Below are 55,752 nucleotides of genomic sequence, written 5' to 3' on the forward strand. Positions count from 1 at the left end.
ACCAGCACATAGACGACCACCGTCAGCGGCGCGGCCAGCAGCAGACCGGCGGCGCCCTGCAGGCTGCCGAAGATCACCAGCGAGAACAGCAGCAGTGCGGGCGGCAGTTCGACGGCGCGTTGCTGGATCAGCGGCTGCAGCACGTTGCTCTCGATCTGCTGCAGCACCACGTACAGCGCGATCGTCGCGAAGCCGACCTGCGGGCTGACGGTGAAGGCCAGCAGGATGCCGGGAATGGCGGCAACGATCGGCCCGATGATCGGCACGAAGTCGAGCAGGAACGCGATCAGCGCGAGCGCGAACGCCGCCGGCACGCCCAGCAGCCACAGACCGATGCCGGTCATGATGCCGACGACCAGCATCGCGACCAGCTGGCCGCCCAGCCACAGGCGCAGCGCACGGCCGCTGGAATCGAGCGCATCGGCCGCGGCCTTCTTCGCCGACGGCGGCACCAGATGCAGCAGGCCGTTGCGGTACATCTCCGGCTGCGCGGCGATGTAGATCGCGCCGACCAGCACGAGGAACATGTCGATCGTGCCGCTGGAGACCGTCATCGCGATCGCGCCGGCGCCGCTGGCGATGCGGCCCATGTTGTCGCGGATGGCGTCGAGCTGTTCCTGCACCAGACTGCCGACGCTGGTTTCGCCGAGCCACTGCTGGAACTGCGCGTACGCTGACGGGAGCGTCTCGGTCAGCGTGGCCAGCTCACGCGTCGCCTGCGCGCCGAACATCCATAGCAGCAGCCCCAGCCCGCCGATCAGTACCACCAGCACGATCGCCAGCGCCACGCCGTGCGGCATCGGCACGAAGCGCCGGAGCAGGCCCGTCAGCGACAGCAGCAGCGCGGCCACGACGATCGCGCCGAACACCAGCATGAAGACCGGCGTGAGCGCCCAGCACAACACAAGCACCGCGAGCAGTGCGAGGACGATCAGAACTTGACGGGTGAAGTACGCGAGATCCTGCGACGCGGGCATGGTCGATCCGATGAGAAAGGGGCCGCGTCACGACGCGGCGCCTCTTGTCCCATATCGCGCGTGCAAATCCGGTGGAGCGCTCAGCGCAGCTGGCTGTCCTTGCTGCCGCGGCGGTTGTAGCCGCTGTGCGCGTCGTCATCGTCGTGCGCGGCCTGGCACGCGACGCACAGGCGTACACCGGGCACGGCGCGCCGTCTCGCTTCGGGAATAGGCGCGTCGCATTCTTCGCAATGCATCAGCCCCGGCCCGCTGCGCAGCTGGCTGCGGGCACGTTCGATCGCATCTTTCACGGTGGCGTCGATCTGATCCTGCACCGCGCCATCGCCTGCCCAGCCCGTGGCCATGACGGCCTCCTGCATGTCGCGTGTTGACGAAGTGTGGACGCTAGCAGGCACCGCGTTGACCCGGGATGAGCGGCGTCCCCGGTCATAATGGCGTCGATTCCGCTGGAGGACCGACATGGCCCTGACCCTGCTGCTGCGCTGCACCGATCTCGAACGTACCCGCGCGTTCTACACCGCCCTGCCCGGTTTCTTGCTGGCGCCTTCGACCGGCGACACCCTGACCGTCACCGGCCACGGCGCACGTATCGTCTTCACCGCCGCCGATCTGTGGCACCGCGCGCCCACGCTGACCGGCACGCTGTACTTCACCGTCGCCGACATCGATGCCGCCTTCGCCCAGACGCAGGGCCGCGCGCAGCTCGCGTGGACGCTGCAGGACATGCCCTACGGTGCCCGTGAGTTCGGCATCGTCGACTGCAACGGCTACATCCTGGCGTTCCAGCAAGGCGCCTGAGATGCCTGAAGTACGCACGCCTCGGCTCGCCATCGTCGGTGGCGGGCCGGCCGGCCTGTTCGCCGCCGAGCGCGCGCGCGCGGCGGGACTGGATGTGGATCTGTTCGAAGCCAAGGGCTCGGTCGGGCGCAAGTTCCTGATCGCCGGCAAGGGCGGCTTGAACCTCACCCATTCCGAACCGCGCCCTGCGTTCGATGCGCGTTACGGCGCGCGCGATGCGGCAGTGGGCGTCTGGCTGGATCGTTTCGATGCACAGGCCCTGCGCGACTGGGCCGCGGCGCGCGGCGTCCCGACCTTCGTCGGCAGTTCCGGGCGCGTGTTTCCCGAAGATCTCAAGGCCGCGCCGCTGCTGCGCGGCTGGGTGCGGCAGCTGCGGGAAGACGGCGTGCGCTTCCACGTGCAGCATCGCTGGACCGGCTGGGACGATGCCGGCGCGCTGGTGTTCGAGACACCGGCGGGCAACGTGACGCACACGGCCGACGCAACGCTGCTCGCGATGGGCGGCGCCAGCTGGCCCGAGCTTGGATCGGACGGCCGCTGGCAGCCGGTGCTCTCGGCGCGCGGCGTCGACGTGGCGCCGCTGGTGCCGGCGAACTGCGGCTTCGACATCGGCTGGAGCGCGCATCTCGCCGAACGTCACGCCGGTGCACCGCTGAAACCGGTCGTGCTGCACTGGACCGGCCTCGACGGCACGCCACATGCGCTGCAGGGCGAATGTGTGTTGACGACGACCGGCATCGAAGGCAGCGCGATCTACGCGATTTCCGGCACCTTGCGCGACACCATCGCCCGCGATGGCAGCGCGCTGCTGGAACTGGATCTGACGCCCGGGCGTGACCTCGCGCGCCTGCAGTCCGATCTGGCGCGCTCGCGCGGCCGCCGCAGCGTCGGCGAACATCTGCGTCGCGCGACGGGTCTCGATGCCGCGAAGACGGGATTGCTGTTCGAACTGCTCGACCGCGCCGCGCTGGACGATCCGGCGAAGACGGCTGCGGCGATCAAGCGCCTGCCGCTGCGACTGCAGGCGCCGCGACCGATCGCCGAGGCGATCAGCAGCGCGGGTGGCGTGCGTCTGGAGGCGACCGGCGATGCCTTGATGCTCGAGGCCCTGCCCGGCGTGTTCGTCGCCGGCGAGATGCTGGACTGGGAAGCGCCGACCGGCGGGTATCTGCTGACGGCCTGCTATGCGAGTGCAGCCGTCGCGGTGGATGGCGTGCTGGCGTGGCTGCAGCGCCGGGTGCCGGCCGCCTGACAGGCGCGACGCAGCTTCAGTCCAGCGACTCCGAAAGCTGGAATTCGGATTCGAAACGTCGCGGGCGTCCGTCGAGCGGATCGTCGAATGCGAGTGCGCGGGCCAGCAACTGCAGCGGCGGCCGCGTGTCGTCGACGTCGTCCTGCAACGTCGGATACCAGGGGTCGTGCAGGATCGGCGCGCCGAGCGCAGCCATGTGCACGCGCAACTGGTGCTTGCGTCCGCTGACCGGCGACAGGGCGTAGCGCCACGTCCGGGTGCCGCGTTCGCGCACGTCGATGTGCGTCTCGCTGTTCGGCATGCCATCGACCTCGGCCATGCGGAAGAACGGCTCGCCGCGCTCGATGCGGCTGTGGCGCGTCATCGGGAAGACGAGTCCGGGCAACGGCGGCGCCAGCGCCTCGTAGGTCTTGGTGATGCGCGATTCGCGGAACAGCGCCTGATAGGCGGCGCGGCTCGCGGGATCGGCCGAGAACAGCACCAGCCCCGCGGTGCCGCGATCGATCCGGTGCAGCGGCACGAGCTCCGGATTGCCGAGCGTCGCCACCAGCCGCGTGAGCAGTGTCTGGGTGACGAAGGCGCCGGTCGGCGCGACCGGCAGGCCATGCGGCTTGTCGGCGACCACGAGGTGCGAATCGACATGCAGGATGTGTTCGGCCGCATCGATCACCGGTTCGTCGACGACTTCGCGGTAGTAGCCGATCTCGGCGCCCAGGCGATACGGCGTCTGTGCCGTGACCGGATCGCCCTGCGCATCGAGCACCCTGCCCCGCGCGATGCGGTCGCGCCAGATCGACGGATCGATCTGCGGAAAGTGCGCGACCAGCGCATCGAAAACGGTGATCCACGGACCCGGCGGCAGTTGCAGCCGGCTCGCCGGCACGCCGTCTCGCGGCGGAAACCGCGGGCGGCTCATGCGCGAGAACGGAGATCAGTCGGTTTCATCGGCCTCTTCGCGGCCCTGCTGGCGGATCACCGCTTCCTGGCGCGCATCCTCGATCGACCACAGGATCGCGCCGGTGTCGGCCTTGCGCGTGTCGAACACGAACGTGCCGGTCAGCGGCGTATCGGCCTTCAGGTCACCCGCCTCGTACAGCGCCCACATCTCCTCGCCGTAATGCGTGTCGGCAAGCTCCGGCGCGAAGCGCGCGAGCGTGTCGCGGATGTTGTGCACGTCGCGCAGCAGCATGTCGCGCGCGGCGTTGTTGCCGGCCGCGCTGACGACCTGCGGGAAATCGATCAGCACCGGGCCGTCGGGCGTGGCCAGCACGTTGTACTCGGACAGATCGCCGTGGACCATGCCCAGCACCAGCATCCGCACGACATCCCGCACCAGCATCAGATGCCATTCGCGGGCCTGGTCGGGTTCGAGGTCCACCTCGGCCAGGCGCGGCGCGCTGAAGCCGTCGGCGTCAGTGACCAGATCCATCAGCAGCACGCCGTGGAAGAAACCGTAGGGCTGCGGGACGCGCACGCCGGCCTCGGCCAGGGCGTAGAGCGCATCGACCTCGGTGGTCTTCCACGCGGCTTCCTGCTCGCGGCGGCCGAACTTGGTCGCTTTGCCCATCGCACGCTGCTCGCGGCTGCCGCGGACCTTGCGGCCTTCCTGGTACTGCACGCGCGCCTGGAAACTGCGCTGCGCCATGTCCTTGTAGACCTTCGCGCAGCGCACCTCGTCGCCGACCTGGACGACGTAGACCGATGCCTCCTTGCCGCTCTTGAGCGGGCGCAGCACGGCGTCGATGATGCCGTCCTCGATCAGTGGCTGCAGTCCCTGCGGGATCTTCATGGTGCCGTGGGGCTCCGGGTGTGGCCCGACATTGTGCGGCCTGCGCCGGCCGCGCGCCCGAACGGCACCCGACCGGCGCGACGCCTCAACGTGCGGACAACCCCATCTCCTCGAGCAGCGCCGGCGCCGGATACACCTTGGCCATCAGCCAGCGCATGTAGCGCATGTCGACGTGGATCGCGCGCTTGTAGCGCGGATCGAACCACCAGCTCGCGCTGACGGACTCCCAGTTGCTGTCGAAGTTCAGGCCGACCAGTTCGCCACGCGCATTGAGCACCGGCGAGCCCGAGTTGCCGCCGGTGGTGTCGAGGTTGGTCAGGAAGTTCACCGGCTGGGTGCCGAGCGAGGCTTCGGCGGTGCCTTCGAAATCGCCCTTGGCGATCGCATCGAGCAGCGGCTGCGGCGCGTCGAACGGCACCTGCCCGGTGTTCTTCTCGACGATGCCGGCGACGGTGGTCACCGGCGAGAACGCCACCGCATCGCGCGGCGCCAGCGCTTCGACCTTGCCGTAGCTCACGCGCAGCGTGCCGTTGGCATCCGGATACACCGCGCGGCCCTGCTGCGCGCGCCAGGCGAACAGCGCACGCATGTACGCCGGGCGCAGCCGCAGCTGTTCGCCTTCGCGGGTCTTGCGCGCGTCCTCGGCATCGAGCTGCGCGGCGACCAGCTGCGCGGCCAGTGCGAGCAGCGGATCGTCGGCCAGCGGACGACCGGCGCGGGCATCGGCGAAGCGCGACAGGCGCTGCGCTTCTTCGCCCAGCGTCGTGCGCGCGTAGACCGTGTCCAGCGCCGTCTTGAGCGATTCGGGCGTGCGGCCGAACGCGGCGTCGAAGGCCGGCAGACGCTGCGCATCGGGCAACTGCTGGTAACGGCCGACCAGCACGCCGAGTACGGCCTTCTCCGCCGACGGCGCATAGCGACGCTGGGCCTGACGCAGCACGCCCTCGATCAGCGCATGGTCGCGCTGCTGGTAGCCGGTCTCGCGCGCGGCATCGTCGGCCTTCGCCGATTCGATGCGCAGGCGTTCGAGCAGCAACGCCGAGCGCAGCAGCTGGGTCTGGCTGGCGACGAGGGTCAGCAACTGGTCGCGCGCGCCTGCGGCATCGGCTTCGCCGAGGATCGCCTGCAACGCCGCGATGTCGCTCGCGTCCTCGCCGGTGGTTGCGGCCAGCATCGCGGTCTCGTCCTCGCCGCGCAGGCGCACCGCGTCGCTGCGCAGCAGGCCCTCGAGCTCGCCCGCCGCGCGCTTGCGGTTGTTCTTCAGCGACTGCAGCTGCGAGGCGTAGCGCGTGCGGATGTCGGCGTCATCGGCGCCGGCGGTCTCGACGGCGTCGATCAGCGCATCGAACACCGCCACGCGCTGCGGCAGCACGCGCGCGACCTGGGCATCGAACTCGGCCGCGGTGCGATGGCGGAAGGTCGTGCCCGGATAGCCGGCGAGCATCGCGTAATCGCCGGCGTGCAGGCCGCCGCGGGCGATCTGCAGATGCGCCGGCGGTGCGTACGGCACGTTGTCGGCGCTGTAGTCGGCCGGCTTGCCGTCGCGGCCCACGTAGGCGCGCAGCAGGGTGAAATCGCCGGTGTGGCGCGGCCACATGAAATTGTCGATCTCGTCGCCGTAGTTGCCGATCGCACGCGGTGGCGCATAGACCAGACGCACGTCGCGCAGCTCCAGCTGGCGGATGCGATAGAAGTCGGTGCCGTAATACATGTTGGCGACGCTGCAGCGCACCTCGCCCGACGCCTCGCACGCGGCGACGATGCGTTTGCCGGCGGCGTCCACCGCATCAAAGTACGCACGACCGGTCTTGCCACGCGCCTCGGCCAGCACTTCATCGGTGACCTTGTCGAAGCCAACCGTCACCAGCACGCGGAAGTCGGGATTCGAAGGCCGCTCGTCGCCGCGGCCTTCGGCGATGAAGCCGCCGTCGATGATGTTGCGCTCGGCGCTGCTGTTGTACTGGATCACGCCGTAGGCGACGTGGTGGTTGGTCAGCAGCAGGCCTTCATCGGAAACGAAGGCGCCGGTGCCACCGCCGACCTTGACCACGGCGCTGAGCGGCGGCGCGGTGACGTCGGCCAGCGCGTCGGCACGCCCGCGGAACCCCGCCTCGCGCATCGGCTTGGCGATGTCCGGCAGCTGGGTCGGCATCCACATGCCTTCATCGGCATGTGCGGTCACGGCGGACAGCGCGAGGCCGGCGGCAAGCGCGGCGGTGGCAGGACGGCGGAGCGGCATACGGGGATCCGATAGAAACTGGCGAGCCGCGACCTTAGCCAGCGGTCGCGGCCGGGGCAACGGTCGGAGGTCATGGAGCAGCGGCGGATGCGACCCGCCCGGGCCCTTCCCTCCGGACACAGGGCTTCGCTCAATCGGCGTGCAACGCCGCCGTCACCCGGGTCGCGCCGGTACCATCGCGCCGGCCATCGCTCGCCCGCAGGTACAGGCCCCGGTGGCGACAGACATCGATGTCGCTGTAGAGCAGCGTGCGGCCGTCGCGGAAGCCGATCCGGAAATCCTGGACGCAATGCGCACGGGAAATTTCCACTGTCGCCACATTGAAGCCGCCCCGTAGTGGCGCGATTGCGATCGGTACGAACCCGGGATCGCCGGCGGGCGCCGACGAGGCCGAGACGACGCTGTCGTGACTGACGTTGATCAGATCGAAGTAGCGCATCCCGGCGTCTCCGGCACGCGCATCGGAGGCATGGGACACGGTCGCGAGCAACGCGACCAGGGCGAGGGTGTGCGCGATGGACATGGCGGTGGCTCCGGTGCAGGAATGGGACCGGAGGCAGACGATCCACGCTCCGGCACCGGCATCAGGCCGCGTCGTGGTGGCGCCGGAAAGCGATTCGGGACGAATCGTCGTACCGGACGTGCCAATCGTAGTGCGACGCCGCCATCGCTTCCGGCCCCCCGCGAATGCACCTAGGATGCGGACGTCCCCTGCAGGAGACGCGCGGTACCACGCCGACCGCTCGACCCGTACGCCACGACCGCTCAAGCGACATCGACACCGGAGCAGCATGAAGATTCGCCTGGGCAGCCACGAAATCGGCCTGTTCCACTACCTCGCGCTGTGGACGGCGATCGCGGTGCTGTTCGCCCTGCAGAACAGACTCAACGGCGGCTCGCCGAACACCCGCTGGCCGCTGTGGGACGTGCTCCGCTGGTCGTTGATCGTCTGGTACACCTGGGCGGCCCTTGCGCCCATCGTGTTTCGTCTGGCCGAGCGCTACCCGGTGCGCGCCACGCTGCGCTTCTACGGACTGCGCACCCAGCTGCTGATCAGCCTGGGCATGACAGGGCTCGCGATGATGATCGGCGCGATGGTTTCGACGCTGTTCGAGCCCAGCGGCTTCTACGAGCAGCTGGGGTACTTCATCGAGCAGCACTTCGCCATCGGACTGCTGACCTACTGGCTGCTGTTCGCGGTCCAGCAGGCCATCCATTTCCACGCCGAGAAGGCGCGACGCGAACTGGAGGCCAGCCGGCTGGCCACCGACCTCGCGCGATCGCGCCTGCTGGCGCTCAAGTCGCAGCTGCAGCCGCATTTCCTGTTCAACACATTGCACGCCATCGTGACCCTGCTCGACGAAGACAAGGTGTCCGCCGAGGACATGCTGCTGCGCCTGAGCGAACTGCTGCGCGCATTCCTGGAGGATTACGATGGCCAGGAAATCAGCCTGCGCCAGGAACTCGTGCTGCTGGATCTGTATCTCGGCATCCAGCGCACGCGCTTCAAGGACCGCCTGACCACGCGCATCTACATCGCGCCGGACACGCTCGACTGCGCGGTGCCCAGCCTGATCCTGCAGCCGATCGTCGAGAACGCGATCCACCACGGCATCGGCAAGCGCGTGGGCGCGGACTGCATCGAGATCGAGAGCCGGCGCGAAGGCGGCACGCTCTACCTGGACGTGCGCAACCGCAACAGCACGCTCGAAGACCCGGGTGCTGCCGGCGGCAATGGCGACATGGACCGCGATGCCACCGGGGTACCCAGCCACGGCATCGGCCTGTCCAACACCCGCCTCCGATTGCAGGAACTGTACGGCGATGCCGCGCAGGTGCGCCTGGATATCACCTGGCCACAAGGCGTCGCCTGCCGCATCCAGTTGCCCTTCCGCAGATTCGAGGAAGAGGAGACGGCCGCCTCTTTCGCCGACGGCACGCATGCCGACCCGCTCGATGACGACGACGCCCCGGAACTGCCGCGCGCATGAGGATCACCGCACTGGTCGTCGACGATGAGCCGATCGCCCGCCTGGCCATCGTGCGCCTGCTGCGCGACGACCCGCAGATCGAGGTGATCGGCGAGTGCGGCGACGGCGTCTCCGCGGTGGAGGCGATCCGTCACGGTTCGCCGGATCTGGTGTTTCTCGACATCCAGATGCCCGGCATCACCGGACTCGACGTGGTCGCGACGATCGGCGCGGCGCGCATGCCGGCGACCGTCTTCGTGACCGCCTACGAACAATTCGCGGTGCGCGCCTTCGATGCCAACGCCGTCGACTATCTGGTCAAACCTTTCGCCCGCGAACGGTTCGCCGATGCGCTGCGCCGGGTCAAGACCCGATTGGCGGCACCGCAGGACACCAGCGCCGACACGGCCGCGCGGATCATGCAGGCGCTCGATGCCCTCCGGCAGCGCGACGACTACCTCGCGCGCATTCCGGTGCGCGAGGACGACCGCGTGGTCTTCGTCGATGTCGACGACATCATCTGGATCCGATCCAACCGCAACAGCGTGCAGATCCACGTGCCCGGCCGCGTGCACGAGCTCCGCGAAACCATGACCGCGCTGCAGGCCCGTCTGGATCCGCGTCGCTTCGCGCGCGTGCATCGCTCGGCGATCATCAACATCCAGCGCATCAAGACCATCGACCCCTGGTTCAACGGCCACCACGTGGTCACGATGGACAACGGCCAGCAGCTGCGCATGAGCCGCTATCAGAACGACACCTTCCTGCGTCCTGTGACGACGCAGCGTCCCGGTAGCCAGGCGCCGGACACGGCCGGATGAGCGCCAGCGGCGAGCGACTGCGGGCGCGTTCCGGGAGGCCCGTGCCGGTCCCGCGACACCGCGATTTCGTCTACCGCTCGTCCGCCGGACGCACCCGCCAGACGGGGGTCATCGTGACGGTCTGCGACTCGCTCATCAGCTGCAGTTCGCCGTCCTGGATCATCGCGGTCAGACGCATGCTCCGCTGCAGCAGACCGACCGCCTCCTCGATCTTCGCCGGGTCGAGATCGACCACGGTGAGGTTCTTCAGCCGCGTGAGCGAATTCGCGATCCGCTCCCACCAGATCTGCGCGGCATTGCCGCTGTAGTTCACCACCACGACCTGGCGCGAGCGTCCGCTGGCCTTGCGGATGCGGCTCTCGTCCGGCTGGCCGAGATCGATCCACTGCTCGATGTCGCCGGTGTAGTCGCGGCGCCACAGATCCGGCTCTTCCTCGTTGCTGAGGCCGCGACCGAATTCGAGGCGTTCGTCGGCGAACAGCGCGAAGGTGATCAGCCGCACCATCAGACGCGCTTCGGTCTCCGACGGGTGCTGCGCCAGCACGAGGTCATGCGAGGCGTAGTAATGCCGGTCCATGTCGGTGACCTGGAGTTCGGCTTTGTAGACGGTGGCCTTGGGCGCCATGAGGACGGGTCTGCGCGAGAGAGGCGCGATTGTAGGTTAAACAGGCGTCAAGGCCGGGCGCGGATGTGGTCACGGGCACATCATTCCCTGACTGCGAGCATGCGCGCCATGCCTGATCCACGCCGCGCCGCCCCCGCCCCCCTGTTTTCCGACACCACGCCGCCCGCGTTGCTCGAGCGCGTCGACGCTTGGGATCTGGCCGTCGCCGACGGCCCGGTCATCGCGACCGCGATCCACGACGGCCATGCACTGCGTCCGTCACTACGTGCCCGCGTCAAGCTCGACGACGATGCGCGCTGGCGCGAGGAAGACCCGCTCACCAGCCTGCTGACCCAGGTCGGCGATACGCGACTGCGGGTGCGCCAGTCGCGCTTCGAGGTCGATCTCAACCGCCCGCGGGCCGAGGCCGTCTACACCGGTCCCGAGGCCTGCTGGGGACTCGATGTCTGGACCACGCCGCTCGACGACGCGGAACGCGAGACGTCGCTGGCACTGCACGACCGCTTCTACGACACGATCGGTGAGCTGATCGACCGCACGGTCGCCCGTTGGGGCAGCGCGCTGCTGATCGACATTCACAGCTACAACCACCGCCGCGATGGACCCGACGCCGCGCCCGCGTCGCAGGATGCCAATCCCGACATCGAACTCGGCATCACCACACTCGATCCCGAGCGTTGGGGCGAGACTGCGAAGCGCTTCGCCAATGTGCTGCGCCGGCATCCCGTGCGCGGCGCTTTGCCGGACGTGCGCTGCAATGTGCGCTTCCCGACCGGCGGCCACTTTCCCGAATGGGTCTTCGAGAACTGGGGCGATCGCGTCTGCACGATCTCGCCCGAGTACAAGAAGATCTTCATGGACGAATGGAGCGGCCAGGCGGACATCCCCGCGCTGTACGCACTACGCGATGGCCTGTCGCATGCGGTCGACGCGGTGCGTCCGGAGTTCCTCAAGTGAGCGCGGGCGTTGCCCGGCGGCCGGTCGCACGACCGTTGCCGCCGGTGGCCGCGCACGTCGACGAAGCGCTCGCCGCGCTCGATGCGCGGCTCGACTGGCTGCTGGCCCTGTCGCCGCTGGACGGCGTGGGTTTGTGGAACGCCTTCGAAACCTCGGGCCGCACGCTCGAACCCACGCTGCGCTACGTGGACCTCGACACCGATCTGGTCGAGACGCGCCGGGCGCTCGATGCCCTGCCCGTCAGCGAGATCGAATCGCCGGCGCTGCAGGCACTGCTGGCCGAGAAGCAGGGCGAACTGGGCCGGATGATCGATCTGGTCGAACAGCGCGACCAGGCCGGTTTCGTCGATGCCAGTGTCGCGCTGTTCGGCGCGGTGGAGCCGGACCTGCTGGTGCTCGCCGAGCGCATCCTGGCGAGCGTGGGCAGCGGTGAACCGCTGTCTGCAGATTGCGGTATCGACGAGGTGCGCAGCCAGGTCGACGCCGAGATCGCCTGGTACCGCACGCAGGCGCCGGACTTCCACATCGACGTCGTCGTGGATACCGACATCAGCTCGATGCTGATGGTCTCGCACGGCACCTTCTACATCGACGGCAACATCCGCCTGCCGCGCGCACGCGTGCAGCCGCTGATCCAGCACGAGATCGGCACGCACGTCGTCACCCGCCACAACGGCCGCCAGCAGGCTTTGCGCCAGCTCGAAGTCGGCCTGGCGCACTACGACCCGATGCAGGAAGGCCTCGGCGTACTCGGCGAATTTCTCGCCGGCTACCTGCCCGGCGAGCGTCTGCGCATCCTCGCCGCGCGCGTGGTCGCGACCTCGATGGCCGCACGCGGCGAACAATTGCCGGCGATTTTCGCCTGCCTGCACGAAACCCACGACATGCCGACCGACGACGCGTTCGATGTCGCCGTGCGCGCGCGACGCGGCGGTGGGCTGACCAAGGACGCGGTCTATCTGCGCGGCCTGCGCGATCTGCTCGCCTACCTGGAAGCCGGCGGCGATTTCGACGCCCTGTTCCTCGGCAAGTTCGCATTGCCGCAGCTCGAACTGCTGGACGCGCTGGTCGACGACGGCTGGATCGTGCCGCCGGTCCTGCTGCCCCGCTACACCACCCGCGAGGATTTCCGCAGCCGCCTCGACGCCTGTCGGCGCACGCCGGTCGAGCGCCTCTTCCACACACACCGCACCCCGGAGCATGCTGCATGACAGACGGACATCCCCTGCGTTTCGGCTTTGTCGTCAACGACGTCGACACCGAGCAGGACAACTACACCACGATCCGTCTAGCCCGCCGCGCCCTGTCGCGCGGCCATGAGATCGCGCTGATCGGTCTCGCCGACTTCACCTACGACGCCGACGGCACCGTGCGCGCCTGTGCGCACATGCCATGCGGACAGGATTACGCCGACGATGCGGCCCTGCTCGCCGACCTGCAGTCGGACGAGTGCCCGACGGAGCGCATTTCCGTCGACGATCTCGACGTGCTGATGCTGCGCAGCGATCCCGCCGACGAGATGGTCGAGCGCCCCTGGGCGCCCGGCAGCGGCCTGCTGTTCGCGCAGCTCAGCGCGCTGAAGCGGGCACTGGTGGTCAACGACCCGACGCACCTGACCGACGCCTCGAACAAGACCTACTTCCAGCATTTCCCCGAAGAAGTCCGCCCCGTCACCTGCATCAGCTGCGACATCGACGAGATCAAGGCCTTCATCGAAGCGCGCGACGGCTACGGCGTCATCAAGCCGCTGCAGGGCTCGGGCGGCCAGAGCGTGTTCGTGGTCACCCCGGAAAGCGCCGGCAATCTCAACCAGATGATCGACGCGGTGCTGCGCGACGGCTACGCGATCGCCCAGGAATACCTGCCCAAGGCGAAGGACGGCGACCTGCGTCTGCTGATGCTCAATGGCCGCCCGCTCGAGATCGACGGCACCTACGCCTGCATCCGCCGCTACAACGACAGCGGCGATGCGCGCAGCAACATCAGCGCCGGCGGCAAGTACGAGATGGCCAAGCCCGACGCCGATGCCTTGCGTCTGGCCGAACTGGTCGCGCCGAAACTGATCCGCGACGGCATGTACTTCGTCGGCCTCGACATCGTCGGCGACAAGCTGATGGAAGTGAACGTCGACACCCCCGGCGGCATCAACATGCTCGAGGAACTGACCGGTCTCGATTTCTCGGGCCGCATCCTCGAAGACCTCGAGCGCAAGCTGCGCCTGCGCAAGCATTACGGCAGGACGCTCAGCAACGTCGAACTGGCGATGCTCTGAGCCACGCGGGCGTCAGATCCGGTTGGCGATCTCGATGAGGTTGCCGTCCGGATCGCGCACGTAGATGGACAGGATCGGGCCGGTCGCCCCCGTGCGGGGCACCGGCCCGTCTTCGATGTGGACGCCCGCCGCATGCAGTTCGGCCTGCACCCGGTCCAGCGGCGTTGCGGTCAGCAGGCACAGGTCCGCCGATCCAGGCGTGGCGCGCAGTGCCTTCGGTTCGAATTCGTGGCCGGCCTGGTGCAGGTTGATCTTCTGCACACCGAACGCGAGCGCGCGCGTCAGTCTCCGGTCGATGCGATGGACGGATGCGCCGGTGACGGCGTGTCCGGCGCGTGGCGCTGGAGATGTCGAGCCGCGACGAAGGCGAGCGCCAGCAACACGAGCGCACCGCCGGCCAGCACCGACCAGCCGCCGTGTGCCCACAGCCAGCCGCTGGTCGCGCCGATCAGGCTCGACCCCATGTAGTACGACAGCAGATACAGCGAGGCCGCATGGCTGCGATGCGTGCGGCCGAGCCGGCCCACCCACGCGCTCGCCGCGGCATGCGCGATGAAGAAGCCGATGGTCAGCAGCACAAGACCCGGCACGATCATCCACAACGTCGGCGCGAGCGTCAGCAGCACGCCGGCCGCGGCTACCACGACACCGGCGACGACGACCGGGCCACGACCGAAACGATCCGACAGACCACCGGCGACGGTCGAACTGACGATGCCGAACACGTAGGCGCTGAAGATCCAGCCGATCTCGGCCTGCCCCAGATCGAACGGCGCCGCGCCGAGCCGGAAGCCGAGATAGTTGTAGACGCTGACGAACACGCCCATCACCAGGAACGGGATCGCGAACAGCCACGGCAGCAGCGGATCGCGCAGATGCCCGCCCCAGGCGCGCAGGTGGAAGCGCAGATTGATCCCGCGCTGGCGCACGAAGTGCCGCGATTTAGGCAGCAGCCAGACGAAGGCGATCGCGACCAGCAGATCGAAGCCGCCCAGCAGCGCGAGCGCGGTCCGCCAGTCGAACCAGTCGGTCAGGAAGCTCACCGACAGCCGCCCCATCATCCCGCCGAAGGCGTTGCCGGCGACGTAGAGCCCGACCGCCGACCCCAGCCGCTGGGCGGGGAATTCCTCGGCCAGATAGACCATCGCCACCGCGGGCACACCGCCGAGCGCAATGCCCGCGAGTGCGCGCACGAGTACGAGGCTCGGCCAGTGCGACAGCATCGCGGCGAGCATCGTCAGCATCGCGGCGACCGCCATCGACACGAACATCAGGCCGCGTCGGCCGAGATTCTCCGAGACCGCGCCGGCGCAGAAGATCGACAGGGCAAGCCCGAGCGTCGCCAGCGACAGCGGCAACGAACTCGCCGCCGGCCCCACGCCGAACTCGCGCGCGAATTCGGGCAGCAGCGGCTGCACGCCGTAGAGCAGAGAGAACGTGGCGAAGCCGGCAAGGAACAACGCAAGGCGGATGCGGCCTGGGCGCAGTGGCGCCGGCGAAGGGGCGGACATCGGGGACGGATGCAGCGACGTGGGGGCCCAGTATCAGCCTGCGGCGTCACGCAGGCCAGCGAAGCGGATGGATCGATGTGTCGCGCGCGGGCACCGGCGCGCCCCGCTCATTCCGGCGCAGGACCCGCCGGCACCGGCGCATGGCCACCGCGCACCACGCGCACCGGCACGGATTTGGCGGCAGGCACGTGGCTGTCGATCGCATGGTGCGCCACCGGGATCAGCGGATTGCATTCGGGGTAGTAGGCCGCAATGCAGCCGCGCGGAATGCGGTACGGAATCGCGCGCAGGCCGCCGACTTCGCGGATCTCGGGATCGTCGTCGAAATCCGCTGCGAGCGTGATCTGTTCGCCGTCGTCCAGACCCAGCTCGGCGATGTCGTCGGCGTGCATCAGCACCACACGGCGCGTGCCGTCGATGCCGCGGAAGCGGTCGTGGTAGCCGTAAACCGTGGTGTTGAACTGGTCGTTGCTGCGCACGGTCAACAGGCGATAACGCCCCACCTTGTCGGCGAAGCCGGTCGCACAGATCACGTCGGGCACGTGGAACTCGGCCTTGCCGCTCTCGGTCGACCAGCGCCGCTCGCGCGCCGCGACCGGACGCGGAAAACCACCCGGTGTGTAGAGGCGCGTATTAAAATCGCGGAACTGCTCGGGATACGTCTCCTCGATCGCATCGCGCACACGTGCGTAATCCTTGACCCACTCCTGCCACGGCACACAGGCGGCGCGTTCGGGCGACAGGATCGCCTGCGCGAGAGAGGCGACGATCGCAGGCTCGGAGCGCAACATCGGGCCGGCCGGCGGGCTGTTGCCGAACGAGGCATGGATGCAGGTCGTGCTGTCTTCGATGCTGACCTTTTGCGCCACGCCGTCCTGCACGTCTTCCTCGATCCGGCCCAGGCACGGCAGCAGCAATGTCTCGCGCCCGCACAGCAGGTGGTTGCGGTTGAGATGCGTGGCCACCTGCAGACTCAGCGCGAGTCCCTGCCATGCCGGTTCGAGGCGACCGGTGTCGGGCGCGGCGCGGGAGAAATTGCCGCCCAGCCCGATGAAGGCTTCGACGCTGCCATCGAGGATGCCTTCGACCGTCCCGACCGTATCGAGCCCTTTCTCGCGCGGCGGCTCGAAGCCGTATTGCGCGGCGATCCTGCCGAGCGGCACGAGCTCGGGCTTTTCGGAAATGCCGACGGTGCGCTGCCCCTGCACGTTCGAATGCCCGCGCACCGGGCAGATGCCCGCGCCCGGACGGCCGACATTGCCGCGCATCAGCGCGAGATTGCAGACCATGCGCACGTTGTCGACGCCGTGGCGGTGCTGGGTCAGGCCCATGCCGTAGATCAGGATCGACGATTCCGCCTGCGCGTAGACACCCGCGACGCCCTCGATGTCGGCGCGTGACAGTCCACTCTCGCGTTCGATGTCGGTCCAGTCCGCGGCACGCAGCCAGGCTTCGAAGGCTTCGAAACCATTGGTGTGGGTCTCGATGAAACCGACATCGAGCACCCGCGGGCGGCCTTGCGCCTGCGCGGCGTCGTCGAGATCGAGCAACGCGCGCGCCAGTCCCTGCATCAGCGCGATGTCGCCGCCCGCACGCACCGGGAAATAGGCATTGCTGATCCGCGTCGACGCGCCGGTGGCCATCGCCAGCGGTTCCTGTGGATTCCTGAAGCGCTCCCAGCCGCGTTCGTACAAGGGGTTGAAGGTGATGATCTCTGCGCCACGGCGCGCGGCTTCCTGCAACGGATGCAGCATGCGCGGACTGTTGACGCCGACGTTCTGGCCGAAGGAGATGATGCAGTCGGTGTGTTCGAAATCTTCCAGCAGCACGGTGCCGACCGGCACGCCGATGCTGCGCGGCAGGCCCACCGACGTGCTCTCGTGGCACATGTTGGAGCTGTCTGGGAGATTGTTGTTGCCGTACAGCCGCGCCAACAGGCCGTACATGTAGGACGTTTCGAGCGAGGCGCGTCCCGAGGCGTAAAACACGGCGCGCTCGGGCGCCATCCCGCGCATCAAGCCGCCGGCGATCGCGAAGGCCTCGTCCCAGGACACCGGCACGTAGTGATCACTGGCCGCGTCGTAGCGCATCGGCTCGACCAGCCGGCCCGCCGCTTCGAGATCGTGATCGGCCCAGGTCAGCAGTTCGGTTACGGTGTGTTGCGCGAAGAAGGCGGCATCGGCGCGGCGGGTGTCCAGCTCCCACATCGTGGCCTTGGCGCCGTTCTCGCAGAATTCGGCGGTGTGCGGCTCGGCCGGCTTGGCCCAGGAACAGCTCACGCAGGCGAACCCGTCGATCTTGTTCTGGCGTTGCAGCTGTCGCGCGCCTTCGATCGTTTGCGCGCCGTCGCCGGTGCCGTAGCGCAGCAGCGATCGCACCGAACCCCATCCGCCCGCGGGCGCCTCGTAGGGCTTGAACGTGGGATGCGACTCGCTCATGACGGACTCCGGCTTCGACTCGACGCCTTACCGTCGCCGAATACATCTCCCCGCGACGTGAATGTCGGCCTCACGACCTTTCAACGTCCACGGGCGCAAGGTGAGCCCATGCAGGATGTCGCCAAATTGCGCTGCCCCTGGTGCGGAGAACGTTTCGAGACGCTGGTCGACGCCAGCGTCGGCGATGCGGATTACGTCGAGGACTGTCCGGTCTGCTGCCGGCCCATCGAAATGCATCTCGCCGTGGACGACGACGGCATCCGCCTCGACGCCGGACGCGAGGACTGAGACACCGTCAGTCGGGGCTGACCGGCGTGAGTTCCCAGAACGTCTGCACCAGCGGCGCCGCATCCTCCCAGCTCACATCAGGGTTGCGACGCAGCCGTAGCCAGCCTTCGCGCAACTGGGTCTCGCACTCGTCCCACGAGCGCTCGCCCAGATATTCCCGGGACATCTGTCCGTACACCCGGCACAACTCGACGTCTTCAGCGTTCACGTCGGCATCCTTGTTAGAGGGTGAGACGCGGCCAGGTCGGCCGCACCATGTCGGCAGCATGTGAACAGGGCGCAGTCAGGGTCTGTGCGCTAACGCACGTAGTTCAGTCAGCTGTATGCGCGTTGCCGTACATACGACACCGCATTCAGACGGGAAAATCCATACTCGTTCATCCGATGGACCTTTCGCTGCGCATGAAGAAGAAAGCGCCCTGGGCGCCGCTCAATGGACTGCTGCAGGACCTGCCCGACGACGTCTGCGACCGCGTCGGCGACGAGGTCCAGCTGGTCGACATGCCGGCTGGCAAGGTGCTGCACGAAGCCAATGTGGCCCAGACGACGATCTACTTCCCGCGCGAAGGCATCGTGTCGCTGATGTATGCGCTCGAGAACGGCGACACCAGCGAATTCGCGATGGTCGGCAACGAGGGCATGGTCGGCATCGGTCTGTTGACGGGTGCGCGCAGCGTGCCGACGCGCGCGGTGGTCAAGGTCGGTGGCGAAGCCCTGGCCCTGCGCGGCGAGTTCGCGATCCGCGAGTTCCAGCGCGGCGGCGCGTTCCAGGAAATCCTGCTGCGCTATTTCCAGGCACTGGTGACCCAGACCGCGATGACCGGCGTCTGCAACCGCCACCACACGGTTGACAAGCAATTGTCGCGCTGGCTGCTGCTGGTCAACGATCGGGTGGGTTCGGTCGAGATCAAGATGACCCAGGAGCAGATCGCGCATCTGCTGGGCGTGCGCCGCGAAGGCATCACCGAAGCCGCGCGCCGTCTGCAGGAAGACGGCTGCATCCGCTACAGCCGCGGCGTGATCCAGGTGCTGGACCGCGAATGTCTCGTGGCGCGCTCCTGCGAGTGCTACGGCGTGGTGCGGACCGAGTACGACCGGCTGCTGCGCCCCGCGCTCGAGGGCTGAGCGCCACGGACGCGCGCATCGGCGCGGGCCTCGTCACACCCCGTCATCACGGCCCGTTGCGCGGGCCGCGCGAGCATGGACGTCTTCCCCCGAAGGAATCGTCCATGAGCCGGATCCCACCCCGCATCTTCACCAGCCGAGAGGATCTCGATGCGATCGAACGGCGCATCGTGCTGCTCGATGACGAGGCGCGCGTGCGCGTTACGCTGGACGACGGGAGCGTCGTCGAAGGCACGGTCTCTGCCCGGCCGACGCTGGAGGTCTCCCGCAACGGTGATGGCGACGAAGGCCACAACGCACGGCTGCGGCTCGACGATCCCGCGCAGCCGGCGACGCCGCACTACGTGTGGGTGGGCGACGTCCGCGACATCGAGCGGCTCGGCACGGCCTGAGCCGCTCGATGTCGCGATGGCGCCGCGCATGTTGGCGCGTCGCCGGCACGCTGCCCTCACTCCTCGCAGCGCACGCGACTGACGCCCTCGCCGGCATCGTCGCCGACGAACAGGGTGTCCGGCCCGTCCAGACGCAGGAGCCGATCGGCAGTCCAGGTCTGGCCTTCGCCTTCGTAAGCCGCAGCCACGCGCACCGCGTCGTCGTCGAGTGCCAGCACCGACGTCGGTGTGGCGATGCTCTCGTGGAAGCGCAACGCGCCCGGTTCGACGCGCAAAGCCATGTCGCTGCCCCCGGACCTGCAGGCGTCGGCATCCGCATCCCATCGGCCGAGGAAACGGTCGGGAATCGTCGTCGACGCGTCGTCGTCGCCCAGCTCGCCGGGCGGTGTCGGCACCGGCATCGATGCGGGCCGCGCGCAGCCGCGGAACGGGCCGCGACCATCGATCGTCAGCAGGCCGGTCATCGGGAAGCGCGCGCCGGACATGTCGTCCTCGCAGCGCATGCGGCGCACGATCAGTACTACCGAGCCGTCCGCATCCGGTGCATCGATGCGCCGGCCATCGGCGGTCATCGAGACGCGTGCCCCGGTGAAGCGGCGTTCCGCCGCATCGACACCGCGCAGGATCACCGTGTCGCCCTCGACGGTGGCCTGCCAGAACGGTTCGTTGGTCGACACGACCACGTCGTCGTCGCTGCTCGCAGCCGGCGCCGTCGCCTGCGGTGCTGGCGTCACAGGTGCAGTAGCGCTGCCGGGCGCGATTTCGGGCTGGCAGGCGGCCAATAGCAATGCGGCAGGCAGCAGCAGGTGGACCGGGTGGATTCGCATATCGGGATGCCTCGGAGCGGACTGGACGCTAGCATCGCCGGTCGCGTGTTCATGTCCGGTCACGCGCGTCCGGAATTCGCCGCAAGCGCATGATTGCGTTGCGGTTTTCGCTGCAGCGCAGCATCGCGCCCGCACGTCGACTGCGGGTGAAAATATCCAGCGTATTCAATATGTTATAATTTCGGACCTTCGCTGATCTTGCCGGAGGTCTGCCATTCCAGTCGTCCGTAATCTTGCCGCGCTGTTCGCCGGCGTCGCCCTGCTGCTGATGGGCAGTGGCCTGCTGGGCACGCTGCTGGCGGTGCGCGGCCGGATCGAGAACTTCGACGACCAGACGATGGGCCTGATCATGTCGGGCTACTTCGTCGGCTTCTTCCTCGGCACGTATCTGGCGCCGGGGCTGATCCAGCGGATCGGCCACATCCGCGCCTTCGCGTTCTACTCGGCGCTGGTCGCCGCCGCGATCCTGCTGCATCCGGTGTTCGTGAATCCCTGGGCCTGGGGCGCGCTGCGCGTGCTGACCGGCGTCGGCCTCGTCGGCCTGTACACGGTGATCGAAAGCTGGCTCAACGTGCAGGCGCCGCCGGACAAGCGCAGCCAGGTGTTCGCGGTCTACATGGCGGTGAACCTGCTGGCGCTGGCCGCCGGCCAGTGGTTCATCAGCTTCATGGATCCGTCGACGTTCGTGCTCTTCAGCGTCGTCGCGATCTTCATCTGCGTCGCGGCGCTGCCGGTCGTCGCCAGCCGCATGGTGCAGCCCACACTGCCGGCCGTGCCGCGACTGGCATTGGCCTCGCTGTGGCGCGCGGCGCCGGCGGCCGCGAGTGGTTCGCTGCTGGCAGGCGTCGCGATGGGCGGTTTCTGGGGCATGGGCGCGGTCTACGCGACCGGCCTGGGCCTCGATCTGCAGGGCATCGCGGCGCTGATGAGCGCGACGATCCTCGGCGGCGCGCTGCTGCAATGGCCGATCGGCCGCGCGTCCGATCGCGGCGATCGCCGCACGACGCTGGCCATCATCTGCGCGATCGCGGCCGTGATCGGCGTGGCGATGATGTTCGCCGCAGACCGGTCACATGTCGCGCTGTTCGGCCTGTTCTTCCTGTTCGGGGGCGTGGCGTTCGCGATCTACCCGCTGTGCGTCGCGCATCTGCTCGACCATCTGCCGGTCGAGGACACGCTGTCGGGCTGCTCGAGCCTGCTGCTGCTCAACGGCGTGGGCTCGGCGATCGGCCCCGCACTCGCCGGCGCCGCGATGGTGCGGTTCGGGCCGTCCGCCCTGCCCGCCTCGTTCGCGATCGTGCTCGGCGTACTGGCAGTGATCGCCGCGGGCCGTCGCCTGATCCGTCGTCGCGACCGTGAGCATCCGTCCGTCTTCCACCCGATGCTGCGCACCACCCCGTCCGCACTCGAACTGCTGCCCGAAACCGGCCCCGCACCCGAGGGCCCCGACCTTTCCGATCCACACCACAAGGACCCACGTTGACTCAGGAATCCACCAACACAGACCTCACCCCCGCCAATACCCCGTTCGTCCCGCGACTCATGCTCGCGACCGATCTCGACGGCACCTTCCTCGCCGGCTCGCCCGCGCACCGCCAGCAGCTCTACCGCCTGGTCGACCGCCACCCCGAGATCCGCCTGACCTTCGTCACCGGCCGCGGCCTCGAAGCCGTCATGCCGCTGCTGTCCGACCCCAGCCTGCCGCGCCCCGACTACGTGATCTGCGATGTCGGCGGCACCGTCGTCGACGGCCACACGCTGCAGCCGATCCAGCCCCTGCAGACGCGCATCGACCGTCGCTGGCCGGGTGAGCGCGCGGTGGCCGATGCGATGGCCGGCTTCAACGGCCTCGTGCGCCAAGACGTGCCGCAGGAGCGCCGCTGTTCCTATTTCTGCGAGCCCGACGCGCTGGCCGGCATCCGCGGCGAGATCGAAGCCACCGCACGCAAGCTCGGCTGCTCGGTGCTGTACTCGGCCGACCGCTATCTCGACATCCTGCCGCCCGATACCGACAAGGGCCGCACCCTCGCCGCGCTCGCCGACCATCTGGAGCTGCCGCGCGACCACGTGCTCGTGGCCGGCGACACGCTCAACGATCTGTCGATGTACACCTCCGGATTCCAGGGCGTGTGCGTGGGCGAATCCGAGCGCGCACTCGTCAAGGCGACCGATCAACTGTCGAACGTGTTCCAGGCGCAGGCGCCGGGCTGCGGCGGCATCCTCGAGGCCATCACGCACTTCGACCTGCTCGAATCCGATGATCCCTATCTGCGCCAGACGATCGAGCGCACCACCGGCCAGTCGGATCTGGTGATGGTCTATCACCGCCTGCCTTACGAGGAATACGTGGAGGACGGCCAGCGCAAGCGACGCCGCCCGACCTCGCCCAACGGCATCATTCCGAGCCTGCTCGGCTTCTTCGGCAGCGGCCAGAAAGGTTCGTGGGTCGCCTGGAGCGTCGACGATCCCAAGCTCGGCAAGTTCGAGACGCGCACGCCGGTCGATCCCGATGCGTATCCCGACCTCACCGTCGCCCGCGTGCCGCTGAGCCAGACCGAGGTCGACGCCTTCTACAAGCGGTTTTCGAAGGAAGCCTTCTGGCCGATGCTGCACACGTTCTGGGAGCGCGCGCGCTTCAGCGAGGACGACTGGAACATCTACCTGCGCGTCAACCGCAAGTTCGCCGAGGCCACTGCGGCCGAAGCCGCGCCCGGCGCGACGGTGTGGCTGCACGACTACAACCTGTGGATGGTGCCAGCGTATCTGCGCGAGCTGCGCCCGGACGTGCGCATCGCGTTCTTCCACCACACCTACTTCCCCTCGGCCGACGTGTTCAACGTGGTGCCATGGCGCCGCGAGATCCTCGGCAGCCTGATGCAGTGCGACTACATCGGCTTCCACATCCCGCGCCAGGTCGAGAACTTCGTCGACGTGGTGCGCGGTGCGATGCCGACCGAAGTGCTGGAACGCGAAGGCTGCGCGCCGCGCTTCCTGACCTACGGATGTGCGGTCGGCCTGGACGAGACCACGACGCGCATCCGCGTCGGCGATCGCGTCGTCGGCCTGGGCGCGCATCCGGTCGGCACCGACATCAAGCGCATCGAAACCGGCCTGGCGCACCCGCGCGTGCGCGTGCGCCTGGAGCAGATCCGACGCGAGTTCTCCGGCCGCAAGCTGGTGCTGTCGGTCGAACGGCTCGACTACACCAAGGGCACGCTGGAGAAATTGCTCGCGTTCGAGCGCCTGCTCACCGAACAGCCGGATCTGCGCGGCAAGGTCAACCTGCTAATGGTGTGCGTGCCGGCGGCGAAGGAGATGACCGTCTACCGGGAACTGCAGACGCAGATCGAGCAGGCGGTCGGCCGCATCAACGGCCGCTACGCGATGCTCGACTGGACGCCGGTGCGCTTCTTCGCACGCGGCCTGCCGTTCGAAGAGGTCCTGGCGCACTACGCGGCCGCCGACATCATGTGGATCACACCGCTGCGCGACGGGCTGAATCTGGTCGCCAAGGAGTTCGTCGCCGCGCAGGGCATCGAAGGCTCCTCGGGCACGCTGGTGCTGTCGGAATTCGCCGGCGCCGCCGCCGAACTCAAGGGCGCGGTGCTGACCAATCCGCACGATCTGACCGATCTCGTCGCCGGGTTGCGCCAGGCGTTGTCGATGCCGGAACACGAAGCCGTGGGCCGCCAGCGCCAGTTGTTCGACATCGTCCACTACTACGACGTCGAACGCTGGGGCCGCGATTTCCTCGCCGCCGTGGAGACCGCCGGCAGCGGCGCCGACCAGCATCGCTATGCGATGCGTGGACTCGCCGCCTGAGCGGATGCGGGAGCGCTTCGCGCAGGCATGTGCGAAGCGCTTCCGCGTGTTGCGTGGGACTCGCGTTCCACTGCATCGGACGCGCCATTCCAGACGCATCGCGTGAATCCAGCACCTCTCCCTCTGGAAGAGCGCCTGCCCCGGACTTGATCCGGGGTCGACGCGCATCGCGCGTCGGGTGAGGGAACGACTGACAGGACAAGGTTGAAGTCTCGCGCTTCCTCGCAGCTTCAGGGCTGGAGGTACGCTGGATGAAAGCAACGATGGGTTTCGCTGCGCTCCACCCATCCTGCGTTGAGCCCGGCGTCGCCTCGACGACGCCACTCTCCGTTCACCGCGCCTTCCCTAGCCTGCGGTGACCTGTCGGCACCACGCCGGCGCCCGACTCGAAGAGGACGCCACATGCGCGCAGCACCCGCCACCGCTCTCCTGCTCACGTTCGCCCTGGCCGCCTGCAGCGGCGAATCGACGCCCGCATCGCCGGCCGTGGACACCCCGCCGCCTCCGCCGCCTGCCGCCGCGCCTGCGGAAGAGGCACCGCCGACCGGTTCACTCGCCGCGCGCGATGCCGAGACCGAGCCGTCGAACACGATCAACTACGACTGCGAGGGCACGCGCATCACGCTCGCCCAGGAAGGCGAAGGCGACGACGCCGGCGTGCAGTTCGTCGTCGACGGCGTGACGCTCGACCTGCCACGTGCCGAGACCGCGCAGGGCGATCGTTTCGCCGATGCCGACGGCAACGTGTTCTGGAGCCACGGTACCGACGAGGCACGCTTGACCCTCCAGGGCCAGCACGAGCGCAACTGCGCCCGCGTCTACTGACGCATCAGCGCATTCATCGCCTCCGGGAAACGGAGGCGATATGCTCGCCACGCCCCTCCCCGCCCCCACGCGTCGATCCGATCCACCCAAGGCAAGGAGACGACCATGCGCTGGTTCACCCCCGTGTTCACTGTGGCCATCGGCCTGTCGCTGGCGGCGTGTTCGCCGGCAGAAGCACCGCCCGCCGATGATGCGGCGACGCCGCCGGCAAGCGGCAGTACCGAAGAACAGGCTCCCGCTCCGGAAACACCGAGCACCGATGCGGCGCCACTGCCGCAGGTGATGCATTACGACTGCGAAGGCACCCCGGTCGATGCGACGTTCGATGGCCGCGGCCAGGTCAGCGTCGCGGTCGATGGGGCCACGTACGTCCTGCGTACCGAAGAAGCGGCGTCGGGCACGAAATACGTCGACGACGCCGGCGTGGTGCTGTGGACACGCGGTGCACACGATGCGCTGCTGACGCGCCCCGATCATCCCGACCGCACCTGCACGGGTTCGCCCGCGGCGCCGGTCTGAGTCTCCGTGTGCGCGCGAACACGCGCATGTGTTTCGCGTATGTGTGGACGCGCGCCTCCAGGCAGGCGCGCGTTCCGTTTCGTGGCAGGCAGGTAGACCATGGTCCAGCAGGCATCGGGTGGGTGCGCCGCTAAGCTGGGCGGTCGTTTTCCACGACGGTACCCGCCATGTTCCAGCGCGCCACGCGCCTGTCCGTCCGACTCGTCGAACGGTTCCTGCCCGACGCCTACGTCTTCGTCCTGATCTTCACCGCGCTGGCTTTCATCGCCGCCTTCGCGATCGAACAGACACCCCCGCTCGAACTCGTCCGCTACTGGGGCACCGGATTCTGGGAGCTGCTCGGCTTCTCGATGCAGATGCTGCTGGTGCTGGTGACCGGTTTCATTCTGGCCAAGACGCCGCCGGTCAAACGCGGCCTGACCTGGATGGCCTCGCGCTGTCGCACACCGAAGAACGCGATCGTCGTCGTGACCTTGGTGGCGATGGCGGCGAACTGGATCAACTGGGGTTTCGGCCTGGTGATCGGCGCGCTGTTCGCGCGTGAAGTCGCGCGCTTCGTCAAGGTCGATTACCGCCTGCTCGTCGCGAGCGCGTACTCGGGTTTCATCATCTGGCACGGCGGCCTATCGGGTTCGATTCCGTTGACGATCGCGACCGAAGGCCACTTCATGCAGGAAGCGATCGGTCTGATTCCGACGTCGGAGACGATCTTCGCGCCGTTCAATCTGCTGATCGTCGCGCTGCTGGTGATCGCGATTCCGCTGATCAACCGCGCAATGACGCCGTCCGACCAGGACGCCGTGCTGTTCACCCCGCCCGAAGATCCCGAGCCGCCGGTGCTCGCGCAGGAATCCAGCCCGGCCGAGCGTCTCGAACACGGCTGGATCCTGTCGGTCGCGGTCGGTGTCGCCGGTCTGGTGTTCCTCGCCGACCACTTCATCGCCGGCGGCGGGCTCAACCTCAACATCGTCAACTACGGGTTCCTGATGCTCGGCATCGTGCTGCATCGCACGCCGGCACGGCTGCTGGCCGCGCTGCAGGAAGCGATCAAGGGCGGCGCGGGCATCGTGATCCAGTTTCCGTTCTACGCCGGCATCATGGCGATCCTCGTCGGCTCGGGCCTGGCGACGACGATGTCGGAATGGTTCGTGTCCTTCGCCAGCGCCGGCAGCCTGCCGTTCTGGACCTTCCTGTCGGCCGGCCTGATCAACATGTTCGTGCCCTCGGGAGGCGGCCAGTGGGCGGTGCAGGCGCCGGTGATGATTCCGGCCGCGCAGGCGCTGGGCGCCGATCTGCCGCGCGTTGCGATGGCGGTGGCCTGGGGCGATGCGTGGACCAGCATGCTGCAGCCGTTCTTCGCCCTGCCCCTGCTCGCGATCGCCGGGCTCAAGATCAAGGACATCATGGGTTACTGCCTGATGCTGCTGTTCGCATCGGGCGTGATCATCGGCCTGGTGTTCCTGCTGCTCTGATCGTTGCTGAAGACCCGCCGCGCGCATGCCGCGCGGCGGGTCCTGATTCACTCCGCGTGACGCTCCGCGATCTCGGCCAGTCGCGCATCGAGCGCGTCGCGCGGCCACCAGCGACCGCGTGCCATGACGCCCAGCGGCGCCTGCGCATGCGACAGATCCTCGCGCGGGTCGCCGGCCAGCAGCACCAGATCCGCGCGACGGCCGACTTCGACGGTGCCGAACGCATCCGGCGTGCCGAGCGCCCGCGCGGCGTTGCGCGTGCCGGTGACCAGCACCTCGTACGGCGTCAGACCGGCGGCCTGCATCATCGCCATCTCGCGATGGATCGAGAAACCGGGCACGTTGAAGAACTGCGGCGCATCGGAGCCGAGCACGATCGGCGCGCCGCCGTCGTGCAATGCCTTCAGCAGCTCACGTCGCAGCGTGACGAGCGCCTGCGCGGCATCGGGTTGGAAGGTGTCGCGCGTCGCGTACTCGTGCTTCGCACGGCGCCAGCGCTCACGCTCAGACGCCGGCATGTAGCGCATCTCCGGCCACTGCAGCATCGCCTCGGGCGCTTCGGACGAGGCCATGTGTTCGACCAGGGTCAGCGTTGGCACGTTCCAGGTGCCGGAAGAACGCGTGCGTGCGACGGCCTCGTCGATACGGCCGCGATCGGCCCACTGCACCCAGCCACTGCCGAACCAGCCCGCGTCGCGCGCGCCGGTCTCGGTGCCTGGAGGCACGAGGAACTCGACGTAGCGATCGAAGTGATCGATCGAGGCCTGCTTCGCATCGAGCGCGACGTCCAGCGGCACGCCCTCGGGAATATGGCCGGCGAACGGAATGCCCACCGCGTGCGCGGTCTCGGCCATGCGCGGATATGCATCGGCCGGAATGCTGCCGATCTTGACCAGATCGAAGCCGGCGGCGTGATGCGCACGCACTTCGCGTTCGGCTTCGTCGGCACTCTCGCTGCGCAGCCACGGGCTGGCGACGAGCATCGTCGGACCGTTGACCTCACCGCGTTCGATGCGCGCGCGAAGCGCCGGATGCGAGACGTCGCCCGACATGTTGCGCACCAGCGTGACGCCGTTCGCCAGATACAGATCCAGCGTGTCCTGCACATAGACCGGATCGTCGCCGCCCGGCACGTGGCCGTGGAATTCGGCGAGGCCCGGCATCAACACGCGCCCTGTGCCGTCGATGCGCGTCGCATCGTCCGGCACGTCGACGTCATCGCGCGGGCCGATGGCGGTGATGCGGCCGTCGCGGACGACCACCGTCTGCGACGACAGCCGCACGTCGCGGTCCATCGGCAGCACGTCGACGTCGACGAATGCGAACGTTCCCGCAGCGCCGGCATCCGGGGTCGACTGCGCCTGCGTCGCGCCGGCCAGCAGCAGACTCGTGGCGGCAAGGCCGTGCCACCACCTCATGTGGACGGACGCGCATGCAGCGCGACATTGAGCTGGTCGATCACGACGATCCAGTCGGCATCCTCGATGCGCTCCTCGCGCAGCAGCTGCGCCTGCGCATCGGTCCAGAACGGCGCTTCTTCCAGGCGCACGTCGTCGGGCAGCGGACCGTGTTCGGCGATGAAGCCGCGGATCGAGGCCTCGTCATTCGGCAGGCCCAACTGGGCGAAGAGTTCGGAAAACGGATGGATGGTCGATTCCACGATGCACTCCAGGTTGGTCGTGCACCGAGCCTAACGCGGCCTGCGTCAACGCCGTTTCAGGCGCACGTGGAATTCCGGATGCCGGACACGCGAACCGCCCGGCATGCGGGCGGTTCGGTCGACACCTGTGCAGCAGTACGGACTAGCTGGCGACTTTCTTGGCGACCGTCAGCCCCAGCACGAATAGCACGACAGCGATGATGACCGCTGCCCAGAACAGGAACTTCGCGATGCCCATCGCGCCACCGGCAATACCGCTGAAGCCGAGCGCGCCGGCGACGAGGCCGATGACTGCGAAAATGATGGCCCACTTGATCATGAAACGTTCTCCTTGCGGGGCGACGCGAATCCACGTCGCCAGTGGCCGAAATCTTCCGCCGCGTGCGGTGCGGATCGCGTGAATGCACGCCGTGCGTCGCGTCAGCGTACGCGGCGGGCGAGCGCGCGCAGCACGCAGAACATCCAGCCGAGAATGAGCACGATCACCGTCTTCTGCGCGAGACCGCGGGGCGCGTCGCGCCAGGCGGCGAGCACCCAGACCGATGCGAAACACAGCAGTGCCCACGGCAGTGCCCAACGCGCCGTGCGGCGCCACCCGGGATCGCGCAGGAATCCGAGCGCCTGCACCACCATGCCGGTCGTCGCGAACAGGAACGCGCCCTGCGCGGACACGCCATGGATCAGGCCCTCCAGCGAACGGTCCACGCCCGGCAAGTCCATCCACGCATACGCGGTGATCGACAGCGAGGTGCCCGCGAGCGCGAACAGCAGCAGAGCCGCCGCGCTGCGTGCGGACGGCGCATGCGTTTCGCGCAAGGCCCAGCCGAGCGCGACCATGCCGATGCCGAGCGCGACGTAGGCGATCTGCAGCAACGGACCCCAATCACCGATCAGATACAGGCTCATCTGGCTGGCGACGGGATCGAGTTCGGACCGCAGCAAATGCAGCGCGACGGCCGCGGCGACGAACACGGCGAGACTCGCGGCCGCGACGTGGCAAGCGCGATGGAGCGCCGGGCGCTGCGCAGGAAGGACGGGTGCGGACATCGGAAACGGGCGTCGGAACTTCGCGACGCATGCTACCGGAGCCGTCACATTCCGCTAGCCGCGCACCCGTGACGATGCGCACCACTCCGCAATCCCGTGCTCCGATGCCGCGCGACCCCCGCAACCGACACGCCGCGATCCGCCTGCCCGACCTGCGCATCGACAGCTGCAACCTGCCCCTGCGCGATCCCGACGGCGACGGTTTCCTCGGTGATCGCGCGAGCCAGACCGCGTTCCGCCGGTTTCTCGATGCGCGGCGCCGGCACCATTTCACCGGACGCCGCGATCCCTTCGGCCGCACGGCGACCCATGCCATCTCCAAGAGCGAGATCGATCTGGTGCTGGTCGGCGGCGACGCCGATGCCGCGCACCTCGTGCACGCGGCGGTCGAGGACCATGCGCACCAGCTCGCCGGTGTGGTGCGCGGCTTTCTGGCGACCGACGATTGGCACGGCGTGCGCCGCATCGTCATCGGCGGCGGATTTCCCGGCAGCCGCGTCGGCGCGCTGTCGGTGCGCCGCGCCGCACGTCTGCTCAAGCTCGCGCGCAGCGGCGTGGACCTGTCGCTGCTGCGCCACGACGGCGACGATGCCGGTCTGCTCGGCTGGGTGCCGTTGGCCCCGGCGGCGACGCATCGGCACGACGCCTTCCTCGCGGTCGACATCGGCGGCACCAACATCCGCTGCGGCATCGTGGCGCCACGGTTCGACCAGCGCGAGGACGGCAGCCGCGCCCGCGTGCTCGAACGCAGCCAGTGGCGCCATGCCACCGAATCGCCCGATCGCGAGGACGCGGTGACCCGGATGGCGGCGATGCTCAATGGCCTGATCGCGCATGCGCGCACGCTGGGACTGCGGCTGGCGCCGTTCGTGGGCATCGCCTGCCCCGGGCACATCCACGTCGACGGGCGCATCCTGCACGGCGCGCAGAACCTGCCGGGCGACTGGGAGGCCGAGCATTTCCGCCTCGCCGACGTGCTGCAACACCGGCTGGACCGCATCGGCACGCGCGCGCCGCAGGTCCTGCTGCACAACGATGCCGTGGTGCAGGGGCTGAGCGAGCGCCCGCGCATGGCATCCGTCGAGCGCTGGGGCGTGCTGACCATCGGCACCGGTCTGGGCAACGCCAGCTACACCAACCGCCGCGCCTGAACCGCAGCGCGTGCACCGGGCCGGGCCGGTGCCCCCGGGTGCTATGCTCGATCCTCGGGCCGCGCCCGATCCGTGCGCTCCGCGCGACCTGAGCCGTCGCCCGCCTCGCTTTCTCTCTTGCGTGACCGCCCCGTTCGGGGCTCCGCTCACAGGAAGCGTCGTGCCCGGTTATTCCACCCGTATCGTGAACGTCCAGGTCGGTGACCATGCCTACCGCCTGCGTGTGCTCGGCGATCTGCAGCAGTTCGCAGATCCCGATGGTCATGGCGCGGATCTGGGCATTTCGTCGGCGCAGTGGTCCCTGTTCGGCCAGCTGTGGCCATCGGGTCGCCTGCTGGCGCAGACGATGGAACGCGCCGATGTCGCGGGCAAACGCATTCTCGAGACCGGCTGCGGCATCGGCCTGTCGAGTCTGGTGCTGCAGCGTCGCGGCGCCATCGTGGTCGCATCGGACATCCATCCGCTGACCGAAGGATTTCTCGCCTACAACGCGGCGCTCAACGCGCTGGATGCGGTGCACTACCGGCAGATGCGCTGGGACGTCGCGCTCACCACGCTGGGGCGGTTCGACATGATCATCGCGTCGGACGTGCTGTACGAGCGCGCGCATGCGGCGCTGCTGGCCGACGTGGTCGAGCGCTATGCGCAGCCGAGCGCCGAGGTCGTGATCAGCGACCCGGGCCGCGGCAACAGCGCGGCGTTGAGCCGGCTGCTCGACGCGCAGGGCTTCTCGCTGCAGGAGTCGCGTGCCGGCATCGACAACGAGGCCGACGCCCTGCCGCGCGGTCGCATCCTGCACTACCGCCGCGCGATGGGCCGCCTGCAATGAGCGCGCGCGCCGACTGCGACCGCTGCGATGCGGTGTGTTGCCGCCTGACGGTGGTGCTGCAACCGGGCGATGTGGTCCCGGCGCGTTTCACCGATGTCACCGACGCCGGACTGCCGGTCATGGCGCGTGACGAGGAAGGCTGGTGCGTCGCCATCGACAGCGCCCGCATGTGTTGTTCGATCTACGAAAGCCGTCCCGACGTGTGCCGCCGATTCGTCATGGATGGTCCCTACTGCCGCGACATCCGCGCCGATTACATCGAGCGTGGCAGTCGCGGCATCCCGCTGGCGATGTATTGACGGAGTCCACCGGATGTCCCGCACCAAACCCCCGAGTCCCCCGCAGTCCGACACGCGTCACCTGTTCGCAGGCGCGCGCAAACCCAACGAGCGTGGCGCATCGCTGACCAGCGACCGCATCGCCGACGATCTGGCCTCGTTCCGCAAGTCGGGCGGCAAGATCGAAGTGCTCGGCAACACGCGCACCCTGACCCGCATCGACGCGCCTGCCGCGCCGCCGGTCGAGGCTGCGCCGCGCAAACGCCGCGCGAGCTGAACTCCGCTGCCGTCGCGTCGATGACGGCGCGGCGATGCACGTGTCCCTATCGTGTGGGCCTGACATCCAGGAGCCGCCCACATGTCGCTGACGCCGCCGATCCGACCCTTCGATGCCACACCGCTGCGCGATCGCGTGGCGCTGGTAACCGGCGGCGCGCAGGGCATCGGGCGCGGGATTGCGCAGGCGGTGCTGGGCGCCGGCGGCCGCGTGGTGATCGGCGATCGCGATCGCGATGCCGGCAAGGCCTGCCTCGTCGAATGGGATGTCGGGGAGCGCGCCCGTTTTCTGCCGCTCGACGTGGCGCGCGAAGCCTCGGTGCGTGCGTTCGTGTCCAAGGCGCTCGCGGCGTATGGACGCATCGACGGTCTGGTCAACAACGCAGGGCCTGCCGATCCGGTGATCGATGACGTCTCGACGCTCTCGCTGGCCGACTGGCGACGCTTCATCGACGCGCATCTGACCGGCTCCTTCCTGTGCAGCAAGTACGCGCTGCCCGCGCTGCGCGAAGCGCGCGGCGCGATCGTCAACATCGCGTCCAGCCGTGTGCTGCAGTCCGAGCCGCATACCGAAGCCTATGCGTCGGCCAAGGGCGGCATTGCCGGATTCACCCATGCGCTGGCGATCAGCGAAGGCCCGCAGGTGCGGGTCAATGCGATCAGCCCGGGCTGGATCGTCACCGACGACTGGCGCAAGCCGTCGGCGCGTCGCAAGCCCACACTCTCGAAACGCGACCACGACCAGCACCCGGCCGGCCGCGCCGGCGTGCCCGACGACATCGGCGCGCTCGCAGTGCATCTGCTCTCCGACGCTGCGGGATTCATCACCGGCCAGAACCTGGTCGTGGATGGCGGCATGACGCGCAAGATGCAGTACGCCTAACGCGGGCGTCACGCTGCACCCCCGGTGCTGAACCGCGGTCGCGACCCGCCGCGTTTTTCACCTGCGATTGCGCACGCGACTGCAAGCATGCGGCTCTGTCATCCGCACGGAGAACATCCATGAAGCCGATCCGTACCCTCGTTGCGCTGGGCCTGCTGTCGCTGGCCGGCACGAGTCTCGTCCACGCCCAGACCTACGGCCCGCAGGACGAAGGACGCCGCTTCAACGACGGCAGCCGTGTGGTCTGCAACGACGTCGAAGTGCGTCGCAACTCCTCCGACCCGAACCGCGTCGCCGGCACTGCAGCGGGTGCCGTGATCGGTGGCCTGGTGGGCAACCAGATCGGCAGCGGCAACGGCCGCAAGCTGGCCACGGTCGGTGGCGCTGTCGCAGGTGGCGCGATCGGGCGCAACGTGCAGGGCAATCGTCAGGAAGCGAACGGCAACCGCGTCGTCGAAACCCACTGCGAGCGCGTGCGTCGCTGATCAAGCGCCGGTATTTCTGAAAATCGATCACCCGGACGGGTCGGCCATGTGCCGGCCCGTTCGCGTATGCGCGGTGTCACCAGACCAGATCGTCCGGCACTGCGTACTTCGGATCGTCGTAGCCGTCATCACCGCTGTGCGCCGGCGTGTCGCCGCCGTGGTCGAGCACGATCGCCTGCGGATCGCGCTCGCGCACGCGCGCGACGACGGCGCGCGGCAGCAGTACGAAGCTGCCGTCCAGACGCGCGATCACCAGCGCACCGCTCGCCAATTGGCGCGCCTGCGCGTCGTCGACGACGACGCTGCGGATGCCGCCGTCGACATCGAAGCGGTACGCGCGCTCGCCGGACGACTTGACCTGGTGGTCGACGACCAGCTGCCGCGCCTGGCCGCGACGCTCGCGTTCGCGGGCTTCCTCGTTGCGGGCCTGCGCGAGCGCGCGATCGCGTTCGGCCTTCTCCTGGCGCATGCGCTCGGCCTCGCGCTGGGAGTCGGTCTTGGCCGCAGGCTGCTTGCCGTGGCGCGCCTTCGTCTGCTCGCGCGCGATCTCGGCGACCTTGCCCTTCTTGACCAGACCGGCCTTCAACAGCTGTTCCTGCAGCGGATTGCGCATGCCACATCGTCCACGGTGTTCGGACGTCGATGATACCGGCTGCGCGATATCCGCTCCGGCGCTATCTTGCCGCGATGGATCCCCTGCCCTATCTCGCTGGCTATCCGGCCGACGTCCAGATGCGTGTACGTGCGTTGCGCGATGACGGACGTCTGGGCGACTACCTCGCCCGCCGCTATCCCGACCCGCATGCGATCCGCAACGACCGCCAGCTCTACGACTACGTGCAGGCGCTCAAGGACCGGCACCTGCGCCAGTCCACACCGCTGCACAAGGCGATCTACGACGGCAAGCTGCAGGTGCTCAAGCATGCGCTGGGCACGCACACGACCATCTCGCGCGTGCAGGGCGGGCGGCTGAAGGCGAATCGCGAGATCCGCATCGCCAGCGTGTTCCGCGAGGCGCCGGCCGCGTTTCTCGAGATGATCGTCGTGCACGAATTGGCGCATCTGAAGGAGAGCGACCACAACCGCGCCTTCTACAACCTGTGCACCCACATGTCGCCGGACTACCACCAGCTGGAGTTCGATCTGCGCCTGTATCTGATGCATCGAGAGATGCCGGAGCACACGCAGCGCTGAACGAGGCGCGACACGATCGTTGACCCATATGCAACGATCCTTCCCGATACGCCGGGTCGTTCTATCCGTGACACATCGCCAGACTTGTGAACAAGCCGCCCGACGCGGCATCGATCCGTCCACCACGAGTCTCCGCCATGTCCAACGCCTTCATCGCCGCCGCCACCCGCCGACGCAGCCAGTACGCCCTCGGCAAGTCACTGCCGCTGTCGCAGGCCGACACCACCGCGTTGATCCAGGAAGCCGTGCGCCAGGCGCCCTCCTCGTTCAACTCGCAGAGCTCGCGCGCCGTGATCCTGTTCGGCGACGAGAGCCTGAAGTTCTGGGGCTTCGTCGAAGACGCGCTGCGCAAGATCGTGCCGGCCGATGGTTTCGCCGACACCAAGGCCAAGCTCGACGGCTTCGCCGCCGGCGCCGGCACGGTGCTGTTCTACGAGGACACCGCGACGGTGCAGGCGCTGCAGGAGAAGTTCCCGCTGTACGCCGACAACTTCCCGGTGTGGTCCGAGCACGCGAGCGGCATCGCGCAGTACGCCGTCTGGACCGCGCTGGCCGAAGCGGATATCGGCGCGAGCCTGCAGCACTACAACCCGCTGCCCGACGCAGCCGTCGCGGCCGAGTGGGATCTCCCGTCGACGTGGCGCCTGCGCGCGCAGATGCCGTTCGGTTCGCACGAAGCCGGTTTCGGCGAGAAGACCTTCATCGACGACGCGATCCGGTTCCGCGTCCACGGCTGATCTCCGCCGCGCATTCCGGTGATCGGCAGGCCCTGCGTAGAATCGCAGGGCCTTGCCTCATCCGGAGTTCCGATGCGCCTGCCGATCCGTCCCGCGTCTCTCGCACTCGCACTCGCCGGCGCCAGCCTGCTCACCGCATGCGCGCCCGTGCAACGCGGCGAACCGGCCGACGCGCGCGCAAGCGTCGAATCAGCCACGCAGGCCTCGCTCTTCTTCGAGCGCTTCACCGACGAATGGATGCGACGCCAGCCGTCGGCCTCGACTGCGAGCCGCTACTTCGGCGACGCCGACCAGGCGCGCATGGATCGCGAACTCACGCCGCAGACGCAGGCATTCCGCGCAGAGACGATCGCACTCGCGCAGCGCGGCCTGACCGAACTCTCCGCGCTCGACCGTGCATCGATGGGCGACACCGACCGCGTGTCCGCCGAACTGATGGACTGGCAGCTGCGCAGCCTCGTCGAAGGCGACCGCTTCGATGACTACGGCTTTCCGTTGCAGCAGTTCAGCGGGGCCAACGTCAATCTGCCGAACCTGATGACGGTCGTGCATCCGCTGCGCACCGCCGCGGACGCCGACAGCTATCTCGCGCGTCTGTCGCAGTTCGAAGCGCGCATGGACGAGTCCACCGCGCGTGCAGCCGAACTTGCCGCGCGTGATGTGCTGCCGCCGCGCTTCATCGTCGAAGCGACGATCGCGCAGATGCGTCGTTTCATTGCCGATGCGCCTGCGCGCAATCCGCTGGTGGCGACCTTCGACACGCGCCTGCAGACCGTGGAGGCCATCGATGCGTCCGCGCGTGCGGCGCTCGTCGATGAGGCGACGCAGCTGGTCGAAAGCGGGGTCTATCCCGCGTGGTCGCGAGCGATCGCCGAGCTCGAAAGCCAGCTGCCGCGCACGACCGACGATGCCGGCCTGTGGCGCTTCCCCGACGGCGCGGAGGCCTACGCGTTCCAGCTGCGGCGGTTCACGTCGACCGCGCTGAGCGCCGAGGAGATCCACGCGATCGGCCTGCGCGAAGTCGCGCGTATCGAAGCCGAGATGGACACCATCCTGCGTTCGATCGGCCGCAGCGAAGGCAGCGTGGAAGCGCGGCTCAAGCAGCTGCGCGTCGATCTCGCCTACCCGGACGACGAGGCCGGGCGCGCCGCGATCATGGCCGACATCGACACGATGATGCGCGACGCCGAGCGCCGCAGCGATGTGCTGTTCGACATCCGTCCGCGCTCGGCGGTGATCGCCCAGCCCTATCCCGAGTACCGCTGGGACAGCGCCGCCGCGAGCTACACCGCGCCACCGCTCGACGGCTCGCGTCCGGGCGTCTACCAGATGCCGCTGCGCAAGGACCGCCTGACCCGCTTCGGCCTGCGCACGCTGGTCTATCACGAGACCGTACCCGGCCATCATTTCCAGGTCGCGCTGTCGGTCGAGAACGCCGCGCTGCCGAAGTTCCGCCAGACCCGCGCGCTCGGCGGCATCTCCGCCTTCAGCGAAGGCTGGGCGCTGTACGCCGAACGTCTCGCCGCCGAGGAAGGTTGGTACGAGGGGGATCCCGAAGGCCGCCTCGGCCAGCTCGACGCCGAACTGTTCCGCGCGCGTCGCCTGGTTGCCGACACCGGCCTGCACGCGATGCGCTGGACGCGCCAGCAGACGATCGACTACGGCATCCCCGCCTCCGAGGTGGACCGTTACGTGGTCATGCCGGGACAGGCCACGTCGTACATGATCGGCCAGCTCGAAATCGTGCGTCTGCGCGACAAGGCCCGCGATGCACTCGGCGACCGCTTCGACCCGCGCGCCTTCCACAACCGCGTGCTGCTGACCGGCGTGGTGCCGCTGGAACTGCTGGAGCGCGAAGTGGACGCCTTCATTGCAGACGCCGCCAGCGCCAGCTAGGCGGCGCCCGGCCACAGACGCGAATCATCGGAGCCCACAGCATGACCACACCACGCGCCCGACTCACGGCCCGCACCGACGGCGCCGATTTCCACGTCGTGCTGGATGACGGCGCCGGCCATCAATGGTCGGCCGACGAGCCCGCATCGCTCGGTGGTGGCGACAGCGGCCCGACGCCCGACCAGCTGCTGCTGTCGGCGCTCGGTGCGTGTACGGCGATCACGCTGCGCATGTACGCCGCGCGCAAGCAGTGTCCCCTGGAAGGTGTCGATGTCGAACTGGCGCTCGATCCGGACGGCAAGCCGGCCACCGGCACCGAGATTGCGCGGCACATCACCCTGCGCGGCCCGCTCGATGCGGACCAGCGCGAGCGCCTGCTGCAGGTCGCGAATGCGTGCCCGGTGCACAAGCTGCTGACGGGCGAAGTGCGGATCGCGAGCGCGCTGACCGGTTGAGTCCGCAGGACGTCGGTCCAGATACCGGCGGACTCCCTAACAGAAAAGGGCCGGGAAATCCCGGCCCTTTTCGTCGATCAGCGATCCGCGTGGATCACCAGATGCGGACGCGATCTTCCGGCGCGATCCACAGCGCGTCCTGCGCGGTGATGTCGAACGCGTCGTACCACGCGTCGACATTGCGCAGCGGCGCGAACGCGCGGATGTGCCCCGGCGAATGCGTACCGTTGACCAGCTGCTGACGCAGCGCGTCGTCGCGCCACAGGGTGCGCCACACCTGCGCCCAACCCATGAACAGACGCTGCTCGCCGCTGAAGCCGTCGAGCTCCGGCGCGGGCTTGCCGTCGAGCGAACGACGGTAGGCCTCGAGCGCGATCGTGATGCCGCCGAGGTCACCGATGTTCTCGCCCATCGCGACCTTCCCGTTGATGTGCATGCCCGGCAGCTGCGGGAACTCGTAGGCCTCGTACTGGGCGCCGAGCTTGGCGGCCTGGGCCTCGAACTTCGCCGCGTCCTCGGCAGTCCACCAGTCGCGCAGCACGCCTTCACCGTCGGACTTGCGGCCCTGGTCGTCGAAGCCGTGGATGATCTCGTGGCCGATCACGCCGCCGATGGCGCCGTAGTTGACCGCCGGATCGGCGTCGGGATCGAAGAACGGCGGCTGCAGGATCGCGGCCGGGAACACGATCTCGTTCTTGACCGAGTTGTAGTAGGCGTTGACGGTCTGCGGGGTCATGCCCCACTCGCCCTTGTCGACCTGCTGGCCGAGACGGTTGCGGCGATAGTCCCACTCGAACGCCATGGAGCGTTCGGCATTGCCGAACACGTCGCCGCGTGCGACCTGCAGGCCGCTGTAGTCGCGCCAGGTGTCCGGGTGACCGATCTTCAGACCGAAGCCTTCGAGCTTCTTGCGCGCCTCGGCCTTGGTCTCGGCGCCCATCCAGTCGAGCTGGTCGAGACGCGCGCCCATCGCCACCTTCACGTTGGCGACCAGCTCGTCCATCTTGGCCTTGGAATCGGCCGGGAAATACAGCTGCACGTAGTCGCGGCCGATCGCCTCGCCCATCGTGTTCTCGGCGAAGGACACGCCGCGCTTCCAGCGCTCCTGCTCCTCGGGCTGGCCCGACAGGAACTTGTTGCGGAACTCGAAGCGGGCATCGGAGAACGCCTTCGACAGCAGCGGCGAGGCGCTGTCGATGGTGCCGAACGCCTGCCAGGCCTGCAGCGTGGCGATGTCGGTCTCGCTGAAGATCGCTGCGAGCTTCGGAATCGCGGTGCTCTGGCGCACGACGGCGCGCGGCGCCTGCGGCACACCGGCCGCGGCGAAGTACGTGGCCCACGGGAAGCCCGGTGCGGTGGTCTCGAACGCGGACAGCTCGACCGGGTTGTAGGTCTTGTCACGATCGCGGCTCTCGGCACGGGTCCAGTGCGCTTCGGCGATCTTGGTCTCCAGCGCGAGGATGGCTTCGGCGTTCTGCTGCGGGTTGTCCCAGCCGCCGAGCTCGAGCATCTGCGCGATGTAGGCCTGGTAGCGCTCGCGCTGCGGCGCGAAATTCTCGCGCAGGTACATTTCGCGATCGCCGAGGCCGAGGCCCGACTGGCTCATGTACAGCGTGTAGCGATCGGGATCGCGCTGGTCGTCGGACACGCCCAGACCGAAGAAGCTGCGGCCGAAGTCGCCCTGGCTCTCACCCATCAGGGTCGCGAGCGCCTCACGGCTGTCGGCGGCGCGGATCGCGGCCAGCTTCGGTGCGAGCGGCTTGGCGCCGAGCGCTTCGATCGCCGATTCGTCCATGAAGCCGGCATACAGCGCGGCGACCTTGGCCTGATCGCCGTCGGTGGCCGGATCGCCGGCCGGATAGCCTTCGACCAGCTGGCGCACGCGCGCTTCGGACAGGTCGCGCAGCACGAGAAACGCGCCATAGCTCGACTTGTCGGACGGGATCTCGGTGTTCTTGGCCCAGTTGCCGCTGACGTAGCGGAAGAAGTCCTCGCCCGGACGCACGCTGGTGTCCATGCCGACGGTGTCGATGCCCCAGGTGCCCATGCGCTTGGCGGCGACGGTCGCTTCGGCGCTGCCGGCGGCGGAGGTGTCGGCCTGGAACAGCGACTGCAGCTGGCACAGGTCGTCGAGGCAGGCGTGCTCGTGGTCGTGGGCGATGGCGGACGAGGCCGCCATCGTCAGCGCGACGGCCGTGGCCGCGGACAGCAGGGTCTTCTTCAAGGTCGATCTCCGGGAATTCGTTCGGGTCCGGCCGCGCGGTTGCACGCGAAACCGGTCGCCCAGCATACCGGCCCGGGCGTGCACGCCGCCCTGATCCGGACCCAACGAATGGCACTCGCGCTACGGGAAATCGCGGAAAAACGCGCGAATTCCGGAAGCCGAGGCGAATTACTACTGACTCAGTCGTGCGGCAGCACGCGGACACGCTGCGTCAGGACGTGCGTCTGACCGGGTGCGAGACGGACGATGTCAGGCCCCGCATTCGCGGCTTCCAGACACAGGAAACCGCGCCAGGCGCCGTCGTTCATGTCGCCGCTGCGCTCCGCGGCCGCCTCGCCCGGATTCCAGACGACGAGCGCGCGGCTGCCGGACGTCACCAGTTCGATGCGCCGGTCGAGACCGGGATCGTCGAGCAGATAGCGCCCGCCGGCATCGGCGTAGATGTAGTCGCTGCGACCCGGATCGCGCGCGTCGTCCAGCACCCAGTCGCCGGTCTGCGCATACGCGGCATAACCGTCGTTCTTGTCGAGGAAACGCAGCCCGTCGAGACCTTCGACGCGCACGTCGGCGACATCGGACACCCGGAAGTAGCTGTGCAGGGCCTGGGTGAACGCAACGGGCGCATCACCGGTGTTCGTGGTCTCGAGCGTCTGCTCGAGCGTCGTACCGATGCGCAGATGCATGCGCAACGCCAGACCGAGATCCGCGTAAGGCGGCGGCGCGAGCGTCAGCGACACACTGCCGTCGGTGGCGCGCGCGGCCTCGACGAACTGCCAGCGCACGGTCCGCACGAAGCCGTGCGACGGCACGTCGCTGCCCTGGCCCTGACGCCCGAAGAACGGCCACACCACCGGTACGCCGCCGCGGATTGCAGCGGGGACATCGGCCAGGCGCGGCGACAGCCACAGCAGGTCCTCGCCACCGGTCGGCACGTAGGACAGCAGATGGCCGCCATGCAGTGCGATCGCCGCACGCGCATCGGCCGTGTCGACCAGCACCGCCGGATAGCCGGCGAATGTGCCGATCCGCACGCCGTCCATCTCCATCGCGGTCGTCGCGGCGCCGGGAGCGCCGGCAGCGGCGACCTCGTCCTCGTAGCGGGCGGGTGTCGTGAATCGGGTTTCGGTCATGGCGGTGGAGTCGGTCATGGCATCGGTCGTGGGACGCGGGGTGTTGTGGATGCCGGCCGCGCAACCGGCGAGCGCGGCGATCAGGCAGAGCAGCGGCAGGCGGATGGCACGGGGCATGGCAGGACTCGTGGGAAACCGGCGCAGGGTAACGCACGACGCGCGGTGGCCAGCGCGGGTCTTCCGCCCTGCCCGCCCTCGCGGACGATGCGCCGAAGTCCGCCGTGCAGGCCGTAGCGTCACTCGCCCGAGGCCCACGGCGCCTGCGCGAGCTTGCGGGCCAGATGGTCGACCAGCGCCTGCACGCGCGCCGGTCGGCTGCGGCCCGGCGGCATGACCACGTGCACCGCGATCTCCGGCGGCTGCCAGCCGGGCAATGCGACTTCGAGCGCGCCGCGGCGCAGTTCGCGCCAGACCAGGAACTCCGGTTGCAAGGCGAGCCCGGCGCCGGCCAGCAGCGCGGGCGTCAGGGCTTCGGCGTTGTTCGCGCGCAGCACCGACGGCACACCCACCGAGTAGTCGCCGTGCCGCGCGTGGTGGAAGCGCCACGCGGCGCCCGAGCGCGCATACGCGTAGGTCAGGCCGCGATGCGTGGCCAGATCGCGGGGATGCTTCGGCCGACCGACGCGTTCGAAATACGCCGGCGCGCCGACCAGCAGGATGCGCACGCCGCACAGCCGGCGTGCGACGAGACTGGAATCCTCCAGCGTGCCGATGCGCAGCGCGAGATCGAAGCCGCCGCCGACGATGTCGACGGTCTCGTCACTGAGCGCGAGTTCCAGCGTCACGTCCGGAAACTTCGCCATGAAGGCCGGCAGCAGCGGCGCGAGATGGGCAACGCCGAACGACATCGGCGCAGCCATGCGCACGTGGCCACGCGGGCTGACCGCCTGCGCGGTCACGGACGCCTCGACCGCTTCGCCTTCGGCCAGCAGGCGGCTCGCCCGCTCGACGGCGTCCTCGCCTGCCCCCGTCAACGTCATCCGGCGCGAGGTGCGATGCAGCAGCGGCGTACCGATGCGTGCCTCGAGCCGGGCGATGGCCTTGGACACCGTCGGCTGGGTGATGCCCAGCGCTTCGGCGGTCGCGGCGAACGAGCCGAGCTCCGCGACACGCGCAAAGATGGCCCATGCTTCGAGATCCGGAAGCTTCATGGCATCACGAATGGAATGGATGGTGTTCCATTCTTTCCGTTCCCCGCATGACGCGCAAGGCGTAACGTGGCGCCATTCCCGACACGCACTGGAGAACGACATGATCGAACGCCGCCCCTTCGACACCCTCGGCGCCGCCAACCACGGCTGGCTCGATGCGCACCACCACTTCTCGTTCGCCAGCTACCACGAGCCGGCACGCATGGGCTGGGGCGCGTTGCGGGTCTGGAACGACGATCTGATTGCGCCGCGCACCGGCTTTCCGCCGCATTCGCACTCCGACATGGAGATCATCACCTATGTCCGCGAAGGTGCGATCAGCCACAAGGACAATCTCGGCAACGCCGGCCGCACCACCGCCGGCGACGTGCAGGTGATGAGCGCGGGCACCGGCATCCAGCATGCCGAATACAACATGGAAGGCGAGCAGACCCGGATCTTCCAGATCTGGATCATTCCCGATGCGCCCGGTGGCGCGCCGGCCTGGGGCACCAAGCCGTTCCCGAAAGACGGGCGCAGCGGTGATTTCATCGCGCTCGCCAGCGGTTTCGACGGCGACGACGATGCGTTGCCGATCCGCGCCGCGGCGCGAGTGCTCGGTGCGACGCTCAAGGCCGGCGACACCGCCGAATACGCGTTCGCCGACGGCCGACTGGGCTATCTGGTGCCGGCCTCGGGCGCGGTCGAGATCAACGGCACCCGCATTGAAGCGCGCGACGGCGCGGCGATCCGCGACGAGGCGGTGATCCACGTGACTGCGCTGGAAGACGCGGAACTGGTGCTGGTCGACACCGCGCGGTAATCGCGTCCATCCGCCTTCATCGCGCTTCGCTGGAAGCGCTTCGCACTCGCCCGCCGATGCTGCACGCGCAGCATCGGCGGCGTGTGTATGCGCGTCGTTTCACGGGATCCGAACGCAATTCCGTGACCCCGTGCCCCGATCGGCACATCGACGTGGCGGCGCTTTTGACAGCGTTGTCAATCGGCGGCAGCGTCGATGCCGGTCCAGCGCAGGGGGTGGGCCCAACACCATCACGCAAGGAGCCCACATGGATCGCACATCCTGCATCGCCGTTCCCATCGCCGCCTGCGTCGGCCTCGCCGCGCTCGCCCTGCCCGCCGCCGTGCAGGCGCAGACACCAGTCTGGGAGGAGAACTTCAACGGCACTTCGATCGACGGCAACACCTGGACCTTCGACGTCGGCACCGGTTGCCAGATCGGCATCTGCGGCTGGGGCAACAACGAGCTGCAGTACTACACCAGCCGCCCTGAGAACGCGCGCGTCGAGAACGGCAATCTCGTCATCGAAGCGCGTCGCGAAACCTTCGAAGGCAGCCCTTTCACGTCGGCGCGCCTGAAGACCGAAGGCCGCGTGCACTTCAAGTACGGCACGCTCGAGGCACGCATCAAGACGCCCGAAGCCGGCAACGGCCTGTGGCCCGCGTACTGGATGCTCGGCGCCATCGGCGTGTGGCCCGACCGCGGCGAGATCGACATCATGGAGATCGGTCACGTCGATGGCATCGCGGCCGGCATGGCCAATCGCCGCGTCGGTGGCGCCGTGCACTGGAACTACGGCGGCGGCCACGCCAGCCATGGCGATTTCGCGGATTTCCCGAGCAATCTGCACGACGACTACCGCACCTACCGCATGACCTGGGATCCGGACTTCATCCGCGTCACCGTCGACGGGCTGCAGTACTTCGAGATGGCGATCTCCGACATCGAGGGCGCCTCGCTGCACGAGTTCCACGCGCCGCATTTCCTCCTGCTCAATCTCGCAGTCGGCGGCACTTACACCGGCATTTCCAACCCGAACGGCGTCACCGCGCCGCTGCCCGGCAGGATGCTCGTCGACTGGATCCGTCTGTACCAGGATCACCCCGACAGCGAACTGCAGCTCGGCGGCGACAGCGCGGTGCCGGCCGGGCGCTTCGGGGTCTACTCCGAACAAAGTGGCCTTGCCGGCACGCTGGATTTCGGCAGCGACGCCGATCTGTTCGTCTGGAACAACCTCGCCCCGATCAGCGCCGCGCCGTTCGAAGGCAACGAAGCGATGGCATTCCGCGCGAGCGCCGGGCAGTGGTTCGGTCTCGGCATCCTGACCGACTACCGCAACATGAGTGCCTACGCCGGCGGTGCGTTGAAATTCCACATGCGCACGACCACGTCGTCGACATTCAAGATCGGCATCAATACGTCGTTCGGTGACAGCTGGGTCGATTTCGCAGCCGGTGGGCCGAACTATGGACTGGTGCGCGACGGGCAATGGCATCAGGTCACGATCCCCTTCAGTGCCTTCTACGATCTCGACCTGCACGCGGTGAAACAGATGTTCATGGTCGTCGCCGATCCGCCGGCGCAGGACGTCGAACTGGTCATCGACAACGTCTACTACCAGAGTCCGTGATCACGCAGGCCGGGCGTGGCACGCCGCGCCCGGCCTCAGAACACCGACAGGCCGGTCATGCGCGTGAAGCGGTGCAGCGCGTAGCCGCCGAGCAGCGAGTTGCCCTTCTCGTCCAGCGCCGGCGACCAGACGCAGAGGTTCAGCACGTGCGGCACCACCGCGACGATGCCGCCGCCGACGCCGCTCTTGGCCGGCAGGCCGACGTGGAACGCGAACTCGCCGGCCGCGTCGTAGGTGCCGCAGGTCATCATCACCGCGTTGATGCGCTTGGCGCGCTCGATACTGGTGACCTGCGCGCCCGATGAGGGGCATTTGCCGCGGTCGGACAGGAACTGCAGGCTGCGTGCGAGGTCGATGCAGTTCATCTTCAACGCGCACTGGAAGTAGTAGAAATCCAGCACCGCCTGCACGTCGTTCTTGATGTTGCCGAAGCTGCGGATGAAGTTGGCCAGTGCCACGTTGCGATAGCCGCTTTTGCGTTCCGATTCCCAGATCTCGTCGTCGCGTCCGATGTCCGGATTGCCGGTGCGCTCGCGCATGAACTGCAGCAGCGCGGTTTCCGGGTCGTCGTAGTGCGAGAGGATGACGTCGGCAACGACGATCGCGCCGGCATTGATGAAGGGATTGCGCGGAATGCCGGCCTCGTGCTCGAGCTGGATCAGAGAGTTGAACGGATCGCCAGAGGGCTCGCGCCCCACCCGCTTCCACAGATCGTCGCCGGCCTTGTCGAGCGCCAGGGTCAGCGTGTGCACCTTTGAAATGCTCTGAATCGAGAACGGCGCATGCGCCTCGCCCACCGTGTAGACGTCGCCGTCGAGCGTCGCGACCGCCATGCCGAAGGTGTCACGCGGCACGGACGCGAGCGCGGGAATGTAGTCGGCGACCTTGCCCTTCTGCGCGTCGAAGCGTTCGCGGACCTCCGCGTGGATCGTCTTCAGGATGTCCTGCAGATCGTGGCGGCTCAGATCGTGCGGATTCTGCGGGGGACTGCGCATGACGCCTCGGCTGGGGAACGGCGGATGTGCCGGCTCCGCAGCATGGCGTCGAAGGCGTGACCATCCGGTCACGCCAGCTCGGCCTCAGTTCGTGGACCAGTCCGCTTCGAGTGTGCGGAACGACGCCGGCAGGGTGACGCCCTGCGCGTCGTAGTCGCGCGTCTCCACGCCGTCGACGCGCACCCGCTGCGGCCGCATGCGCTGCGGCCATGCGAGATGCACGGTGCTGCCCGCACGCAATCCGTCGCCGAGTGCGACGTCGAGGCGCGCGGCATCGCCACGCGCATGCAGGGTCAACGGTCCGTAGGCCGTCGGCAGCGCATCGAGTCGCAGGCCCTCGCCCGCCAGCCAGTCGGTCGGCGTGCCGGGCAGCAACTGCAACACGGTGTCCTCCTCGCGCATCAGCATGCCGAACACCGCACGCGCGTATTCGGCGCCGATCCAGGTGTGCGGCATGTCGCCGAGATAGCGCGGGAAGCGCAGCCGCGAATGCACGACCTCGCCCCAGACGTGCCATGGCTGCGGGCGCCGGTCGTCGAGCATGCGCGAGAGCAACTCCCATGCGGCATCGGGCTGGTCCAGATGGACGAAGGTCAGCACGTTGCGCAGTTCGTAGGGCGAGTACGCGTACAGCGCATCGGGCGCGCCATTGCGGCGGAAGTCGGCGAGATAGCGGTCGAAGGTGTTGCGCAGCGCGTCGGCAGGCAGCAGGTCCTGCTGGCCGGTTGGGTCGAGCGCGATCGAGACGCTGGTGGGATCGTTGCCACCGAGATCGGCCGCCGCGGGCACGGTGTCCTGGCCGCTCCAGGCCATCGTCGCGCGGATCGACGCGGCGACGTCGGTCCGCAGCGCGTCGTATTGCGCGCGCGCCCAGCTGGCGGTTTCCGCATCGCCCAGTTGTTCGGCGAGCCAGGCGCCGTCATGCCAGCCCTTGAGCGCCCAGTAGTCGTCCCAGTAACTGTGCGTCGGACTGGAATAGCCTTCGTGGCTGATCGACGGCGCGATGATGCCGCGGAAGCGCTCGGGTGCGGGGGAATCGGCCATGTAGCCCGGCGCCAGCGTGCGCTCGCGCAGCGTCTGCAGGAACCGCATCGCGGACGTCACCTGCGGCAGGTAGTCGCGCACCGTCTCCGGCCCACCGTCAAGACGCGCGACATCGGCCACGAGTGCGATGTACTGACCCTGCGCGTCGAACTCGATGTCGGAACCGAAGCCGGTGAACAACGTGCCGTCGTCGTTGATGATCGGCGAGACCAGACCGGACTCGCGCACCGCGTGATCGGTGTACCAGCGCAGGAAATCGCGGGCCACATCGGCCTGGCCCATGCGCAGCAGCACCGCGGCGGTCGCCGCGCCATCGCGGATGAAGGAGCGGTCGTAGTTGCGCGGGCCCGGCTGCATCGCCTGACCGGTGCGGTTGATCAGCATGTAGGCCGCCTGCGTGCGCAGCGCATCGACCATGTCGGCGTCGGGCAATGCGATGTGCACGTCGCCGAAGCGTGCGCGCCAGTCGTCGGCGACGTCCGCGGCCAACGCATCGAAACTCGCGTCGGGCGTCGCGGCGACCTGCAGCGTCGCCGGCACCAGCGCCGGCGCTTCGGGCAGCGGGCCGTGATTGCGGTCCGTGCGCGTGATGCCGAGCGGAAACGCGACGACGACCGATTCGCTGGCGCCCGGCGCGAGCCGCATGCGGTAGCCGAGCAGCGATGCGGCGAGGCCCGCATCATCGTGTGCGGACTGTGCATCCGGCGCGGTGCCGGCTGCGGCATGCGGCGTGAGTTCACTCGCGCCGTCTTCGCCGAACGGCGCCGCGCCCTGGTGCGTCGGCGGTGTCAGCGACGTCAACAGCGTGCGGTCGTTGACGCGGACCGCGGTGCCGAGTGGATCGGCAGCGATCGCGATCTCGCGGATCGGCGACAGCCCGCCGTTCTGCCATGGCGGATTCATCTGCATCGGTCGCACCAGCAGCGACAGCGTGCCGTCGATCGCGGTCGCGCCGCGGTTGGTCACGCGATGCCGCAGCAAGGTGACCGGCTGGCCGTCGAGCATCGCAGTGAAGGTCTCGCTGCGCACGGCGATGTCCGGTGTCGCGGTCCAGTCGACGGCCGGCATCGGCATCCAGCGCTCGCGCAGCGTGTGCACCGGCGTACCGGTTGCCGCGCTGGCCGCGCCGCGCGCATCGCGCCAGATCGCCTGCACGAGCGGCGCGCCCTTCCAGGCTTCGAGATTGCCCCACTCGTCGAAGATCGATTTCTGCAGGCCGCCTTGCACGCCGACGACCGTCCAGTAGGTCTGCTGCATGCGCAGCGAGGGCAGAAACAACGCCGCGGTGCCGCGCGCCGCGGCCGCCTGATAGGCGCGCATCGGCGTCATCACGTCGCCCGGCCCGAGCAGCCGCAGGCGTGCGACGGCCGGCGGCGCACCGTCGCCGGCGGACACGCGCACGCGCAGTTCGCGCGCTTCCAGCGCGACCGGACTCGCCAGCGTCGACATGCCGCCGTCGCCGGGGAACGGATCGCGCGCCACGACCTGCCAATCGCCGGCGGCGTCGCGTGCCTCCAGCGTCGCGCCGCTGCGCGTGCCGGCCCATTCGACACGCAGGCCGGCAGTGGGCTGCGGCGATGCGAACGACAGCGCAACACGTCCCGAATCCCCGTCCATCTCGACCGGTGCCGGCGACTCGTCTTTACGCCACACGCGTGCGTTGTCCGGATCGTCCAGGCCTTCGATACGCGGCGCCTCGGCGACCGGCAACGGTTCGAACTCGAAGATCGACACGCCCCAGTCCGACGTCTTCGGCAACGCCGCGAGGCGCAGCCAGCGCGCACGCACCGGCGCGAAGAACAGCGTCTCCACGCCGCCGAGCGAATCCGCCTGCACGTGCACATCGCGCCAGTCGCCTTCGCGCTCGGCCGCCTGCAACACGAAGCCTTCCGGATTGGCGAGATCCCAACGGATACGCATGCCACCGATCTCGGCTGCGCGTCCCAGATCGACCTGGAACCAGTGCCCGGCGCTGAACGCGCCGCCGGTCTTCGTGGCCGGATCACCGTCGATCAGATGACCGATCGCCTCGGCCTGCACCTGCGCCGACGAACTCGTCGCCGTCCACGCCGCGCGCGGCGGCAGGCCGTCCTGCGCGAGCGCCGACGCGCCGACCAGCGCACACACCACACCACCCAGCCACCGCACCCGATTCCGCATCGCGCACCCATCCTGTTGTCGCACGCCCTCCCCAGGGTCGCGACGCCGGCACGAGGGCCGGCGCGATCGGGAGCGTAACCGTTTTCAGTCGAGCCGGGCGACGGCCTGCCGCAGCCGGGATTCCGGTGCACGCGCCTCCCGAATGTGCTGTCTGCACGACTGAACACGCATTCGGGGACGTGGTCTTGACCCGGCATCGGCGAGGCTTGCCCCCCGCGCGCACCGCGCCGCAACCGCACAGGACATTGAACGCATGGGCATGCTGATCGAAGGCCGCTGGGAATCCAACGACGACAAGCTCGTCAGCGAGGACGGCACATTGCAACGGCCCGACTCGGCGTTCCGCAACTGGATCACGCCCGACGGCGCACCCGGTCCGACCGGCGAAGGCGGGTTCGCGGCCGAGCCCGGTCGCTATCACCTCTACGTGGCGCGGGCCTGCCCTTGGGCGCATCGCGCGACGCTGTTCCGCGAGCTCAAGGGCCTGCAGACGATGATCGGGCTGTCGGTCACGCACTGGCTGATGGCCGACGACGGCTGGACCTTCGCCACCGGCCCCGGCGTGATTCCCGATCCGCTGTACGGCGCCGAGACCGTCTGGCAACTCTACGTGCGCGCCGATCCCCGCTACACCGGACGCGTGACCGTGCCGGTGCTGTTGGACACGAAGCGCGAGACCATCGTCAGCAACGAATCGGCCGACATCATCCGCATGTTCAACAGCGCGTTCGACGGCGTCGGCGCGACACCCGGCGACTACGCGCCGGCGGCGCTGCTTGGCGAGATCGACGCGCTCAACGACCGCATCTACGACGGCCTCAACAACGGCGTGTACAAGGCGGGCTTCGCGACCAGCCAGTCCGCCTACGACGAGGCCGTGCGCGGCGTGTTCGAGACGCTCGACTGGCTGGAATCGCATCTGTCCGGCCGGACCTGGCTGTGCGGTGACGTGCAGACCGAAGCCGACTGGCGTCTGTTCACCACCCTGCTCCGCTTCGACGCGGTCTACCACGGGCACTTCAAGTGCAATCTGCGGCAGCTCAAGGACTACCCGGTGCTGTCGGCGTACACGCAGCGGCTCTACGCCGAGCCGGCGGTCGCGCCGACAGTGAACTTCGACCACATCCGTCGCCACTACTACCAGAGCCATCGCCAGATCAATCCGACCGGCATCGTGCCGGTCGGCCCGGAATCGGTGTTTCGGGTCGCGTTCTGAGTCAACTGCCGCGCGGTGCGTCGACGACCTGCGGCGTGCGCAGCGGCACACCGTCGGCATCGAAGAACGCCCGGTTGCGCAGGCCGCGCAGTCTCGCCGCGAGCAGGCGCAGGCGCGGCGACCTCGTAGAGTTCCAGCGGCAGGCCGTCGGGATCGGCGAAGAACACGAAGCGCTGGCTGGTATACGGATCGACGCGCACCGGTTCCAGCACGACGCCACGCGCGGTCAGGCGTGCGCAGGCCGCGTCGATGTCATCGACGGCGAACGCGAGATGGCGCAGGCCGCGCGCTTCCGGCCACGACGGTCGCGCCGGTGCATCCGGGAACGAGAACAGCTCGACCTGCCCGCCGTCGGGCAGCGCAAGATCGAGCTTCCAGGACCGCCGCTCATCGCGGTAATGCTCGCCCAGCACGCGCAGGCCCAGCGTTTCGACGTAGAACGCTTTCGACACCGCGTAGTCGCTGCAGATCACCGCGACATGGTGGATACCGCGCAGCATCGTCAGGCCGGCACTTTCAGCGTGCGTGCGAACAGCGCCAGCATCTTAGACCACGCCTCCTTGGCGGCCGCTTCGTCGTAGCGCGGCGTGGTGTCGTTGTTGAAGCCGTGTTCGGTAACGGCCGGCTGGTACAGCGCGAACGTCTTGCCGGCCGCCTTCAATGCGGCTTCGTAGTCCGGCCATTGCGCATTGACGCGCGCATCGTTGGACGCCAGCACCACCAGCAGTTCCGCGGTGATCTTCGGCACATCCGCCAGCGGCGCGGCCGGTCCGTAGAACGGCACCGCGGCGCGCAGCGTCGGCAGCTGCGTCGCCAGCCAGTTGGCCATGCCACCGCCGTAGCAGAAGCCGACGACACCGAGATGACCGTTGCCGCCCTCGATCGCCTGCAACCAGCCCGCAGCGGCGACGAAATCCTGCCGCGCCGCGTCCTGGTCCAGCGTCGCGAACAGGGCGCGCGCGGCGTCTTCCCCGCCGGGATAGCCGCCCTTGGGAAACAGCGCGTCCGGCGCGAACGCGATGTAGCCCTCGAGCGCGATGCGCCGCGCCACATCCTCGATATGCGGATTGAGGCCGCGGTTCTCGTGCACCACCAGCACCAGCGGCAGCGGGCCGCTCGCCCCGGCCGGCTGCGCGAGATAGCCGCGGCCGCGGCCATTGCCGTTGGGCGAATCGAATTCCACGTGGCGCGTCTGCAGGCGCGCATCATCCGGCGCGATCTGCTGCGCGCTCGCGAACTGCGGGCTCAGCGCGGCCAGCAGCCCCACAGCGCCCGCGGCGCCGGCGATACGGCCCGCGCGCGTCAGGAAGCCGCGACGATCGATCGCGCCGTGCACGTAGTCGTCGAACAACGCGAGGACGTCGGGATCGAAATCGCGTGCGGTCTGTTTCGGCGGTGTGGCCATGACGGGCTCCTGCGGCGGATCGGGCCTCGATGGTAATCGCCGCACGTGACGTGCGGCGTGCACCGTCTGCAACGCCGCGTTGCACCGCAACAAAACTTCAATACATCGTCGTTAGCCTCCGGCCCCGGTCGCACGTCGGCCCATCGCGTCGCGTGCAAGCGCACGGCGCGCTCGTCCATCCGTCTCAAGGGGAATACCTGGCATGAAGTCCTACCACCCGGCGCGCCGCGCGTCCGGGCCGCGCCCGCGCTGCCTGAGCCGCAGCATCCACTTCCTTCTCGTCGGCGGCATGGTCGCCATGCCGACGCTCGCCCTCGCGCAGGACGCGCCGGCAGCCGACGACATCCAGGCACTGGACGCCGTCTCGGTCACCGGCAGCTACAGTCGCAGCCTCGAACAGGCCGTCGATCTGAAGCGCGACAACGTGGGCTTCTCCGATTCGATCGTTGCCACCGACGTCGCCGATTTCCCCGAACAGAATCTCGCCGAGGCGCTGCAGCGCATGCCCGGCGTCACCATCGAACGCAACAAGGGCCTGGGCTCGCGCGTCAACGTGCGCGGCCTGCCGTCCGACTACACGCATGTCTCGATCAACGATCTCGCCACGGCGTCGGGCAGCGGCGGCCGCGAGGTGGAATTCGACATCTTCGCGTCGGAAATCATCCAGCAGGTCACCGTGCAGAAGTCGCCGACCGCAGCGGACGAGGAAGGCGGCATCGCCGGCTCGGTGAAGATCTCCACCGCGCGCCCGTTCGACTACAGCACGCGCCAACTGGTCGGCTCGGTCGAAGGCGCACACAACTCGATCTCCGAAGAGACCGATCCGAAGGTGTCTTTCCTCGCGTCCGACACCTGGGGCGACTGGGGCGCGCTGGTGTCGTTTTCCAAGGCCAAGCGTACCAACCGCACCGACGGCACGTCGGGCATCAACTTCCGTCCGATGTCGCGCTTCCTCGGCGCGTCCGGCGTGCGCGGGTCGCAGGCCGAAGCCGTGATCGAACGTGATACCGGTCGCCAGATCGGCAACCGCGCCAACACCGCCGAATCGAACCTGATCGTGTTCCAGGACAAGGTCGGCGACCGGGTGTTCCTCAACGAACAGGACAAGTGGGGCGCGACCGCGTCGCTGCAGTTCAAGCCGAGCAATGATTTCAGCCTGAGCTTCGACGCGCTGGTCGGCGGCTACGACGCGACCGAAGACGAGTACGACGCCGCCGCGTACTCCGCGTCGAGCCGCAGCACGCTCGAAACCATCCACGCCTACGACGACACCACACTGGCCGAGCACGGCATCCTGGTGCTGCGCGACGTGTCCTACACCGCCACGCAGCACGAGTTCCTGAGCAAGGAACGCCGCAACGAAACCGACTTCCGCCAGTACAGCGCGGCGCTGGACTGGCGCGGCGACAGCTGGACCATCGACGCCCTGCTCGGCTACTCGGGCGCGAAGAAGACCCTCGACTACGCCAACCTCAAGCACGTGGCCTATGCGCCCTCGCGCACGCGCTGGACCGATCGCGCCGGCGAGACGATTCCGAGCGCGTCGTCGAACGGCTTCGACATGTACGACTCGCCCGAGCGCTACCTGTTCGAAGCCTACGAGACGACGCTCGAGCACATCAGCGACGACAAGTACGCCGCGCAGGTCAATGTGGGCAAGACGCTGGATCTCGCGTTCCTGCCGGCGCTGCGCAGCATCCGCTTCGGCGTGCGCCACACCGACAAGTCCAAGGAACGCCAGTACGGCGAAGCCAAGATCGGCGGCCCCTCAGCCAGCAACAACAGCTGGGTCAACACGCGCACGCTGGCCGACAGCCAGTTGCAGCCGATCGGCAGCATCGTGCCCGGCGGCGCCTACACCGCGCGCGATCTCGACTGGCAGATGGTCGGCAACGACTACGCACGCGACACCTTCCGCTATGCAGGCTTCTCGACGCCGTTCGACGACGCCCAGTACTACCGCGTCGACGAACAGGCGACCGCGCTGTATGCAATGACGGATTTCTCTTTCGACCTCGGTCGCGTACCGGTCGACATCAACGCCGGCGTGCGCTGGGTCGACACCTCGGTGACGTCGTTCGGCTATCACCCGGTGCAGAACCCGGACGGCAGCACCGGCTACACCGACACGCCGGTGTCGATGGACGGCGACTACAGCGACGTGCTGCCCAGCCTCAACATCACCGCCGAGCTGCGCGACGGGCTGTTGCTGCGCGCCGCTGCGTCGCAGACGCTGATCCGCCCGGCGATGACCGACATCGCCTACAAGCGCACGGCGAGCTGGAGTTCCTACCGCTTCACCGACGGCAATCCGGCGCTCAAGCCGACCTATGCCGACCAGTGGGAAGTGGGCTTGGAGCAGTATCTCGACAATGGTGGTCTGCTTGCCGCGTCGTACTTCCGCAAGAAGATCGACGGCGTGGTGATCAACGCACTGACCGGCGTGGTCGAGGACGTGCCGGTCTACAACGCCAACGGCACGCTCAACGGCATCTTCGATTTCGACGTCTACCAGCCGGTCAATGCGGCGGGCGCCTACGAGGTCGACGGCATCGAGCTCATCGCCCAGTTGCCGCTGACGATGCTGCATCCGGCGCTGGAAGGGTTCGGCATCAACGCCAACTACACGATGCTCGACAGCTCGCTGGCCGGCGAATCCGACCTCGGCATCCAGACGCCGATGCCCGGCCTGGCCGAGAAGACCTGGAACCTCACCGCGTATTACGAGAACGACCGCTTCGACGCGCGCGTGTCCTACAACCACAAGAGCGAGTACGTGGAATCGATCGGCTACAACATGTATCCGATCTACCGCGACGGCTACGGCCAGCTCGATGTATCGATCGGCCTGCGTCTGGCCGACAACCTCAAACTGAGCCTCAAGGGCATCAACATGACGGACGAGGCGACGACCGGCTACACCATGGATCCGTCGTTCCCGACGATGTACGAACTGTCGGGCCGCCGCATCTCGCTGGGGCTGCGCGCGGATTTCTGAGTCCGGCTGCGCAGGCAACATGGAAAAGGCCACCGCTTGCGGTGGCCTTTTCTTTCACTCCGCGAAACGAGCGCGGTCAGCGATGCGCCAGCGCGTAATCCAGTGCGGCCACGATCGATGCCACCTGCGCGGCATTGCATTCGGTCGGCGTCGTGCGCGGGCTGTCGGGATAGACCTCGGTCGTGGTCACGTACTGCGCGCCGGTGATGCCGGCGCACAGGCCGAGCTGCTCCAGCGGGTACTCGATCACGCCGTGGGCGACAACGGGCGAACCGATCATCTCGCCGTCCGCATCGGCCGGCGCGATGTGGGTCACCTGCTCCACCGCGGCGATGACCGCCTGCTGGAACGCGGGCTGCGGGCGCTCGCTGTCGTCGACCAGATAGAAGCCGTCGGGGATGCCGCCCGGCTCGAAGGCCACCCCGTCACGCGCGGCCAGTGCGGGACGGAACTCGGATTCGTCGGTGTCGGTGGTCTCGTGCAGATCCACATGCACCAGCACGGTGCCCCGCAGCGGCGTGAGCAGCGCGACCAGCGCGGCTGACTCTTTCGCCGGGCTGCCGGCGCGGAACGCGCGGTTCGGATCGATCGCGTCGATGTTCCAGCGCTGCACGTGTTCGTAGCCCCAGGGGCTGACGCAGGGCACGACCAGCAGATTGATCCGGCCGGCGTAGTTCCGGGCCACCGTTTCGACGAAATCCAGTGCGCCTTCGATGCCGCTGGTCTCGTAGCCGTGCACGCCACCGGTGATCACGCCGATCGGCAGATCGTGATTCCAGTCGCGGCTGCGGATCGCGAGCAGCGGATACCGGCCGCCGCCTTCGCGCCCGCTGTAATCGAGGGTGTCGTAGGTCTCGACGTCGAAGCGGTCGCGCAGCGCATCGATCCGCGTCACGACATCGTCGGCGTGGCTGCGCTGCCGCACCTGACGGGCCCGCCAAGCCGCGCGTTCGGCATCGCCCCAGGACTGGCCGGGGGTGCCGATCGGATAGAACGGGGTCTGCTGCATGACGTGCTCCGGCGTTCGAAAAATCGCGGGCACTCTAGCATCGCGTCCTGGAACCGCAGGCTCAGACCGGCGCAGGCCGTCCATAAAGATAGCCCTGCCCGTACTGGCAGCCGAGTTCGTCGAGCATGTCGCGCTGCGCCTGCGTTTCCACGCCTTCGGCGATCGTGTCGATGCCGAGCGTGCCGGCGAGCGCGAGGAT

General features: G+C 68.4%; 53 protein-coding genes and 2 pseudogenes (2 of these 55 only partly in view). 29 read left to right on the top strand and 26 right to left on the bottom strand.

Features of this window, described 5'->3' with window-relative positions:
• Positions 1–977, bottom strand: the 5' portion of a protein-coding gene (locus AC3A5T_RS10220) for an AI-2E family transporter (protein ID WP_487628473.1). It extends 67 nt beyond the left edge of the window; 977 of the gene's 1,044 nt are visible here — the first part of the coding sequence; it begins with the start codon at positions 975–977; its stop codon lies off the left edge, out of view.
• Positions 978–1,057: 80 nt separating this feature from the next.
• The gene (locus AC3A5T_RS10225; RefSeq protein WP_487628532.1) at positions 1,058–1,321 is read right to left on the bottom strand and encodes a DksA/TraR family C4-type zinc finger protein; all 264 of its coding nucleotides are present in this window, start codon (positions 1,319–1,321) and stop codon (positions 1,058–1,060) included.
• A gap of 115 nt (positions 1,322–1,436) precedes the next feature.
• Here AC3A5T_RS10225 and AC3A5T_RS10230 point away from each other — a divergent pair, with 115 nt between their 5' ends.
• Both AC3A5T_RS10230 and AC3A5T_RS10235 read left to right on the top strand, forming a co-directional pair.
• Complete coding sequence (locus tag AC3A5T_RS10230) at positions 1,437–1,775, top strand: VOC family protein (RefSeq protein WP_487628474.1); 339 nt, start codon at positions 1,437–1,439, stop codon at positions 1,773–1,775.
• Position 1,776: 1 nt separating this feature from the next.
• Positions 1,777–3,027: a TIGR03862 family flavoprotein gene (locus AC3A5T_RS10235; RefSeq protein ID WP_487628475.1), complete on the top strand. Its 1,251-nt coding sequence runs from the start codon at positions 1,777–1,779 to the stop codon at positions 3,025–3,027.
• Positions 3,028–3,043: 16 nt separating this feature from the next.
• Here AC3A5T_RS10235 and AC3A5T_RS10240 read toward each other — a convergent pair whose 3' ends face one another.
• The 4 genes from AC3A5T_RS10240 to AC3A5T_RS10255 form a co-directional block, all read right to left on the bottom strand.
• Positions 3,044–3,943, bottom strand: coding sequence for a pseudouridine synthase (locus AC3A5T_RS10240; protein ID WP_487628476.1), 900 nt, complete (start codon positions 3,941–3,943; stop codon positions 3,044–3,046).
• Between the two features lie 15 nt (positions 3,944–3,958).
• Positions 3,959–4,816, bottom strand: a complete 858-nt coding sequence (locus tag AC3A5T_RS10245; protein ID WP_487628477.1) for a PA4780 family RIO1-like protein kinase — start codon at positions 4,814–4,816, stop codon at positions 3,959–3,961.
• 85 nt (positions 4,817–4,901) lie between these two features.
• On the bottom strand, positions 4,902–7,055 hold the full coding sequence (locus AC3A5T_RS10250) for a S46 family peptidase (protein WP_487628478.1): 2,154 nt from the start codon (positions 7,053–7,055) through the stop codon (positions 4,902–4,904).
• Between the two features lie 130 nt (positions 7,056–7,185).
• Positions 7,186–7,578, bottom strand: coding sequence for a hypothetical protein (locus AC3A5T_RS10255; protein ID WP_487628479.1), 393 nt, complete (start codon positions 7,576–7,578; stop codon positions 7,186–7,188).
• A gap of 268 nt (positions 7,579–7,846) precedes the next feature.
• Between AC3A5T_RS10255 and AC3A5T_RS10260 the strand changes: the two genes are divergently transcribed.
• Together AC3A5T_RS10260 and AC3A5T_RS10265 are read left to right on the top strand one after the other, a co-directional pair.
• A complete protein-coding gene (locus tag AC3A5T_RS10260; RefSeq protein ID WP_487628480.1) occupies positions 7,847–9,046 on the top strand; it encodes a sensor histidine kinase in 1,200 nt (399 codons plus the stop codon).
• On the top strand, positions 9,043–9,846 hold the full coding sequence (locus tag AC3A5T_RS10265; RefSeq protein WP_487628481.1) for a LytR/AlgR family response regulator transcription factor: 804 nt from the start codon (positions 9,043–9,045) through the stop codon (positions 9,844–9,846). The genes AC3A5T_RS10260 and AC3A5T_RS10265 overlap by 4 nt, the downstream gene beginning before the upstream one ends.
• A gap of 70 nt (positions 9,847–9,916) precedes the next feature.
• Here AC3A5T_RS10265 and AC3A5T_RS10270 read toward each other — a convergent pair whose 3' ends face one another.
• Positions 9,917–10,471: a YaeQ family protein gene (locus AC3A5T_RS10270; RefSeq protein ID WP_332077351.1), complete on the bottom strand. Its 555-nt coding sequence runs from the start codon at positions 10,469–10,471 to the stop codon at positions 9,917–9,919.
• A 108-nt stretch (positions 10,472–10,579) separates the two neighbouring features.
• Between AC3A5T_RS10270 and AC3A5T_RS10275 the strand changes: the two genes are divergently transcribed.
• The 3 genes from AC3A5T_RS10275 to AC3A5T_RS10285 are packed head-to-tail and all read left to right on the top strand — an operon-like array spanning position 10,580 to position 13,700.
• Complete coding sequence (locus tag AC3A5T_RS10275; protein ID WP_487628482.1) at positions 10,580–11,428, top strand: N-formylglutamate amidohydrolase; 849 nt, start codon at positions 10,580–10,582, stop codon at positions 11,426–11,428.
• Positions 11,425–12,639 carry a peptidase MATCAP family protein gene (locus AC3A5T_RS10280; RefSeq protein ID WP_487628483.1) on the top strand — a complete coding sequence of 405 codons (1,215 nt, stop codon included), beginning with the start codon at positions 11,425–11,427 and terminating at the stop codon, positions 12,637–12,639. Before AC3A5T_RS10275 ends, AC3A5T_RS10280 begins: the two co-directional genes overlap by 4 nt.
• A complete protein-coding gene (locus AC3A5T_RS10285) occupies positions 12,636–13,700 on the top strand; it encodes an ATP-grasp domain-containing protein (protein ID WP_487628484.1) in 1,065 nt (354 codons plus the stop codon). Before AC3A5T_RS10280 ends, AC3A5T_RS10285 begins: the two co-directional genes overlap by 4 nt.
• A gap of 12 nt (positions 13,701–13,712) precedes the next feature.
• Here the strand turns inward: AC3A5T_RS10285 and AC3A5T_RS10290 are convergent.
• The 3 genes and pseudogenes from AC3A5T_RS10290 to AC3A5T_RS10300 all read right to left on the bottom strand — a co-directional run.
• Positions 13,713–13,979, bottom strand: a pseudogene (locus AC3A5T_RS10290) (VOC family protein); the annotation flags it as partial.
• A gap of 2 nt (positions 13,980–13,981) precedes the next feature.
• Positions 13,982–15,211 carry an MFS transporter gene (locus AC3A5T_RS10295; RefSeq protein WP_487628485.1) on the bottom strand — a complete coding sequence of 410 codons (1,230 nt, stop codon included), beginning with the start codon at positions 15,209–15,211 and terminating at the stop codon, positions 13,982–13,984.
• 107 nt (positions 15,212–15,318) lie between these two features.
• On the bottom strand, positions 15,319–17,649 hold the full coding sequence (locus AC3A5T_RS10300; RefSeq protein WP_487628486.1) for an FdhF/YdeP family oxidoreductase: 2,331 nt from the start codon (positions 17,647–17,649) through the stop codon (positions 15,319–15,321).
• A 57-nt stretch (positions 17,650–17,706) separates the two neighbouring features.
• Here AC3A5T_RS10300 and AC3A5T_RS10305 point away from each other — a divergent pair, with 57 nt between their 5' ends.
• Positions 17,707–17,937, top strand: a complete 231-nt coding sequence (locus AC3A5T_RS10305) for a CPXCG motif-containing cysteine-rich protein (protein WP_487628487.1) — start codon at positions 17,707–17,709, stop codon at positions 17,935–17,937.
• A gap of 7 nt (positions 17,938–17,944) precedes the next feature.
• Here AC3A5T_RS10305 and AC3A5T_RS10310 read toward each other — a convergent pair whose 3' ends face one another.
• A complete protein-coding gene (locus tag AC3A5T_RS10310) occupies positions 17,945–18,145 on the bottom strand; it encodes a hypothetical protein (RefSeq protein ID WP_487628488.1) in 201 nt (66 codons plus the stop codon).
• Between the two features lie 176 nt (positions 18,146–18,321).
• Here AC3A5T_RS10310 and AC3A5T_RS10315 point away from each other — a divergent pair, with 176 nt between their 5' ends.
• A complete protein-coding gene (locus tag AC3A5T_RS10315; protein WP_487628489.1) occupies positions 18,322–19,062 on the top strand; it encodes a Crp/Fnr family transcriptional regulator in 741 nt (246 codons plus the stop codon).
• Positions 19,063–19,166: 104 nt separating this feature from the next.
• On the top strand, positions 19,167–19,454 hold the full coding sequence (locus tag AC3A5T_RS10320) for a DUF3247 family protein (protein ID WP_487628490.1): 288 nt from the start codon (positions 19,167–19,169) through the stop codon (positions 19,452–19,454).
• A gap of 56 nt (positions 19,455–19,510) precedes the next feature.
• Here AC3A5T_RS10320 and AC3A5T_RS10325 read toward each other — a convergent pair whose 3' ends face one another.
• Entirely contained in the window at positions 19,511–20,281 is a 771-nt protein-coding gene (locus AC3A5T_RS10325; protein WP_487628491.1) for a hypothetical protein, read from the bottom strand.
• A gap of 214 nt (positions 20,282–20,495) precedes the next feature.
• Between AC3A5T_RS10325 and AC3A5T_RS10330 the strand changes: the two genes are divergently transcribed.
• The 5 genes from AC3A5T_RS10330 (at position 20,496) to AC3A5T_RS10350 (ending at position 26,919) form a co-directional block, all read left to right on the top strand.
• Positions 20,496–21,764: an MFS transporter gene (locus AC3A5T_RS10330; protein ID WP_332077713.1), complete on the top strand. Its 1,269-nt coding sequence runs from the start codon at positions 20,496–20,498 to the stop codon at positions 21,762–21,764.
• Positions 21,761–24,103: a glucosylglycerol-phosphate synthase gene (ggpS, locus tag AC3A5T_RS10335; protein WP_487628492.1), complete on the top strand. Its 2,343-nt coding sequence runs from the start codon at positions 21,761–21,763 to the stop codon at positions 24,101–24,103. Before AC3A5T_RS10330 ends, ggpS begins: the two co-directional genes overlap by 4 nt.
• A 402-nt stretch (positions 24,104–24,505) precedes the next feature.
• Positions 24,506–24,928, top strand: a complete 423-nt coding sequence (locus AC3A5T_RS10340) for an MliC family protein (RefSeq protein WP_487628493.1) — start codon at positions 24,506–24,508, stop codon at positions 24,926–24,928.
• Between the two features lie 105 nt (positions 24,929–25,033).
• Complete coding sequence (locus AC3A5T_RS10345) at positions 25,034–25,447, top strand: MliC family protein (protein WP_487628494.1); 414 nt, start codon at positions 25,034–25,036, stop codon at positions 25,445–25,447.
• Between the two features lie 167 nt (positions 25,448–25,614).
• Positions 25,615–26,919, top strand: coding sequence for a short-chain fatty acid transporter (locus AC3A5T_RS10350; protein ID WP_487628495.1), 1,305 nt, complete (start codon positions 25,615–25,617; stop codon positions 26,917–26,919).
• A gap of 47 nt (positions 26,920–26,966) precedes the next feature.
• On the opposite strand, the gene AC3A5T_RS10355 is transcribed toward AC3A5T_RS10350, so the two are convergent.
• The 4 genes from AC3A5T_RS10355 to AC3A5T_RS10370 all read right to left on the bottom strand — a co-directional run bounded on the left by AC3A5T_RS10355 (position 26,967) and on the right by AC3A5T_RS10370 (position 29,626).
• Positions 26,967–28,337, bottom strand: a complete 1,371-nt coding sequence (locus AC3A5T_RS10355) for an amidohydrolase family protein (protein WP_487628496.1) — start codon at positions 28,335–28,337, stop codon at positions 26,967–26,969.
• A complete protein-coding gene (locus AC3A5T_RS10360) occupies positions 28,334–28,579 on the bottom strand; it encodes a DUF2789 domain-containing protein (protein WP_487628497.1) in 246 nt (81 codons plus the stop codon). Before AC3A5T_RS10360 ends, AC3A5T_RS10355 begins: the two co-directional genes overlap by 4 nt.
• A 142-nt stretch (positions 28,580–28,721) precedes the next feature.
• On the bottom strand, positions 28,722–28,898 hold the full coding sequence (locus AC3A5T_RS10365) for a DUF1328 domain-containing protein (protein WP_159681721.1): 177 nt from the start codon (positions 28,896–28,898) through the stop codon (positions 28,722–28,724).
• A 101-nt stretch (positions 28,899–28,999) separates the two neighbouring features.
• On the bottom strand, positions 29,000–29,626 hold the full coding sequence (locus tag AC3A5T_RS10370) for a DUF998 domain-containing protein (protein ID WP_487628498.1): 627 nt from the start codon (positions 29,624–29,626) through the stop codon (positions 29,000–29,002).
• A gap of 104 nt (positions 29,627–29,730) precedes the next feature.
• Here AC3A5T_RS10370 and AC3A5T_RS10375 point away from each other — a divergent pair, with 104 nt between their 5' ends.
• From AC3A5T_RS10375 to AC3A5T_RS10400, 6 genes are all read left to right on the top strand, one after another.
• Positions 29,731–30,777, top strand: coding sequence for an ROK family protein (locus AC3A5T_RS10375; protein WP_487628499.1), 1,047 nt, complete (start codon positions 29,731–29,733; stop codon positions 30,775–30,777).
• Positions 30,778–30,937: 160 nt separating this feature from the next.
• Entirely contained in the window at positions 30,938–31,606 is a 669-nt protein-coding gene (locus AC3A5T_RS10380) for a class I SAM-dependent methyltransferase (protein ID WP_487628500.1), read from the top strand.
• Positions 31,603–31,905, top strand: a complete 303-nt coding sequence (locus AC3A5T_RS10385; protein ID WP_332077371.1) for a YkgJ family cysteine cluster protein — start codon at positions 31,603–31,605, stop codon at positions 31,903–31,905. Before AC3A5T_RS10380 ends, AC3A5T_RS10385 begins: the two co-directional genes overlap by 4 nt.
• A gap of 13 nt (positions 31,906–31,918) precedes the next feature.
• Positions 31,919–32,161 carry a hypothetical protein gene (locus AC3A5T_RS10390; protein WP_487628501.1) on the top strand — a complete coding sequence of 81 codons (243 nt, stop codon included), beginning with the start codon at positions 31,919–31,921 and terminating at the stop codon, positions 32,159–32,161.
• Positions 32,162–32,242: 81 nt separating this feature from the next.
• Positions 32,243–33,043 carry an SDR family oxidoreductase gene (locus AC3A5T_RS10395; protein ID WP_487628502.1) on the top strand — a complete coding sequence of 267 codons (801 nt, stop codon included), beginning with the start codon at positions 32,243–32,245 and terminating at the stop codon, positions 33,041–33,043.
• A 119-nt stretch (positions 33,044–33,162) separates the two neighbouring features.
• A complete protein-coding gene (locus tag AC3A5T_RS10400) occupies positions 33,163–33,528 on the top strand; it encodes a glycine zipper 2TM domain-containing protein (protein ID WP_487628503.1) in 366 nt (121 codons plus the stop codon).
• 76 nt (positions 33,529–33,604) lie between these two features.
• Here AC3A5T_RS10400 and AC3A5T_RS10405 read toward each other — a convergent pair whose 3' ends face one another.
• Positions 33,605–34,141, bottom strand: coding sequence for a DUF2058 domain-containing protein (locus tag AC3A5T_RS10405; protein WP_487628504.1), 537 nt, complete (start codon positions 34,139–34,141; stop codon positions 33,605–33,607).
• Positions 34,142–34,215: 74 nt separating this feature from the next.
• On the opposite strand from AC3A5T_RS10405, the gene AC3A5T_RS10410 reads away from it, so the two are divergent.
• The 4 genes from AC3A5T_RS10410 to AC3A5T_RS10425 all read left to right on the top strand — a co-directional run bounded on the left by AC3A5T_RS10410 (position 34,216) and on the right by AC3A5T_RS10425 (position 37,810).
• Complete coding sequence (locus AC3A5T_RS10410) at positions 34,216–34,722, top strand: M48 metallopeptidase family protein (protein WP_487628505.1); 507 nt, start codon at positions 34,216–34,218, stop codon at positions 34,720–34,722.
• A 137-nt stretch (positions 34,723–34,859) separates the two neighbouring features.
• A complete protein-coding gene (locus AC3A5T_RS10415; RefSeq protein ID WP_332077378.1) occupies positions 34,860–35,459 on the top strand; it encodes a nitroreductase family protein in 600 nt (199 codons plus the stop codon).
• Positions 35,460–35,531: 72 nt separating this feature from the next.
• The gene (locus AC3A5T_RS10420; RefSeq protein WP_487628506.1) at positions 35,532–37,355 is read left to right on the top strand and encodes a DUF885 domain-containing protein; all 1,824 of its coding nucleotides are present in this window, start codon (positions 35,532–35,534) and stop codon (positions 37,353–37,355) included.
• Positions 37,356–37,396: 41 nt separating this feature from the next.
• Positions 37,397–37,810, top strand: a complete 414-nt coding sequence (locus tag AC3A5T_RS10425) for an OsmC family protein (RefSeq protein ID WP_487628507.1) — start codon at positions 37,397–37,399, stop codon at positions 37,808–37,810.
• A gap of 94 nt (positions 37,811–37,904) precedes the next feature.
• Here AC3A5T_RS10425 and AC3A5T_RS10430 read toward each other — a convergent pair whose 3' ends face one another.
• From AC3A5T_RS10430 to AC3A5T_RS10440, 3 genes are all read right to left on the bottom strand, one after another.
• Complete coding sequence (locus AC3A5T_RS10430) at positions 37,905–40,034, bottom strand: M13 family metallopeptidase (protein ID WP_487628508.1); 2,130 nt, start codon at positions 40,032–40,034, stop codon at positions 37,905–37,907.
• A gap of 179 nt (positions 40,035–40,213) precedes the next feature.
• Positions 40,214–41,281: a D-hexose-6-phosphate mutarotase gene (locus tag AC3A5T_RS10435; protein WP_487628509.1), complete on the bottom strand. Its 1,068-nt coding sequence runs from the start codon at positions 41,279–41,281 to the stop codon at positions 40,214–40,216.
• A 119-nt stretch (positions 41,282–41,400) separates the two neighbouring features.
• Positions 41,401–42,315, bottom strand: a complete 915-nt coding sequence (locus AC3A5T_RS10440) for a LysR family transcriptional regulator (RefSeq protein WP_487628510.1) — start codon at positions 42,313–42,315, stop codon at positions 41,401–41,403.
• 100 nt (positions 42,316–42,415) lie between these two features.
• On the opposite strand from AC3A5T_RS10440, the gene AC3A5T_RS10445 reads away from it, so the two are divergent.
• Positions 42,416–43,117 carry a pirin family protein gene (locus tag AC3A5T_RS10445; RefSeq protein WP_487628511.1) on the top strand — a complete coding sequence of 234 codons (702 nt, stop codon included), beginning with the start codon at positions 42,416–42,418 and terminating at the stop codon, positions 43,115–43,117.
• A 247-nt stretch (positions 43,118–43,364) separates the two neighbouring features.
• Complete coding sequence (locus AC3A5T_RS10450; RefSeq protein WP_487628512.1) at positions 43,365–44,726, top strand: glycoside hydrolase family 16 protein; 1,362 nt, start codon at positions 43,365–43,367, stop codon at positions 44,724–44,726.
• A 35-nt stretch (positions 44,727–44,761) separates the two neighbouring features.
• Here AC3A5T_RS10450 and AC3A5T_RS10455 read toward each other — a convergent pair whose 3' ends face one another.
• Both AC3A5T_RS10455 and AC3A5T_RS10460 read right to left on the bottom strand, forming a co-directional pair.
• Entirely contained in the window at positions 44,762–45,721 is a 960-nt protein-coding gene (locus tag AC3A5T_RS10455; protein ID WP_487628513.1) for a glutaminase, read from the bottom strand.
• 84 nt (positions 45,722–45,805) lie between these two features.
• Positions 45,806–48,925 carry a discoidin domain-containing protein gene (locus tag AC3A5T_RS10460; protein WP_487628514.1) on the bottom strand — a complete coding sequence of 1,040 codons (3,120 nt, stop codon included), beginning with the start codon at positions 48,923–48,925 and terminating at the stop codon, positions 45,806–45,808.
• A 253-nt stretch (positions 48,926–49,178) separates the two neighbouring features.
• On the opposite strand from AC3A5T_RS10460, the gene AC3A5T_RS10465 reads away from it, so the two are divergent.
• Entirely contained in the window at positions 49,179–50,141 is a 963-nt protein-coding gene (locus AC3A5T_RS10465; RefSeq protein ID WP_487628515.1) for a glutathione S-transferase family protein, read from the top strand.
• A gap of 119 nt (positions 50,142–50,260) precedes the next feature.
• On the opposite strand, the pseudogene gloA2 reads toward AC3A5T_RS10465, so the two are convergent.
• Both gloA2 and AC3A5T_RS10475 read right to left on the bottom strand, forming a co-directional pair.
• Positions 50,261–50,641: pseudogene (gene gloA2, locus AC3A5T_RS10470) on the bottom strand (SMU1112c/YaeR family gloxylase I-like metalloprotein); the annotation flags it as partial.
• A 2-nt stretch (positions 50,642–50,643) separates the two neighbouring features.
• The gene (locus AC3A5T_RS10475; protein WP_487628516.1) at positions 50,644–51,546 is read right to left on the bottom strand and encodes a dienelactone hydrolase family protein; all 903 of its coding nucleotides are present in this window, start codon (positions 51,544–51,546) and stop codon (positions 50,644–50,646) included.
• 202 nt (positions 51,547–51,748) lie between these two features.
• Between AC3A5T_RS10475 and AC3A5T_RS10480 the strand changes: the two genes are divergently transcribed.
• Positions 51,749–54,544, top strand: a complete 2,796-nt coding sequence (locus tag AC3A5T_RS10480; protein ID WP_487628517.1) for a TonB-dependent receptor — start codon at positions 51,749–51,751, stop codon at positions 54,542–54,544.
• A 76-nt stretch (positions 54,545–54,620) separates the two neighbouring features.
• Here AC3A5T_RS10480 and AC3A5T_RS10485 read toward each other — a convergent pair whose 3' ends face one another.
• Together AC3A5T_RS10485 and AC3A5T_RS10490 are read right to left on the bottom strand one after the other, a co-directional pair.
• The gene (locus AC3A5T_RS10485; protein WP_487628518.1) at positions 54,621–55,553 is read right to left on the bottom strand and encodes a M14 family metallopeptidase; all 933 of its coding nucleotides are present in this window, start codon (positions 55,551–55,553) and stop codon (positions 54,621–54,623) included.
• Between the two features lie 61 nt (positions 55,554–55,614).
• Positions 55,615–55,752, bottom strand: the 3' portion of a protein-coding gene (locus AC3A5T_RS10490) for an EAL domain-containing protein (protein WP_487628519.1). Its footprint extends 2,748 nt past the window's final position; the window shows 138 of its 2,886 coding nt (coding positions 2,749–2,886); its start codon lies beyond the right edge, outside the window; its stop codon occupies positions 55,615–55,617.

It is taken from the genome of Luteimonas sp. Soil_C_16 (genome assembly GCF_057657295.1).

Excerpts from the sequence above, each read along its gene's own strand:
- AC3A5T_RS10230 (WP_487628474.1), top strand. The coding sequence starts at position 1,437 with ATGGCCCTGACCCTGCTGCTGCGCTGCACCGATCTCGAACGTACCCGC.
- AC3A5T_RS10340 (WP_487628493.1), top strand. The coding sequence starts at position 24,506 with ATGCGCGCAGCACCCGCCACCGCTCTCCTGCTCACGTTCGCCCTGGCC.
- AC3A5T_RS10475 (WP_487628516.1), bottom strand. The coding sequence starts at position 51,546 with ATGGCCACACCGCCGAAACAGACCGCACGCGATTTCGATCCCGACGTC.
- AC3A5T_RS10265 (WP_487628481.1), top strand. The coding sequence starts at position 9,043 with ATGAGGATCACCGCACTGGTCGTCGACGATGAGCCGATCGCCCGCCTG.
- AC3A5T_RS10435 (WP_487628509.1), bottom strand. The coding sequence starts at position 41,281 with ATGCCCCGTGCCATCCGCCTGCCGCTGCTCTGCCTGATCGCCGCGCTC.
- AC3A5T_RS10260 (WP_487628480.1), top strand. The coding sequence starts at position 7,847 with ATGAAGATTCGCCTGGGCAGCCACGAAATCGGCCTGTTCCACTACCTC.
- AC3A5T_RS10370 (WP_487628498.1), bottom strand. The coding sequence starts at position 29,626 with ATGTCCGCACCCGTCCTTCCTGCGCAGCGCCCGGCGCTCCATCGCGCT.
- AC3A5T_RS10440 (WP_487628510.1), bottom strand. The coding sequence starts at position 42,315 with ATGAAGCTTCCGGATCTCGAAGCATGGGCCATCTTTGCGCGTGTCGCG.
- AC3A5T_RS10285 (WP_487628484.1), top strand. The coding sequence starts at position 12,636 with ATGACAGACGGACATCCCCTGCGTTTCGGCTTTGTCGTCAACGACGTC.
- AC3A5T_RS10425 (WP_487628507.1), top strand. The coding sequence starts at position 37,397 with ATGACCACACCACGCGCCCGACTCACGGCCCGCACCGACGGCGCCGAT.
- AC3A5T_RS10405 (WP_487628504.1), bottom strand. The coding sequence starts at position 34,141 with ATGCGCAATCCGCTGCAGGAACAGCTGTTGAAGGCCGGTCTGGTCAAG.
- AC3A5T_RS10480 (WP_487628517.1), top strand. The coding sequence starts at position 51,749 with ATGAAGTCCTACCACCCGGCGCGCCGCGCGTCCGGGCCGCGCCCGCGC.
- AC3A5T_RS10350 (WP_487628495.1), top strand. The coding sequence starts at position 25,615 with ATGTTCCAGCGCGCCACGCGCCTGTCCGTCCGACTCGTCGAACGGTTC.
- AC3A5T_RS10255 (WP_487628479.1), bottom strand. The coding sequence starts at position 7,578 with ATGTCCATCGCGCACACCCTCGCCCTGGTCGCGTTGCTCGCGACCGTG.
- AC3A5T_RS10275 (WP_487628482.1), top strand. The coding sequence starts at position 10,580 with ATGCCTGATCCACGCCGCGCCGCCCCCGCCCCCCTGTTTTCCGACACC.
- AC3A5T_RS10420 (WP_487628506.1), top strand. The coding sequence starts at position 35,532 with ATGCGCCTGCCGATCCGTCCCGCGTCTCTCGCACTCGCACTCGCCGGC.
- AC3A5T_RS10455 (WP_487628513.1), bottom strand. The coding sequence starts at position 45,721 with ATGCGCAGTCCCCCGCAGAATCCGCACGATCTGAGCCGCCACGATCTG.
- AC3A5T_RS10345 (WP_487628494.1), top strand. The coding sequence starts at position 25,034 with ATGCGCTGGTTCACCCCCGTGTTCACTGTGGCCATCGGCCTGTCGCTG.
- AC3A5T_RS10410 (WP_487628505.1), top strand. The coding sequence starts at position 34,216 with ATGGATCCCCTGCCCTATCTCGCTGGCTATCCGGCCGACGTCCAGATG.
- AC3A5T_RS10355 (WP_487628496.1), bottom strand. The coding sequence starts at position 28,337 with ATGAGGTGGTGGCACGGCCTTGCCGCCACGAGTCTGCTGCTGGCCGGC.
- AC3A5T_RS10320 (WP_487628490.1), top strand. The coding sequence starts at position 19,167 with ATGAGCCGGATCCCACCCCGCATCTTCACCAGCCGAGAGGATCTCGAT.
- AC3A5T_RS10235 (WP_487628475.1), top strand. The coding sequence starts at position 1,777 with ATGCCTGAAGTACGCACGCCTCGGCTCGCCATCGTCGGTGGCGGGCCG.
- AC3A5T_RS10365 (WP_159681721.1), bottom strand. The coding sequence starts at position 28,898 with ATGATCAAGTGGGCCATCATTTTCGCAGTCATCGGCCTCGTCGCCGGC.
- AC3A5T_RS10415 (WP_332077378.1), top strand. The coding sequence starts at position 34,860 with ATGTCCAACGCCTTCATCGCCGCCGCCACCCGCCGACGCAGCCAGTAC.
- AC3A5T_RS10325 (WP_487628491.1), bottom strand. The coding sequence starts at position 20,281 with ATGCGAATCCACCCGGTCCACCTGCTGCTGCCTGCCGCATTGCTATTG.
- AC3A5T_RS10315 (WP_487628489.1), top strand. The coding sequence starts at position 18,322 with ATGGACCTTTCGCTGCGCATGAAGAAGAAAGCGCCCTGGGCGCCGCTC.
- AC3A5T_RS10400 (WP_487628503.1), top strand. The coding sequence starts at position 33,163 with ATGAAGCCGATCCGTACCCTCGTTGCGCTGGGCCTGCTGTCGCTGGCC.
- AC3A5T_RS10465 (WP_487628515.1), top strand. The coding sequence starts at position 49,179 with ATGGGCATGCTGATCGAAGGCCGCTGGGAATCCAACGACGACAAGCTC.
- AC3A5T_RS10250 (WP_487628478.1), bottom strand. The coding sequence starts at position 7,055 with ATGCCGCTCCGCCGTCCTGCCACCGCCGCGCTTGCCGCCGGCCTCGCG.
- AC3A5T_RS10240 (WP_487628476.1), bottom strand. The coding sequence starts at position 3,943 with ATGAGCCGCCCGCGGTTTCCGCCGCGAGACGGCGTGCCGGCGAGCCGG.
- AC3A5T_RS10485 (WP_487628518.1), bottom strand. The coding sequence starts at position 55,553 with ATGCAGCAGACCCCGTTCTATCCGATCGGCACCCCCGGCCAGTCCTGG.
- AC3A5T_RS10295 (WP_487628485.1), bottom strand. The coding sequence starts at position 15,211 with ATGTCCGCCCCTTCGCCGGCGCCACTGCGCCCAGGCCGCATCCGCCTT.
- AC3A5T_RS10395 (WP_487628502.1), top strand. The coding sequence starts at position 32,243 with ATGTCGCTGACGCCGCCGATCCGACCCTTCGATGCCACACCGCTGCGC.
- AC3A5T_RS10270 (WP_332077351.1), bottom strand. The coding sequence starts at position 10,471 with ATGGCGCCCAAGGCCACCGTCTACAAAGCCGAACTCCAGGTCACCGAC.
- AC3A5T_RS10445 (WP_487628511.1), top strand. The coding sequence starts at position 42,416 with ATGATCGAACGCCGCCCCTTCGACACCCTCGGCGCCGCCAACCACGGC.
- AC3A5T_RS10225 (WP_487628532.1), bottom strand. The coding sequence starts at position 1,321 with ATGGCCACGGGCTGGGCAGGCGATGGCGCGGTGCAGGATCAGATCGAC.
- AC3A5T_RS10245 (WP_487628477.1), bottom strand. The coding sequence starts at position 4,816 with ATGAAGATCCCGCAGGGACTGCAGCCACTGATCGAGGACGGCATCATC.
- AC3A5T_RS10450 (WP_487628512.1), top strand. The coding sequence starts at position 43,365 with ATGGATCGCACATCCTGCATCGCCGTTCCCATCGCCGCCTGCGTCGGC.
- AC3A5T_RS10460 (WP_487628514.1), bottom strand. The coding sequence starts at position 48,925 with ATGCGGAATCGGGTGCGGTGGCTGGGTGGTGTGGTGTGTGCGCTGGTC.
- AC3A5T_RS10375 (WP_487628499.1), top strand. The coding sequence starts at position 29,731 with ATGCCGCGCGACCCCCGCAACCGACACGCCGCGATCCGCCTGCCCGAC.
- AC3A5T_RS10390 (WP_487628501.1), top strand. The coding sequence starts at position 31,919 with ATGTCCCGCACCAAACCCCCGAGTCCCCCGCAGTCCGACACGCGTCAC.
- AC3A5T_RS10300 (WP_487628486.1), bottom strand. The coding sequence starts at position 17,649 with ATGAGCGAGTCGCATCCCACGTTCAAGCCCTACGAGGCGCCCGCGGGC.
- AC3A5T_RS10385 (WP_332077371.1), top strand. The coding sequence starts at position 31,603 with ATGAGCGCGCGCGCCGACTGCGACCGCTGCGATGCGGTGTGTTGCCGC.